The sequence below is a fragment of the Nocardia nova NBRC 15556 genome, assembly GCF_001613005.1.
Taxonomy (GTDB): Bacteria; Actinomycetota; Actinomycetes; order Mycobacteriales; family Mycobacteriaceae; genus Nocardia; species Nocardia nova.
The window spans coordinates 1-43388 of record NZ_BDBN01000083.1 but is presented as its reverse complement, the minus strand read 5'-3'; the positions used below and the strand labels follow the sequence as shown (position 1 = coordinate 43388).

At 67.2% G+C, this 43388-nt stretch carries 36 protein-coding genes; 15 read left to right on the top strand and 21 right to left on the bottom strand.

Annotated elements, in window-relative coordinates:
* The 8 genes from NN2_RS28200 to NN2_RS28165 all read right to left on the bottom strand — a co-directional run.
* Positions 1 to 822: N-acetylmuramoyl-L-alanine amidase (locus NN2_RS28200; protein WP_063017398.1), on the bottom strand; the 822-nt coding region annotated here is incomplete at its 3' end.
* A 239-nt stretch (positions 823 to 1061) separates the two neighbouring features.
* On the bottom strand, positions 1062 to 1391 hold the full coding sequence (gene trxA, locus NN2_RS28195) for a thioredoxin (RefSeq protein ID WP_030514055.1): 330 nt from the start codon (positions 1389 to 1391) through the stop codon (positions 1062 to 1064).
* A 55-nt stretch (positions 1392 to 1446) separates the two neighbouring features.
* Positions 1447 to 2433: a thioredoxin-disulfide reductase gene (trxB, locus tag NN2_RS28190; RefSeq protein ID WP_063017396.1), complete on the bottom strand. Its 987-nt coding sequence runs from the start codon at positions 2431 to 2433 to the stop codon at positions 1447 to 1449.
* Positions 2434 to 2532: 99 nt separating this feature from the next.
* Positions 2533 to 3402 (bottom strand): RsmA family anti-sigma factor, encoded by an 870-nt coding sequence (locus NN2_RS28185; RefSeq protein WP_146100930.1) that lies wholly within the window; start codon positions 3400 to 3402, stop codon positions 2533 to 2535.
* A gap of 181 nt (positions 3403 to 3583) precedes the next feature.
* The gene (gene sigM, locus NN2_RS28180; protein ID WP_030514058.1) at positions 3584 to 4147 is read right to left on the bottom strand and encodes an RNA polymerase sigma factor SigM; all 564 of its coding nucleotides are present in this window, start codon (positions 4145 to 4147) and stop codon (positions 3584 to 3586) included.
* Between the two features lie 271 nt (positions 4148 to 4418).
* A complete protein-coding gene (murJ, locus tag NN2_RS28175) occupies positions 4419 to 8345 on the bottom strand; it encodes a murein biosynthesis integral membrane protein MurJ (protein WP_063017392.1) in 3927 nt (1308 codons plus the stop codon).
* Between the two features lie 1036 nt (positions 8346 to 9381).
* Positions 9382 to 11943 carry a DUF6049 family protein gene (locus tag NN2_RS28170; protein WP_063017391.1) on the bottom strand — a complete coding sequence of 854 codons (2562 nt, stop codon included), beginning with the start codon at positions 11941 to 11943 and terminating at the stop codon, positions 9382 to 9384.
* Positions 11940 to 12476, bottom strand: a complete 537-nt coding sequence (locus NN2_RS28165; RefSeq protein ID WP_064923396.1) for an NUDIX hydrolase — start codon at positions 12474 to 12476, stop codon at positions 11940 to 11942. The genes NN2_RS28170 and NN2_RS28165 overlap by 4 nt, the downstream gene beginning before the upstream one ends.
* 195 nt (positions 12477 to 12671) lie before the next feature.
* Here NN2_RS28165 and NN2_RS28160 point away from each other — a divergent pair, with 195 nt between their 5' ends.
* Complete coding sequence (locus NN2_RS28160) at positions 12672 to 14120, top strand: CCA tRNA nucleotidyltransferase (RefSeq protein WP_063017413.1); 1449 nt, start codon at positions 12672 to 12674, stop codon at positions 14118 to 14120.
* A gap of 27 nt (positions 14121 to 14147) precedes the next feature.
* Here NN2_RS28160 and NN2_RS28155 read toward each other — a convergent pair whose 3' ends face one another.
* The 3 genes from NN2_RS28155 to NN2_RS28145 form a co-directional block, all read right to left on the bottom strand.
* Positions 14148 to 14963 carry a hypothetical protein gene (locus tag NN2_RS28155; RefSeq protein ID WP_063017389.1) on the bottom strand — a complete coding sequence of 272 codons (816 nt, stop codon included), beginning with the start codon at positions 14961 to 14963 and terminating at the stop codon, positions 14148 to 14150.
* An 80-nt stretch (positions 14964 to 15043) separates the two neighbouring features.
* Positions 15044 to 16654 (bottom strand): DUF4185 domain-containing protein, encoded by a 1611-nt coding sequence (locus NN2_RS28150; RefSeq protein WP_063017411.1) that lies wholly within the window; start codon positions 16652 to 16654, stop codon positions 15044 to 15046.
* Between the two features lie 187 nt (positions 16655 to 16841).
* The gene (locus NN2_RS28145; RefSeq protein WP_063017387.1) at positions 16842 to 18206 is read right to left on the bottom strand and encodes an MFS transporter; all 1365 of its coding nucleotides are present in this window, start codon (positions 18204 to 18206) and stop codon (positions 16842 to 16844) included.
* 95 nt (positions 18207 to 18301) lie between these two features.
* On the opposite strand from NN2_RS28145, the gene NN2_RS28140 reads away from it, so the two are divergent.
* Both NN2_RS28140 and NN2_RS28135 read left to right on the top strand, forming a co-directional pair.
* Complete coding sequence (locus NN2_RS28140; RefSeq protein ID WP_104362356.1) at positions 18302 to 19102, top strand: pirin family protein; 801 nt, start codon at positions 18302 to 18304, stop codon at positions 19100 to 19102.
* Between the two features lie 51 nt (positions 19103 to 19153).
* On the top strand, positions 19154 to 19825 hold the full coding sequence (locus NN2_RS28135; RefSeq protein ID WP_082857330.1) for a DUF4190 domain-containing protein: 672 nt from the start codon (positions 19154 to 19156) through the stop codon (positions 19823 to 19825).
* Positions 19826 to 19834: 9 nt separating this feature from the next.
* Here the strand turns inward: NN2_RS28135 and NN2_RS28130 are convergent, their stop codons facing one another.
* A complete protein-coding gene (locus NN2_RS28130; protein ID WP_036507404.1) occupies positions 19835 to 20350 on the bottom strand; it encodes a hypothetical protein in 516 nt (171 codons plus the stop codon).
* A gap of 117 nt (positions 20351 to 20467) precedes the next feature.
* Here NN2_RS28130 and NN2_RS28125 point away from each other — a divergent pair, with 117 nt between their 5' ends.
* The 3 genes from NN2_RS28125 to NN2_RS28115 are packed head-to-tail and all read left to right on the top strand — an operon-like array spanning position 20468 to position 23747.
* The gene (locus NN2_RS28125) at positions 20468 to 21316 is read left to right on the top strand and encodes a helix-turn-helix domain-containing protein (protein ID WP_063017384.1); all 849 of its coding nucleotides are present in this window, start codon (positions 20468 to 20470) and stop codon (positions 21314 to 21316) included.
* Positions 21317 to 21326: 10 nt separating this feature from the next.
* Positions 21327 to 21716 (top strand): DUF397 domain-containing protein, encoded by a 390-nt coding sequence (locus NN2_RS28120; RefSeq protein WP_063017383.1) that lies wholly within the window; start codon positions 21327 to 21329, stop codon positions 21714 to 21716.
* Positions 21717 to 23747, top strand: a complete 2031-nt coding sequence (locus tag NN2_RS28115; protein WP_169812456.1) for a M13 family metallopeptidase — start codon at positions 21717 to 21719, stop codon at positions 23745 to 23747.
* On the opposite strand, the gene NN2_RS28110 is transcribed toward NN2_RS28115, so the two are convergent.
* The 8 genes from NN2_RS28110 to NN2_RS28075 all read right to left on the bottom strand — a co-directional run bounded on the left by NN2_RS28110 (position 23748) and on the right by NN2_RS28075 (position 32489).
* Entirely contained in the window at positions 23748 to 25067 is a 1320-nt protein-coding gene (locus NN2_RS28110) for an ABC transporter substrate-binding protein (RefSeq protein WP_227463101.1), read from the bottom strand. It abuts the gene before it with no gap.
* 19 nt (positions 25068 to 25086) lie between these two features.
* On the bottom strand, positions 25087 to 25929 hold the full coding sequence (locus tag NN2_RS28105; RefSeq protein ID WP_063017382.1) for a carbohydrate ABC transporter permease: 843 nt from the start codon (positions 25927 to 25929) through the stop codon (positions 25087 to 25089).
* On the bottom strand, positions 25926 to 26852 hold the full coding sequence (locus tag NN2_RS28100) for a carbohydrate ABC transporter permease (protein ID WP_063017406.1): 927 nt from the start codon (positions 26850 to 26852) through the stop codon (positions 25926 to 25928). Before NN2_RS28100 ends, NN2_RS28105 begins: the two co-directional genes overlap by 4 nt.
* Before the next feature lie 241 nt (positions 26853 to 27093).
* Positions 27094 to 27993 carry a L,D-transpeptidase gene (locus NN2_RS28095; protein ID WP_030514075.1) on the bottom strand — a complete coding sequence of 300 codons (900 nt, stop codon included), beginning with the start codon at positions 27991 to 27993 and terminating at the stop codon, positions 27094 to 27096.
* A gap of 352 nt (positions 27994 to 28345) precedes the next feature.
* Complete coding sequence (locus NN2_RS28090) at positions 28346 to 29749, bottom strand: cytochrome P450 (protein WP_082857331.1); 1404 nt, start codon at positions 29747 to 29749, stop codon at positions 28346 to 28348.
* A 53-nt stretch (positions 29750 to 29802) separates the two neighbouring features.
* Complete coding sequence (locus NN2_RS28085) at positions 29803 to 30969, bottom strand: serine hydrolase domain-containing protein (RefSeq protein ID WP_063017402.1); 1167 nt, start codon at positions 30967 to 30969, stop codon at positions 29803 to 29805.
* A 163-nt stretch (positions 30970 to 31132) separates the two neighbouring features.
* Complete coding sequence (locus tag NN2_RS28080) at positions 31133 to 31645, bottom strand: DUF6764 family protein (RefSeq protein WP_231983128.1); 513 nt, start codon at positions 31643 to 31645, stop codon at positions 31133 to 31135.
* A gap of 172 nt (positions 31646 to 31817) precedes the next feature.
* Positions 31818 to 32489, bottom strand: coding sequence for a chymotrypsin family serine protease (locus tag NN2_RS28075; protein WP_030514079.1), 672 nt, complete (start codon positions 32487 to 32489; stop codon positions 31818 to 31820).
* 541 nt (positions 32490 to 33030) lie between these two features.
* Here NN2_RS28075 and NN2_RS28070 point away from each other — a divergent pair.
* The 9 genes from NN2_RS28070 to NN2_RS28030 all read left to right on the top strand — a co-directional run bounded on the left by NN2_RS28070 (position 33031) and on the right by NN2_RS28030 (position 42559).
* Positions 33031 to 33849, top strand: a complete 819-nt coding sequence (locus NN2_RS28070; protein WP_030514080.1) for an MlaE family ABC transporter permease — start codon at positions 33031 to 33033, stop codon at positions 33847 to 33849.
* 4 nt (positions 33850 to 33853) lie between these two features.
* Positions 33854 to 34717 (top strand): ABC transporter permease, encoded by an 864-nt coding sequence (locus tag NN2_RS28065; protein ID WP_030514081.1) that lies wholly within the window; start codon positions 33854 to 33856, stop codon positions 34715 to 34717.
* Between the two features lie 10 nt (positions 34718 to 34727).
* The gene (locus NN2_RS28060) at positions 34728 to 36230 is read left to right on the top strand and encodes an MlaD family protein (protein ID WP_063017380.1); all 1503 of its coding nucleotides are present in this window, start codon (positions 34728 to 34730) and stop codon (positions 36228 to 36230) included.
* Positions 36230 to 37261, top strand: coding sequence for an MCE family protein (locus NN2_RS28055; protein ID WP_063017378.1), 1032 nt, complete (start codon positions 36230 to 36232; stop codon positions 37259 to 37261). Before NN2_RS28060 ends, NN2_RS28055 begins: the two co-directional genes overlap by 1 nt.
* The gene (locus tag NN2_RS28050; RefSeq protein ID WP_063017376.1) at positions 37258 to 38265 is read left to right on the top strand and encodes an MCE family protein; all 1008 of its coding nucleotides are present in this window, start codon (positions 37258 to 37260) and stop codon (positions 38263 to 38265) included. The genes NN2_RS28055 and NN2_RS28050 overlap by 4 nt, the downstream gene beginning before the upstream one ends.
* The gene (locus NN2_RS28045; RefSeq protein ID WP_063017374.1) at positions 38262 to 39350 is read left to right on the top strand and encodes an MCE family protein; all 1089 of its coding nucleotides are present in this window, start codon (positions 38262 to 38264) and stop codon (positions 39348 to 39350) included. The genes NN2_RS28050 and NN2_RS28045 overlap by 4 nt, the downstream gene beginning before the upstream one ends.
* A complete protein-coding gene (locus tag NN2_RS28040) occupies positions 39347 to 40441 on the top strand; it encodes an MCE family protein (protein WP_063017372.1) in 1095 nt (364 codons plus the stop codon). Before NN2_RS28045 ends, NN2_RS28040 begins: the two co-directional genes overlap by 4 nt.
* Positions 40438 to 41607, top strand: coding sequence for an MlaD family protein (locus NN2_RS28035; RefSeq protein ID WP_063017370.1), 1170 nt, complete (start codon positions 40438 to 40440; stop codon positions 41605 to 41607). The genes NN2_RS28040 and NN2_RS28035 overlap by 4 nt, the downstream gene beginning before the upstream one ends.
* Positions 41608 to 41668: 61 nt before the next feature.
* Entirely contained in the window at positions 41669 to 42559 is an 891-nt protein-coding gene (locus NN2_RS28030) for a hypothetical protein (RefSeq protein ID WP_063017368.1), read from the top strand.
* A gap of 193 nt (positions 42560 to 42752) precedes the next feature.
* Here NN2_RS28030 and NN2_RS28025 read toward each other — a convergent pair whose 3' ends face one another.
* Complete coding sequence (locus tag NN2_RS28025; RefSeq protein WP_063017400.1) at positions 42753 to 43382, bottom strand: ribonuclease H family protein; 630 nt, start codon at positions 43380 to 43382, stop codon at positions 42753 to 42755.
* Between the last annotated feature and the right edge of the window lie 6 nt (positions 43383 to 43388).

The following is a 43388-nucleotide window of genomic DNA, read 5'->3' as shown; positions in this document are numbered from 1 at the left end:
CGAACTGAGATTCGCCGCACAGCGCAGCGAGATCATCAGATCCGCGTCGAAGGTGTTGGAGGTCTCGGCGCGTTCGGCGTCGGTCGGGTTGGCGCCCCACGGGCGGGACAGGAACGTCTCCATGCCGGTGGCGGCCATCCGGCCCTCGAGGCGGCTCGCCAGATCCCAGAGGATCTCGGACTCGTACACGTCGCCGAATTCCGTCGGCACGGCCAAACCCTTGTCCTCGCCGCCCATTCCGGGGTCGATGACGATGCGCTTTCCGGTCAGCTGCGGGCCGGCCCGGTGGACGACCTCTTCCTCGGCGATGCGATGCGGATTGCCGCCGGTGACCCGCGCTCCGAGCAGTTCCAGCGAGCGCAGGGTGTCCGGACCGCAGATGCCGTCCGCGGACAGGCCGATCTCGCGCTGGAAGGCCGTGAGCGCATCGTGGGTATGCGGGCCGAAGTAGCCGTCGATGCGATGGACGTAGAAGCCCAGATCCTGCAGGCGCCGCTGCAGGGTGGCGACATCGTCGCCGTACAGCGGCGCCGAGAGCTGATAGATCAGGGTCCGGGCGCCGAGGCGGTAGGACGCCTCCTTCAGCGCGCGATAGGTCGCGGGCCCGACGACGCCGTCGACCAGCAGGCCTCGCTGCTGCTGGAAAGCGCGTACGGCCGAATCGAGTTCACGATCGAAGACGGCGTCGGAATCCTTCCAGTACTCCCCCTGCCCACCGGACCGGTCGGTCCCGTGCGGGTGCGGATGGAATCCGAGACTTGCCAGGTTGCTCCGGACCTCAGCGACGGCTGGACCAGTATCGCCGTGACGAAGTCGGTGCATGCGTGAGAGCCCTTTCCTTCCGCCAACCCGGGTACCCACTTATGCGATGGCACACACCCTCGCACGACCGGAGCGTCGGTCGATTGTCTCAGACCCGAGCCGTATTTCGGCAATTCTCCGGGTGCCGAAATAGTACACAGCCATCGGGTCCCGGAGTGCCCCCTGGTTCGAACCGCATCGGGGCCCCGGGCCGGACACGCTCGCGACGTGCGGTAACCCAGGGCCTCGAACGGGACGACTCAGATGATGCCCTCGAGTTCGCGCAGCAGGGCGGCCTTACCCTTGGCACCCACGATGCGCTTGGCTTCCTTGCCACCGGAGAACAGGATCATCGTCGGCAATGCCATCACACCGTAGTCACGGGAGCTCGTGGGGTTGGCGTCGGCATCGACCTTCGCGACGGTCAGCTTGTCACCGTGCGCCGCGGCGATCTCCTCCAGCACCGGGGCGACCATCTTGCACGGACCGCACCAGGAGGCCCAGAAGTCGACGAGCACCGGCTTGTCGCTACCGAGCACATCCTGTTCGAAGGTGGCGTCGGTGACGGTCTTGGTGGCTGTTTCGGACATGCGGAACTCCTAGCGGTGTGCGATGACGCGATATTCGAAAGGCTTCGGGGGTGGATCAGCCGGCGGTCACTTCCACCGGGTTGCCGGCGTGATCGAGCGTGTTGCTGGTGATGTCGCCCTTCTCGGCGAGCCAGCGCTCGGCGTCGATCGCCGAACGGCAGCCGGTGCCGGCGGCCGTAATGGCCTGGCGGTAGGTGTGATCGACCAGATCGCCGGCCGCGAAGACGCCGTCCGCCGAGGTCGCGGTGCCGGGCTCGCGTACCTTCACGTAGCCCTCGGCATCGAGATCGACCTGGCCGCGGACCAATTCGCTGCGCGGGTCGTGGCCGATCGCCACGAACAGGCCGGTGGCCGCCAGCTCGGAGGTTTCGCCGGTCTTGGTGTCGCGCAGGGTGAGACTGGTCACGGCGGTGTCGCCGTGCACCTCGACCACCTCGGAGTTCAGCCGGAAGCGGATCTTCTCGTTCGCCTTCGCGCGCTCGAGCATGATGCGGGAGGCGCGGAATTCCTCGCGGCGATGCACGATGGTCACGCTGGAGGCGAATTTGGTGAGGAAGGTCGCTTCCTCCATCGCGGAATCGCCACCGCCGACCACGACGATGTCCTGGCCCTTGAAGAAGAAGCCGTCACAGGTCGCGCAGGCGCTGACCCCGCGGCCCAGCAGCTCCTGCTCCCCCGGCACGCCGAGATAGCGGGCCGCCGAGCCCATGGCCAGGATGATCGCGTAGGACTGATAGACCTCGCCGCCGACCGTGACCGACTTGATCGGGCCGGAGAGATCGATCGCCTCGACATCCTCGGTACGGATATCCGCGCCGAAGCGCTTGGCCTGCTCACGCATCTCTTCCATGAGATCGGGGCCCATGATGCCGTCGCGGAAGCCGGGGAAGTTCTCCACCTCGGTCGTCGTCATCAGCGCACCACCGAACTGGGTGCCCTCGAACAGCAAAGGTTCGAGCTCGGCCCGGGCAGCGTAGACCGCGGCGGTGTAGCCGGCGGGGCCGGAGCCGACAATGATCAGATCGCGTACAGGCGTGCTCATGATGCCCTTCCGAAGTGTGTTCAACAGGCGTGTCGGTCAACAACAGGGTAAACGTAGATGTTCCCGCCGCCGACCGGCTGTGGCCGAGGCCGCGCGCTGTCAGCCGATATCACGCATATCGAGGATCTGCGGATCCGCTGGGCTGCAACCGGTCCGCACGACCAGTGCAGTGATCTTTGGTGGACGCGGGCCGGTGAGCAGAATCAACACGGCCGATTCACCGCGATATGTGACATTCGTCGAGCCGAGCACCGTGCGGTCCGGGACCGCGGCCTTCACACACCCGGCCATCGCGCCGGGGCCCGACAGCGGGCCGGTGACGTCGTTGCGGCCCATGGCACTGAGTACGGCCGCGGAGGACAGCTCGTCGTCGAGGGCGACGCTGGTGCCGTGTTCGGCGGGCAGTGCGTTCGGCCTCACCGTGCGATCGGTCGCCGCGTCGACCGCGACCAGGGTTCCGGCGATGACGGCCACCGCCGCCGCGGCCGCGGTGAACCAGCGCAATCGCTTCGTGCGGTGACCCTCCAGAGAAATCGGCTCGTCCGGTGACGCCGTGCCCGGGACGTCGGCGTCCGGCGGCAGCGGCTCCTCGGGAACCGGCTCCGGCGGTATCGCGTCGAGAGCCGGCATCGGACGGGTCGAGGGTGGCTCACCGTCCGAGCCGTCACGGTGGAGCTGATGGACGGTGGCGACCGGTTGCGGCTGCTCGCCGCGGGACAACTGGTCCAGCAGCGCGTCCAGCCGGGCCGCGACCTCGGTCGGTATCGGGTGCAGGATGCGATCGTCCAGGCTCAGCGCGCGTAATTCGGCGCTCACGCCGTCGAGCGAGTGCAGAAAACGGACGGCGTCGGGGTCCCGGCGAACTTGTGGCCACAACAGCTCGGCCTGCTCCGGAGGGACGTTGTCGGCGTGCAACTCGGCCAGCAGATCGGTGGAGAACGGAGGGCGCGGCACGGAACGGGCTGCCATCACACCTCCTGTGTCCGCTTCGTCGCCCCACACCCCGGAACGGCGTCGCCGCGCGGCGAATTCGCCCTTGTCGTCCATCGCCTCTCCGGGTCCGGCCTCATGATGTAGCGCCTGTCATCGCAGCGATGCGGAGGCAGGCACAACGAATATTTGTCCGTCTGTTAGTAAAGACGCTTCTCGGCTACGTCCGGTTCCCCGGATTTCGCAGGAATTCCAATTCCTGTTCCAGCCGTTTTCGGCCACGGGCGCAGCGACTTTTGATCGTCCCCTCGGCGACGCCCAGCAACTGCGCCGCTTCCGCTACGGTATACCCTTCCATGTCGATCGCAACCAGCGCTGCTCGCTGATCGGGCGGCAGCGTGAACAGGGCCGCGGCAACGACCATTTTCACCTCGCGCTGCGCGATGTCGTCGCGTTCCATTGCGGGTTCTGCCACCGATTCGTCCGACAGTGACGTCGCGGGACGGGATTTGTTGCGCCGCATACGATCCAGGCATGCGTTGACCACGATGCGATGCAGCCAGCTGCGTACCTCCGCATCCCCGCGGAAGGTGGCGGCATTGCGATGCGCGGACAGCAGCGCGTCCTGCAGCGAATCGGCGGCATCTTCCGGAGTTCGGCAGGTGCGCAGTGCCAATTGCCAGAGCCGGCTGTAATGGCGGCGGAACAGAATGCCGAAAGCGTCGCGGTCTCCGGCGACATGGGCGGAAAGCAATTCGAAATCGGTGGTTTCGTCCGGATCGATCGAGCGACGACGAACAGCAGACGACTCCGGTGTCCCCCCACTGGCGATCGCTTCGAACGACACACAAACCCCTTGGACAGCGCTCACGGCGGCGCGAAGTCCTACACCGGACCGGCCGCAAATTCCGCATCATCCAGGACCGAGACACCAGATCCCAGGAAGCTCCCCTGCTGAGAGCGCGCTGTGAATCATAACGTTTATTACGAATCGGTAGCAACCAGAGCGAGGTGATATCACGGGCCGGAACAACCGCCGGCCGCGACGGCAGGAATCAGGAAGCTGCCTCGAAGTGAATGTCGCCGATCGACGACTGGAACTGGCCGCCGTTGTTGGCCAGCTGGGTGATCCAGATCAGGATGTAGCGGGCCGGCTGGTCGGACTGCACCGGGATCGTGGTGGTGCCGTCGGCCAGGGTGGCCTGGCCGACGAGCTGGGTCTGATCCAGGGTGGGAACCGCGGTGGGCGAGGTACGCACCTCGACCACCGTGCCCGGCGACGCGGAATCGATGACGACCTTGCTCACCTTGCTGGGCCCGGGCAGCGTCGCGAGCACCCCGATCCCCTTCTTCAAGGCCGGGAACTGCTGGAAGTACTGATCGGTGTGCCAGGTGGTGGTCGGATTGCCGTCCAGCAGGGCCGACACGTTGCCGGGACTGTCCGGGGTCCCCTCCGGGGAGTACACCGAGACGCCCGTCGCCTGCAGCGGAAGTCCGGCGGCCGTGGTCGGCGCGGGTCCCGCTGTCTGCGCGGCCGGCGTCGTCGGTGCGACGCTGGCCGTGGTCAGGCCCAGTTTGCGCTGTTCGTTGAGCGGTTCGTCGGCCGAACCCGGCGCGAAGATACTCAGCAGCCACCAGATGATCACGCCGACGACCAGCGCCGCGAGCACACCCAGAGCGACCAGGATCCACAGCATGCGCTGCGACCGCTCGCGCTCGGCGGCGAGCAGTTCCGGATCGGCGAGGCTTTCGTCCGGATTCGCGACCGCGCGCTGGCCCAGGCGCAGGACCGGGATGAAGTCGGTCTTCTGGTCGACGACCGAGGCCTGCTCGAGCACGTGTTGCACGGTCGCCGCCGTACGCACGCCCTTGTCGGCCTCGAGCGAGCGGACGGCCACCGCGGAGATCTCGAACGGCACTTCGGGGCGAATCTGGCGCGGTTCCACCGGAGAGCCGTCGCTTCCGAAATCGGCCAGCTTCAGCCCGCCGACGGTCGCCGCCGAACCGGTGACACCGCCGGTGCGGATCGGCCAGCGGGCGGTGATCAACGCGTAGAGCATCGCGCCGAGGCCGCGCACATCCGATTGCGCGTCGGAATCGGCCAAGGTGCCCGGGAAGGCCAGCACCGCATCGCCGGACGCGCTGATGCGTACCCGGTCCGGATGGTCGATCGAGAGCGATCCGCCGCCGCGATGGGCCAGTTCGGCCGCCGCGGCCAGGGCGCGGATGGCCCGCGCCGCGCCGATCGGCGAGGGCTGGGTCTCGGCCATCTCCCGCAGCGAACGGCCGGGAGTCCACTCCGCGACCACGATGCCGCCGGAACTGCCGCGCACCACGTCGAGCACGCGGGCCAGGCCGGACGAGTTGATCCGGCCCAGGCGCAACGTGCGCGAGAGGATGGCCTGCGGGCCGTCGTGGCCGGGATTGTCGGCGGCCTTCTGATCGGCATCGACGAAGGTGAGCGCGACCTCACGGTCCAGTTTCACATCCAAGGCCTGCCAGAACCGCAGTCCGCGCGCGCCGCCGTGGTCGGCGAGCAGCCGATAGCGGCCACCCGCCACGGAGGCGCCCGGAATCAGTTTGGGACCGCGCGGCACCCGCCGGGCCGGCGGTTCCACCCGCATCGGGGGCATCTCCGGCGAACCGACCGGCAGCATGCCGGTGTCGTAGGCCGGATCCCGCGGCGGCACCGCCGCGGGCGGCACTGCTTCCGCGCCGTTGCCGCCCACCGCGTCCGCGGCGTTCGGCGCGTCGGGGGCATCCCCGTGCACACCGGCCTCGGCGTCGGGCGCCGCAGCGGCGTTCGACGTTTCCGTATGGTCGGATGCGGAGTCCCGAGTGCGGTCGGCCGGCGGAACACTCCCGGGTGGGACGTCGTCGGTGCGCACTGCGCCTGCCGCGTCGGCAGCCTCGGCGGAAGGCTGGCCCTCCGCCGCGTCGTCGCTCACCCTCGCTCCTCCTTCGCCCTGATATGTCGAAGTTTGTGGCGCCGGTGCAGCACCGGCATTTGCGTTTCTCTGCCGAACAGGGTACGGGAACTCGCCCTGAGCGGTGCGGTCAACCGCACCAGGACGGATTACCGGCAACACCATGGTCTGGGCGTCGGTATACGGGTCGTAGCGGTAGTAGTACGGAGCTGCGAGATCCGGGCGCGGCAGCACCATCGTGTCGTGCATATCGGCCGCGGTGTCGTCCAAGCCGAGGTCGGGCGCCGGCGGCGTGAAGCCCAGGCGGCGCGACACCGCGACCGTGAGCGCGACGATCTCCGGCACTCCGGCGAGGCGCATCAGGCCGAATGCGACGCCGAACATGACGATCGCGTCCAGGCCGACCCGCAGGACCGAGGCGAGGCCGCCGTCGAGCCGCGACAGGCCCAGCACCTGATCCATGATCAGCGTCACCGCCGCGCCGGCCACCGAGGCCAGCACGACCCGGGTGACGGTGCGGCCGACGTTGGCCATGCGCAGGTCGCCGAGACTGCGGTGCAACAGCCAGCCGCCGATCACCGCGCCGGTCACGAAGCCCAGGCCGTTGGCCACGCCCAGGGCGATGACCACGTGATCGTCACTGAAGAACACCGGCGTGAGCAGCGACAACACGATCTTGACGCCGGTGATGCCGAGGATGATCCAGGTGGGCGTCCAGGCCTGTTCCCGCGCGTAGAACACCCGCAGATGAATCAGCACCAGCGCGTACGGAATCAGCGTGAACGCCGACCAGGAGACCGCCTCGCCCAGACGGCCCGCATCCGAACTACCGAAATGGCCGTATCCGTACAGCGCCTGGCCGATCTGCGGACCCGCGATGGTGAGGAAGGTGACCACCGGGACCAGCGAAATCATGGTCAGACGGGTGGCGACGCCGAGGTCGTCGACGACCGCCGGATTGTCGTCGGCGGCGGCATTGCGGCTCAGCCGCGGCATGATCGCGGTCAGCAGGGTCACGCCGAGCACGCCGTACGGCAGCTGAAGCAGCAGCCAGGCGTTCTGATAGATGGTCGGGCCCGCGACATCGGCGTGCGAGGAGACCCGGGTGGCGATGGTCCAGCCGATCTGGCTGATGAACACGTACAGGATGATGGCCGCGCCCATTCCGGCGAACTGCTTGAGCCGGGCGTCCACCCCCCACAGCGGGCGCAGATCGATCCCCAGCCGCCGGATGGCCGGCAGCAGGCTCACCATCTGAACGATGACACCGACGGTCACACCGACGCCGAGGACCAGCAGCTTCGGATCGCTCATCCGGACCGGATCGAGGCTGATCTCACCCGGCGTCACCGCGTACAGGGTCAGAATCGCCAGCACGACCACGTTGTTCAGCACCGGCGCCCAGGCGCCCGGTTTGAACACCTGATGTGTGTTCAGGATCGCCATGAGCAGGCCCGACATCCCGTAGAAGAGGATGGCCGGCAGCAGCAGGAAGGCGAGCGCCGTGGTCAGCGCGGTATTCACCTTGCCGTCGTGGGACAGGAAGATGTGGGTGGTCATCACCGGCGCCGCGGCGACGGCGAGGACGGTTCCGATGGCCAGCACCGTGAATGCCGCGGTGACCAAGCGGCGGACGAAGGCGGCGCCGCGGTCGGCGTCCTCTTTCTCCGCGCGGACCAGGGTCGGCACCACGATGGCGGTGAGCACCGCGCCGAGCAGTAGCTCGGAAATCATGGTCGGGATCGTGCTGGAGACCGTGAACGCACTGGCGATGGCCGGGCCGAGAACGGTGACGAGCAGCAGTTGCTTGACGAAGCCGGTGATACGGCTGACCAACGTGGCGACTGCGATGGACCCGGAATCGCGGACCAATCGCGAAGTCGACGACTCTTCCGGTTCCTGCTCGATCACGGCCTGCTGGGCGGTGCGAGGACCTGCCGAATCACCGCGCGCGCGTGTCGGCCGTGGCGTATCGGGGCGCGCCGCAGCCGGACGCTCCGCTGCCGGCCGACGACGCGGCTCGGCGGTCTCGGAGGGCGGGATCTGGCGCGGCATCGCCCGCTCCGCGCGGGGCGGGCGAGGGACTCGGTCGACCGGACCGCTCGGCGGGCCCGGCGGATAGGACCGTCGCGGATCCGCACGAGGCACGTCCCGGCGCGGGGTCTCCCGATTCTGAGACTCGCGGTACTGAGGTTCTCGGTACTCGGGGTCTCGGTACCGGGATTCCTGGTCGGAGGGATCGACCGGCGGGCGCGGGCCGCGCTGCGGTGGACGGGGCCGTCCCGGCGGCGGGGTGTCCTGCTGCGGGCGAGCACCGCGATGATCCGTCGGGGGCACTTGACGGAACGGCTCGCTCGGCGGGGCGTTGGGGGGTAGCGGCGGGCGCGGCGCATTCGGCGGCGTCTGGCGGATGGGCGCGCTCGGCGGGCTCTGCCGGCGCGGTGGATTCTGCGGGCCCGGATACCGGGACCCGTCGGGCGGGTTCGGCGGTCCCGGACGAGGCGCTGCTCCCGGCGGAACCTGGCGCGGGACGGCACCCGGTATCGGGCGCATGGGTGCGCTGGGCGGCGTTTGCCGGCGCGGCGGCGGTGTGGGCCGGGCCCCGTTCGGGCCGGGCATCCGGCCGGCCGGGGGTACCTGTGGAATCGGGCCGCTGAGCGGTCGCCGCGGATCGGCCGGATCGGGGCGGGCCTCGTTCGGCAAGCGATGCGGCGGCGCGCCGTTGGGCACGACACCGTTGGCGCCCGAGGGCGGCATCGAGGGATCGGGACTCAGCCGACGCGGTCCACGCTCCCACGGCGCGGCGGGTGCGCGTCGCGGAAACTGCTCGTCGTCGGCCTGATCGGGCACGACGGGGCCGTCGTACTCGGTCACCGGACCTCCGGTCTGCTCGGCATTCGGGCCGGCCCGTGAACCACACGGTCGGCACAACGAGCCGCTGCGCGATTGTCGCTCACTGTGCCCGGCGATCTGCGGGACACCCGCACCCGGTCGGCACAGTAAGCCGCTGCGCGATTGTTGCTCACTGTGCCCGGCGATCTGCGGGACACCCGCACCCGGTCGGCACAGTAAGCCGCTGCGCGATTGTTGCTCACTGTGCCTCCTCTTCCTGCAGTACTCGTTTGCGGGCGCGCAGGTATCGGTTCAGCCTGCGTCGTTTTCCGGGGTCCAAACCCTTGTCGGCCGGATCCGGCTGTCCCCGGAAGCGGCGCCACAAGCGGCGACCGGCGAGCAGGAACAGCAGTGCACCGGCACATGCGGTAATTATCGCCAACGCTTGACCGTAAGCGTTCGAACGTACCGAAACCGAGGTGGCGTTGCCGAGAGGCACTCCGGCCGGTGTGGTAAGGGATATCGGAATCACCAGGTTACGGCTGTCGCTCACCTTGGTCGGGATCTGGAACGACCGAGTACCCTCTGCCGGAAGCTGCTGCTCACCGATATCGGTGATATTCGTCTCGGCGGGCGCCCCGATCTTGAACCGGATCCGGATCGCGACCGGCAGATCGTTGCGTGCGACCAGCAGCAACGGGCTCTGCTCCGAGGCCAGCGTGTAGACCCCGCCCGGCGGCAGCACACTCACCGAGGAGAACAAACCGTCCATGGTCCGGGTGGTCTGTTCGAGTCGTCGTTGCGCGACGGTATCGGCTTGCGAATCGGTGCCGGTGCGATCCGAGAGCGTCAGCACCCGGATCAGATCGTCGCGCAGCGGCGTGAGGAACGTCCGCGGCGTCGGCTCCTGCTGAGGGATCTCCACCAGGGCGCTCATCAGATCGTCGATCCGATGCTCCTGCTGCCCAACCGGCGCGACGAATTGGTCCGGCACCGCCTGCGCCACCGCATCACCGGAGTAGTCCAGGTCGTACGGGCGCGGATCGACCGGCTGGGCCAGCAGATCGGCGAACGAACGCGGTGTGGCCAAACCGCTGCGGAACATCAGCTCCAGATGCGAGAGCAACGCTCCGGCCTCGTCGCGGTCGGCGCCCCACTGTTGCGGCGGCATCAGCAGGGTCGCCCGGGGGCGGGTCTCGGTCGTATTCAGCACCGGCCAGGTCAGCGCGCCCAGTGCGTCCTGCAGTCGAGCGGTGCGGGAGTCGTTGGTGACCGCGTAACGCACCCGGTCGGGAGTGAACGCCGGAGTCGGCGGATTCGATCCGACCGCGGCCAGCGCGGTCGCCGACCACATGTCGAAGGTGGCGACCCTCAACCCGGAATCGGGCGCCGGCGGCGTGAGTTCGGGTTTGGCCGGCGCGGTGGCCGGCAGGCGAACCATCTCCGGCACCACCGGTGCGATATCCGCGGCGACGGAGGCGGTACTGCGCACCGTCGCCTCGCCTCGCCCGGAACCCGTTGCGGCGCTGACGGAACCGCCCTCGGCCACGGCATTTCCCGAGAGAACGGCGGTCGTGAAACCGCGCTCGGTCAGCATGGCCGCGGCATCGGCTCCGATGGCTCCGGAGGCGGGCAGGCTCACACCGCGCACGGATTTGACCGACAGCAGCGAATCGACGATATCCGCGGGTGCGGTGATCGCGCGGGCGACCAGATCGGCATCGTGGACGCCGGCCAACGCGGTCGGGTCGACCTGCGCGAACGGCAGCGCCACCGTGCACATCGTCGGCGCCAGCGCACGCAGCCGGTCGAGCCAGGTCCGCGCGGCCTGCGGGCCGGTTCCGTCGCGCGTCGGCCCGTCCGGATCCGACGGCGAGGCCAGCACCCGGTATCCCTCGGTCATCCTCGACACGGTGAGCAGCAGATCCGGGTCCACGGCCAGGCACAGCGATCCGGCCAGCCCGGCGCCCGAGCGGCCGGAATCGTGCGAGGGGTCGGGCCGCAGCGCCGACTCCAGCGCCGAGAGCAGCTGATCCAAGCGGCCACCCGCGGCGAGCTCGCCGGCCAGTTCGTCGTCGGTGAGCAGCGCCTTGCCGTCCACCGACCCGGGAATGCCCGCGACCATGCGGGGCCGATCGGCCAGGGGCCACAACATGGTGGTGGCCACCGGCGGCTGCGGTGCGGCCGGAACCGGCTGTGCGCCCTCCGCGGCGGCATCGGCGCCGTTCGGCAGGGCGGGCAGGCCGAGCACCGGCAGCAGGAACCGCGCATCGTCGAGATGTGCCTGATTGCCGTAGGCCGGTTCGCCGTTCACATTCAGCAGCAGCGGATACACGCCCGGTTCGGTGATGCCGAGCGAGTCGGTGACCGGCGGATTGGCGGCCGCGTTGGACATGCCCTCGCGCACCCCGATCCGCAGGGTGAACTGTTTGCGCTGCCCGGGCCCCAGCTGGTCGGCGACGTCCTGGAACTGTGCGCTGACCGGAAAATTCGATTGATCCTGACGCAGCGTGGACCGCAATTCGCTGGGTTCGGCGATGGCCGCCCCGCGCTGCACCCGCACGCTGACGTCGTCCACCACGCGATCGCCGATGTTGGTCACCGTGCCGGTCAGCGCGAGGACGGAATCGCTGGTGGTGGTGATCGTGCTCGGCGACACCGAATCGAGCGTGAGCTTGAGGAATTTCGGCGCGGCGGTCGAACCTCCCGACCCGGAGGGCTGCGCATGGCTCGACCCGGCCGACGGCACGCTCAATACGGCGAGCGCCAGCGAGACGAGCAGCAGCACCCAGCGGTGCCCACTGCGACTCGCACGCGTCATTGTCTGCCGCTCTCCATCCGATCTATCAGCCGATTCGCGACCTCGGCCAGACGCCGCTCGTCGGCGTAGGCGAGCCGGGAATCGAGTTCGCTCAACGGCACCCAGGCCACCTTGGTGACCTCGACGTCGGCATCGGAGAGCTCACCCCCCAACGACCGCATCAAGTAATGGTGCACGGTCTTGTGTACCCGACGGCCTTCGGTGACGAACCAGTAGTCGATGCTTCCCAGTTCCGCGACCACCCGGCCGTTGATACCGGTTTCCTCGGCGACCTCTCGGACGGCGGTCTGTTCGGCCGTCTCCCCCTCCTCGATGTGGCCCTTCGGCAGCGACCACAGCAGCCGGCCGCGGCGGTCGGTGCGCCCGATGAGCGCGGCGCAGCGCTGTTCGGCGGGGCCGTCGAGTCCGTCGACGACCAATCCGCCCGCAGAGGTTTCCCGGACGGTGCGCATGCGAGGTTTCGCCGCATTACCGGCCGAACCGCGGCGCCGGGGCTGGCGGCGTCGACTGTTCGCGCGATCGGCCGGAGACACCGGGTCAGTCTAGCCGCGCCGGATCGATGCACTGAACGTGTTCGATGCCGAGTGTCATGCCGCGCCGCGGTGGTGTCGTCCGGCCGGTCCGGGCGGGTACCGGCGGGTGCGTACCAACTAAGCTGCGTTTCCGTGGTTTCGCCGAAGTCCGTTGACGCAGAAGTGGAGGACGGCACACAAGTGAAAGGAAGGGCCGTGTCCGACCCCGACCATGATCGCCGGACGCGATTGCTTGCCGCGGCGGCGATCACCCTGGGCCGGCTCTCGGATGTGCTGATTCCGCTGGGCGGCCTGTTCGCCGCGCGCGGGCACGAGCTGTACCTGGTCGGCGGTAGCGTGCGCGATGCGGTGCTGGGCCGGCTCGGCACCGATCTGGACTTCACCACCGACGCGCGGCCCGAGGTCGTGCAGGAGATCGTGCGTGGCTGGGCCGACAACCTGTGGGACACCGGCGGTTTGGCGTTCGGCACGGTGAGCGCGTCGAAATCGGGCTGGCAGCTGGAGATCACCACCTTCCGCAGCGACAGCTACGACCGCGTCTCCCGCAACCCGGAGGTGACCTTCGGCGACAACCTCGAGGGCGATCTGGTTCGCCGCGACTTCACGGTCAACGCCATGGCCGTGCGCATCGGCGGGGCCGGTGAACTGGAATTCGTCGATCCGCTCGACGGCATGGACGCGCTGCTGGCCGGAGTGCTGGATACGCCTGCGGCGCCGGAGGATTCGTTCAACGACGATCCGCTGCGCATGCTGCGCGCCGCCCGCTTCGTCTCCCAGCTCGGCTTCGAGGTGGCGCCGCGGGTGCGAGTGGCGATCGCGCTGATGGCCGACGAGATCCGCCGCATCACCGCCGAGCGGGTCCGTACCGAACTGGACAAGCTGATCGCGGGTGAACATCCGACCGACGGCATCGACATCATGTGCGAGACCGGGCTGGCCGAACGCGTACTGCCCGAGGTTCCGGCGATGAAACTGGAGATCGACGAACACCATCAACACAAGGACGTCTACCAGCATTCGCTGACCGTGCTGCGCCAGGCCATCGACCAGGAGCAGGGCGATCCGGATCTGGTGCTGCGCTGGGCCGCGCTGCTGCACGACATCGGCAAACCGCCGACCAAGCGCAACGAGCCCGGCGGCGGCGTCAGCTTCCACCACCACGAGGTCGTCGGCGCGAAGATGGTGCGAAAGCGCATGCGCGCCTTGAAATATCCGAAGCAGTTCACCGAGGACGTGGCGCGGCTGGTATATCTGCACCTGCGGTTCCACGGCTACGGCAAGGGCCAGTGGACCGACTCGGCGGTGCGCCGCTACGTCACCGATGCCGACGATCTGCTGCCGCGGCTGCACAAATTGGTGCGCGCCGACTGCACCACCCGCAACAAGCGCCGCGCCGCACTGTTGCGCTCGACCTACGACGACCTGGAAGCCCGGATCGAGCGCCTGCAGCAGGAGGAGGATCTGCAGCGGGTGCGCCCGGATCTGGACGGCAACGCGATCATGGAACTGCTCGGCCTGGAGCCGGGGCCGCAGGTCGGCCGTGCCTGGCGCTATCTGAAGGAACTGCGGCTGGATCGCGGCCCGCTCACTCGCGACGAGGCCGAGGCCGCGCTGCTCGAATGGTGGAACGCCGGCGGACAATAGCGTCCGGAATCGGCGGACCGAAACGCCTCAGAACACGATCAGCGTCGTGCCGGCGACGATCGCCGCCCGCATCTGCCCGAGGTCGAACGAGCCGGTGATCTGCGACAGTTCGAGCCGGAAATGCACCCGGTCGCCCTGCCGGTCGGCCCGCACGATGCGTACGTCGTTGGGCAGGTCCGAGAGGGTGACCGGCGCCACCGTCACCCAGCGCCGCGGCACCCGGACGCCCGACCAGGCGGCCTGATGGACCGCGATCGTGACGAGGTTGTCACTGATCGCGGCGTCGACCAGCGCCTGGAATTTCCGGGTGCGATGACGCGCGCTGATCAGTCCGCTCGGATGCACCTCGAACCGCCAGTCCAGCCGCTTCTCGTTGAGCCACTCGACCAGGGCCACGGTCGTCACGGTGCCGGTGACGTCGAGTCCCGCGGTGCGCACCTTCGTCGGGACGCCCGGGATCAGCCGCACCCCGTGCGCGATCACCGTCATCTCCTCGATCGGATGCCCGTTCCAGCGCAGCTCGGTAAGTACCGTCTTGGTCTGGAAGTGGGCGCCGCGGCGGCGCACCTTGAGGGTTTGCAGAATCGCGGTCAGATCGTGTCCGAGCAGGGTCGCGGTGACCTCCCGGCCGCCGAAGCGACTCAGAATCCCCTCGCTGAGCAGCGTCATCAGCACATCCGGCATGAGTGCGGTGACCGTACCCGCACCGAGATCCGCCACCGGGTCGAGCCAGGCGGTGGTGAAAGCCGTCCACTGATCCAGCAACTCCGGGTCGAACAGCCGCCGGCCGAGGTCCACTGCCCGCGACGGCGACCAGGATTTGGGATCGAAATAGGTGGCCATGATTGATTCGAGAGTACTGGCCGCCGGTGAATACGCCAGGGGCTGTGGATGACATTTCCCGATCGGGCGGCGGCGCGGACCTACGGATCGGCGGGTTCCGGGTCGTTCAGCGTCGCGTGCATCAGGTAGACGTTGTAGCTGTCCCAGGCCGACATCGTGAAGTAGAGGTCCTTACCCGTCGACCAGGGGTGGATGAATCCGCCGTAGGCCTTCGGGTAGTCGTTCGTATCGGCCAGCAGCGTGCCGTCGGTCCAGGTCCCCTGCGGTTCGGTCGCGGTGCGCAGCACGATCGCATGCCGAGCCGGGTCCAGGTAGACCATCTGCCACTGTTTGCTCGAGTCGTCGTAGCGCACCGACAGTTCGCCCGCGATGCCGGGTATGAGCGGCGTCGCGCGGTTCTCCTGCGCCGGCGCCCAGGTCCCGTCGACCCAGTACTGATACGCGGACTTGTTCAGTACCTCTTTCTTCGGCACCCGCGCCAGGCCGATCATGCCGATGCGGCCGTTGGGCGTGCCGAACATGTAGACGTAGTCGCCGTGCGGCACCATCGTCGTGACCTGGAAGCGATCGATGCCGAACATGTTGTCCCACTTGGCGTACTGATCCTTGACCCAGGTGCTGCCGCCGTCGTCGGAATAGGCCAGACCACCGTTGTTGGTCCACCACATCCCCGGAATCTTGCTCCAGTGATTGACCGACATGTAGCTCATGTACTGCCGGTCGCCGAGTGCGAATCCGGAGGTCGGGATCACGGTGGTCTCGAAGTTCTTGATCTTGCGACTGTTCAGCAGTTCGGCGGCGTGGCAGCGGCTGTCCTGCACCATGTCGTCGATGATCAGGCCCTTGGACAGGTCCCGTTCGGAGCTGAAGCCGAGCACGTTCGAACGCCAGTCCGGTCCGCCGACCTGGCCGTACTCCCAGCCCTTGCCGAAGGTGTCGCCGAACACCACCGCGACCTGGCCGGGCTTGGTCTCCCACATGATGCCGAGGTCGGTCCCGTCGACCTGCCAGCGCATATCGGTGCGGTTGACCGAGCCGTGGCCGGTCACCTGATTGACCAGCTTCACGTTCTCGACCGTGCGCGGTGCGGGTGCTTCGACGACCGCGCCCGGGTCGATCGACGGGTGCACCGGATGCGGCGGGGTTTCCGGTGCGGGCGGCTCGCCCCCGGGAATCGGGATCGGGATCGGTTCGGGTTCCGGATTGATGTTGATGTTCGGCAGATTGAACGGACCGGAATTCGACCCCGAGCCCGTGCCGGACCCGGAACCGGTGCCCGAGCCGTTGTTCGAGCCACCGTTCGAGCCGGATGCCGAACCGGAGTCCGGTGCGGGCTCGCCCGGCGCGGAAGGGTCCTCGGCCGGCGGTGGTTTCGGCGTATCGCGAATATCCGGGCACGGGTTGCGGCACGGGTCCGCGGGCAGAGGCTGCGGCACGATGCGGGTGTTGTCCGGTCGCGGGCCCGGCACCGGCACGGGCACGATCTCGGGCACCGGCACCGGAATGTCGATTCGCGGCGGAAGGATCGGCGGCGCGGGCGCATTCGGATCGGGCTGGCGGGCCAGCGGATCGAATCCCGTTTCGCCGCAAACATTCTTCGGCGGTGGCGCCCACGGCGCGAGTTCGGCCGAGGCCGGGACGGGGGCAACCGTGCCGAACAACAGCAGTCCGGTGACCGCAGGCGTGAAAATTGCCGAGGCGCATCGCTTTCCGGTGCGGGTGGAGCCGCGCGCCGCCGCCGGTCGATCGGCAGCCGCTCTCCCCGTCGCGTTGTTCCCGAACACCGCACTCCTCGACTACCACTCGCACCGCTGGTGACATGCACTGTCAGTCACCGCATCAGCTGGGACCGAGCACAGCGGCTAACAATCTAACCGATCACTCGGGATGCGTCTGCGAACATCCGGAACCGCGTGGCGCAGACCGGCGACTGTTGACCGCGATCGCCGCGATACCCAGCGCATACAGTCCGGCGCCGGCCGCCACCACGCCGAGAGAACGGCCGTCGGCGGGAATGATCAGGGCCGTCACCGCGACGGCGACCACGAACGTGATGTTGAAAATCGTGTCCTGCAGGGCGAATACCTGTCCGCGCCGGGCGTCGTCGACATCGATCTGCAGGGTGGCGTCGCCGGTCAGTTTCACCATCTGCCCGGCCAAGCCGAGCAGGAACGCGCCCACCAGCAACAGTTGATGGGCACGGTGTTCGGCCGCACCGGTGGCGACGGTGATCGGCGGGACCAGTGTCGCCTGCACCAGCAGCGCCGCCGACAGACCGGCGACCACCGTGCGCGGGCGCCCGAGCCGCGGAATCAGCAGCGGCGTCAGTACCGCGGCGGCCAGCATGCCCGCGGCGACCGCGGTGATCGCGACCCCGAAGCCGACCAGTCCCGAACCGGCCGAGATCCCGGATTCGTTGGGACGACGCAAAACCAGCACCATGAGCAGGGTGTTCGCACCGAAGACGATGCGGTGGGTGCCGACGCCGATCATCGCGGTGGTGCAATCCCGTGATTCGGCGACCGCCCGGGCACCGGTGCGCAGACCGGTCAGCACGGCCCGTACGGATTCGGCGGCCGCACTGCGCCCGGGTGTTTCTATGCGATGTTCGGGTCCGAGTCGGCGTCGCGCGAAACCGATCGCCGCCACGGCCGAGATCACCGACCCGCAGGCACTGGCCGCCACCGCCACCGCGCTCGCGACATCGCCCGCTCCCATCGCGCCGATGATCGCCACCGCGACCGCGGCTCCCGCACCGGCGCATCCCGATGCCACCGTCGCCAGGACCGAATTCATCGGCACCAGCCAGCGCTGTTCCAGCACCCGGGGCAGCGACGCCGAGATACCGGCCAGGACGAAGCGGCTGATCCCGACCACCGCCAGCGCCAGCAGCAACAGCGGCGTATCCCGGATTCCGGCCCACAGTCCGACGGCGGTCACCACGATCAACACCGCGCGCAGCGCATTGGCGACCAGCAGCACCATCCGGCGGTCCCAGCGGTCCAGCATCGCTCCGGCATACGGCCCGATCACCGAATACGGCAGCAGCAGCACCGCGAACCCGCCCGCGATCGCCAGCGGATCCGTGGCACGTTCGGGATTGAACAGAATCGCTCCCGACAGTGCGGCCTGAAACATTCCGTCGCCGAACTGTCCGGAGAACCGGATCAGCGCCAGCCGCGGCATTCCGGGCCGGCGGACGGCGGCGGCCACGGCGGCCCGCCGCGCAGCGTCGGGTCGCATTTCGGTTCACCTCCGGATCAATGTGCGGGGCCGGTGCACAGCCACGGTAGAATCTACCCGGCGGCCTCGACAGCAGCTCGAGAGGAGGACCCCCGTTGTCCACACTCACGACACCACACATCGATGTTCATCGCGCCGGCGATCGCATGAAAACCCGTGTGGCATGGCTGGATTCGAAGCATTCGTTCTCGTTCGGCGAGCATTACGATCCGGAGAACACCCATCACGGGCTGCTGCTGGTGAACAACGAGGACATCGTGTTGCCGGGTGAGGGATTCGAAACTCATCCGCATCGCGATATGGAAATTGTCACCTGGGTTCTGAACGGTTCTCTAGTGCATCAGGATTCGCTGGGACATGCCGGTGTCATCTATCCCGGATTGGCGCAGCGAATGAGTGCGGGAACCGGAATTCTGCATTCGGAAAAGAATGATTCGTGGCGACTGCCGCCCGAACAGGGCGGCACGTCTCCGCATTCCGAGCCGGTTCATTTCGTGCAGATGTGGGTAGTACCGGACGAGCCGGGAATTACTCCGGGATATCAACAACTGGAAATCGACGACGAACTGGACCGCGGCGGCCTGATCACGGTCGCCACGGGGATGCCGCGCTACCGCGATCGAACCGCGATCGCGATCAGCAGCAGCCATTCCGCCCTGCACGTCGGGCGCATGCCCGGCGCGGCGGGAACCGGTGCGGGGCAGGCGATCACCCTGCCCGAGGCGCCCTACCTGCATGTCTTCGTCGCCCGCGGCGAGGTGGAGATGGAGGGGGTCGGAATCCTCTACGAGGGCGACGCGGTGCGGATGACGCGCAGTGGCGGGCAGCGCATCGTCGCCGAAGTTCCGGCGGAAGTCCTGGTGTGGGAAATGCACGCACGTCTCGGCGGCCAATAGAGTCGGCAGACGCGGCCGTCGAGGGCCCGTGCGTCCGAGGAGAGGACAGCGATGACCGAGAATCCACCGCCCGGGAACTATCCCCCGCCGGAACCGTATCCGCAGTCGGGCGGCGAACAGCCCGGACGCTCGGGCGAGTACCCCGGTCGTTCCGGCGAGTATCCCGGCCACTCCGGCGAATATCCCCAGCAACCGGGGCAGTACCCACAACAACCCGGCCAGTACGGCCAGCAGCCGGGAGAGTACGGCCAGCAGCCTGGACAGTATCCGGGCGGATATCCCCCGCCGCCGGCCGGCGGCTACCCCGGCCCGCCGGGACAGGGCACGTGGGAGCAGCCCAAGGGCAAGGGGCTGGCCATCACGGCGCTGGTCCTCGGCATCATCGCCCTGCTGACCTGCTGGACAGTGGTGGGCGGAATCCTGTTCGGCCTGGTCGCCCTGATCTTCGGCATCATCGCGACGGTCAAGGCTCGGCGCGGCACCGCGGCCGGGGGTGGTATGGCGATGGCCGGCCTGGTGCTGGGCCTGCTCGGGCTCATCGCCGGAATCGTGATCGCCGCGATCGGGGTCAACTTCTTCGTCAACAACGGCGGCAAGGATTTCCTCGACTGCGTGAACAAGGCCAACGGCGATCAGTCGAAGATCGATCAGTGCCAACGTGATTGGAATCAGACGCTGGAGAACAAGTACAGCGTGACGCTGAGCCCGCGGCCGACCTCCTGATAGGCCGGGTCAGTACGGGTCCGGCCGGCACTGGCGGGTTGCGGTGAGCACCTCGGCCAGTTCCGGCCGGTAGTCGCTGTGCGGCGAATCGATCCACACCCGGTATCCGGTGCGTTCGTCGGCGGGTGAGGGCAGCACGATGGTGGTGCCCGGGGCTACCAGTGCGGCGCAGCGATGGAACATATCGGAAGCGATCGCGGCGTCGGTGGCCGATTCGTCGACATGTCCGGTGAGAAACGTCCAGCGTGCCGATCGCGGATGTCCGATGATCGGCCCGCGATGTCCACGCACGGTGAGGTATTCGCGAATGGGGGCTCCGAGGGCGGCCGGCACGGTGATCGCGCCGACCGGGCCTATTTCCAACAGGATGCGACCTCGTACCGGTTCGACGATCCCGTAGAGCCCGTTCTCTTTGCGGTAGCGACGACAGCGGACCAGCGCTTCCTGGGTGACAGCGCGCGGCGCGGTGGTGATGGTGGTGATATTCGGTTCGATCGCGCCGGCCATCGGGTCGCGCGTGCTCATGGCGAACCTCGTCTCGTCGTCGAGTGCAGTGCCACCGATACGCAGACCGTATCGCCGTACAGTTGAAATGACAATAGTCACGGGCGTGTCGCGGCGGCCGGCGTAGCATCTGCCCGCATGGCCCCTCCCTCGCCAGTGGTCGCTCGGTGGGAATTGGTCCTTCGCCTGCGCGAACTTCGCGAACAACGTGGCTTCGATTCCGCCGGCTTCGCCCGCGCGGTCGGCTTCACCCCGGCCAATTGGTCGCATGTCGAGAAGGGCCGCCGGGTGCTGACCGCCAACACCATCGGCCCGGTGCTGGATCTGCTCGCGGTCGGCGAACAGGAACGCGCGGAACTGCTCGCCTTGCTGTCCGCCGGGCGAGAGCGCGGCTGGTGGACGCGATCGGGGCTGATCGGGCCGGAACTACAGCGCTACTACGGGATGGAATACGGCGCGGACCGTATCCGCAGTTACGACAGCCTCGTGATTCCGGGCCTGCTGCAGACCGAGGCGTATGCGCGGGCGCTGATCGCCGCGGATGTGATGATCCGCCCGGCGCAGATCGAACAGCTGGTCGCGATGCGGATGCGGCGCCGCAAGCGGTTGCACGGACACGACCCGGTCGCGCTCACCGCGGTGGTCGGCGAGGCGACGCTGTTGCAGCAGGTCGGCGGGCAGGCCGTGCTGTGCGCGCAGCTGGAGTATCTGGCCGGGCTGTTGCGCACCAGGCCGAACGTGGACATCCGGGTCATCCCGTTCGCGGCTCCCGACGGCGCGATCCTCGGCGGGGCGAGTTTTCATCTGCTGGACTTCGCCTCCGAGCACCTGCCTACCTTCGGCTGGGCCGAGAGCGCCGTCTTCGGCGGACCGGTCGACCATCCCGACCAGGTGCACGATCTGGCGTTCGCATTCGTGCGAGCGCTCGATCAATCCCTCACTCGCACAGAGTCATTGGCGCTGATCGAGAAATACGCAGCTGTGTAAACTCCTGCCCATGCCCACCCCCGCGAGGTACCGGCCGGAGATCACGTCCTGGTTCACCTCCACGCGCACCAACAACGGCAATCAGTGTGTCGAGGTGCGGTTCGACGGTGACGCGGTGCTGATCCGCGACAGCAAATACCGCCGCGACCCCGCGAACAGCCCCGAACTCGAGCCGGTGATCACCGTCGGCGCGCCCGCCTGGATGGCATTCCTCCGCACGGTCGTGCACGGTGGCAGCGAGGGTGACCTGCACGTTCGCCCGGCCGCGGACGGCGCCGCGGTACTGGTCCACGGCACCACCGAGCTGTCCTTCACCCCCGGCGAGTGGCTGGCGTTCCTGGCCGGCGCGCGTGACGGGGAATTCGACCGCATCCCGGTGGCGACCGCCGCGCAGGGGTGAATGCGGCGGCGGCGCGCCGCCGTCGTCGGCATACTGGAGGTCGTGACTTTCGACGTGACGACTCCCTCGGGCATCGATCTGACCTATCGCGACGACGCTGTGCGGGTGCAGGACGACCTGTTCGCGCACGTCAACGGCAAATGGCTGGACACGTACGACATTCCCGCCGATCGCGCGGTCGACGGAGCGTTCCGTACCCTCTACGACCAGGCCGAACTGGATGTCAAGAAGATCATCCAGGATCTGGCGGCCGGAACCGCGGCCTCGGTGCCGGACGAGGAAGAGGCGCGCAAGATCGCCGATCTCTACAACAGCTTCATGGACGAGGAGGCGGTGGAGGCCGCCGCGCTCACCCCGATCGCCGCGGAATTGGCGGCGGTGCGCGAGGTGAGCGATCGCGCCGAATTCGCCGCGCTGCTGGGCCGGCTGCAACGCACCGGTGTGGGCGGGGCGGTCGGCGCCTACGTCGATACCGACGACAAGAATTCGCAGCGCTATCTGATCAACCTGACCCAGTCCGGACTCGGGCTGCCGGACGAATCGTATTATCGCAACGACGATTACGCCGAGATCCGCACCAAATACGTCGAGCACATCCAGCGCATGTTCCAGCTGGCCGCGATCGACTACGACCCGCAGCGCGTCTTCGAACTGGAACGCAAACTGGCCGCCGGACATTGGGACGTGGTGCGCCGCCGCGACGCCGAATTGAGTTACAACCTCACCACTTTCGCCGACCTCGCCGCCGCGAATCCCGAATTCGACTGGGCCGCGTGGACCGAGGCGCTGGCCGAGGGCGTCTCGGCCTCGGGACCCGAGTTGTTCGCCGAAGTGATTGTGCGCCAGCCCGATTACGCGCGCACCTTCGCGCAGGTCTGGGCCGCGGAGCCGCTCGAGGACTGGCAGGCGTGGGCGAGCTGGCGGGTGCTGCGGGCGCGAGCGCCGTACCTGACCGCCGCCGTGGTCGAGGAGAGCTTCGACTTCTACGGTCGCACCCTCACCGGCGCCCAGGAGAATCGCGAGCGCTGGAAGCGCGGCGTATCGCTGGTGCAGGATCTGCTCGGCGAAGCGGTGGCGAAAATTTATGTCGCCGAACATTTCCCGCCCGAGGCCAAACAGCGCATGCAGGAGCTGGTGGCGAATCTGATCGAGGCCTACCGCCGCAACATCAGCGAACTGGAGTGGATGAGCCCGCAGACCCGCGAGGCCGCATTGGCCAAGCTGGAGCGCTTCACCCCCAAGATCGGTTACCCCGACACCTGGCGCGACTATTCCGCGGTCCGTGTCGATCCCGCCGATCCGGTGGAGAACTACCGCAGCGGTTACGCCGCCGACCACGACCGCGATCTGAACAAGCTCGGCGGTCCGGTCGATCGTGGCGAATGGTTCATGACGCCGCAGACGGTGAACGCCTACTACAACCCGGGCATGAACGAGATCGTGTTCCCCGCGGCGATTCTGCAACCGCCGTTCTTCGACATGAACGCCGACGACGCCGCCAACTACGGCGGCATCGGTGCCGTGATCGGGCACGAGATCGGGCACGGCTTCGACGATCAGGGCAGTAAATACGACGGCGACGGCAATATGGTCGATTGGTGGACCGAAACCGATCGCTCCGAGTTCGGTAAGCGCACGAAGGCGTTGATCGATCAGTACAACCAGTTCGAACCGAAGGCGCTGCCCGGTCACACCGTCAACGGCGAATTCACCATCGGTGAGAACATCGGCGACCTCGGCGGGCTCTCGATCGCGTTGGAGGCCTACAAGATCGCCCTCGGCGGTGCCGAGCCGCCGGTGATCGACGGCCTGACGGGCCTGCAGCGAGTGTTCTTCGGCTGGGCGCAGGTGTGGCGGACCAAGGCGCGCGACGAGGAGGCGATTCGCCGGCTGGCCGTCGACCCGCATTCTCCGCCGGAGTTCCGGTGCAACGGTGTGGTCCGCAATCTGGACGGTTTCCACGAGGCGTTCGGTGTCGAACCGGGTGACACGTTGTATCTGGAACCCACCGAGCGCGTGCGGATCTGGTAGCTAGCGCGGCAGCTTCGGTTCGATCTGTCGGTCGTAGATGGTCTGCAGGCGATCGGTGATATCGGCGAAGGCCGACTTCACATCCCGGTTCTGCAGTCCGATCTGTTCCAGCCCGGTGCCGATGATCTGATCGGCGCCGGGCAGGAACACCCGGGCATAGTCCTGTGAGCGGGTCAGCGGCAGCTGATCGACGGCGGTCGCGAAATTGCGGTTGGCGGCGAGGAATTGCTGTTCCGACGGATCGCGGACCGCCGACTTGCGCACCGGGATGTAGCCGGTGGCCTGCGAAAAGTAGGCGGTGTTCACCGGATTCGTGATGAACTCGACGAAGCGCACGGCATTGGCCTTGCGCTGGTCGGAGATGCGCGACGGAATCGCCAGCCCCGCACCGCCGGTGGTGCATCCCGGCCCGTTCGGATGCGGCAGGAACGCGGTGGCGAAGTCGAGCTTGCCCGCCGCATTGGCGACGATGCCCTTGATGTCGCCGGTGGAGGTGATGGCCGACCCCACCACTCCGGTGCCGAAATCCACGGCCAGCTGGGGGCGGATGGCGGCGTAGCGTTTGCGATTGATCATGTCGCGCAGGAAGTTTCCCGCCTCGGCCGTGCGAGGATCGGAGAACTTCAGTGTCCACCGATCCGAGTAGGCGCCACCGAAGGTCCAGTTCGGTCCCTGAAACGTCCAGGCCAGGTAGTTCTTGGCATCACCCCAGCCGTGCGCCCACTTCCCCGCGCCGATGGCGCGTTGCAGTTCGGGGCCCCATTCGTCGAATTCCTGCCAGCTCTGCGGGCCACGGTCGGGCAGTCCGGCTCGGGCCCACAAGCCGCGGTTGTAGCAGAAGATCTGCGTCGAACGCGCATACGGCAGCGCCCAGAGTTTGTCGTCGAACCGGTAGTCGTCCACGAAGCTGTCGACGTAGTCCGCCAGCGGTACCGCCGCGGCGGCGATGTGTTCGTCGAGCGGTTCGATGGCCTTGTTCAGTGCGTAGTTGAACCACCAGACGTCCGAGAGCACCACGACATCCGGCAGCGCGCCGCCGGTCAGCGCGGCATTGAACTTCTGCGCGACCTCTTCGTAGTTGCGCCCGGCGTCCACCAGCTTCACCGTCAGCTCGGGGTGCTGTGCGTGGAACCGGTTGATCAACTCGGTTTCCTGATTCTTCGAGGTGCCCGGATGGTTCGACCAGAAGATGATCGTGTTCGGGTCGCCGCCGGCTCCGGTGCTGCCGCCCATCCCCGCACACGCCGACAGGGCCGAACCGGTGGCCGCCGAGGCGGCGATGAGAAATCCGCGGCGGGTCAGTGTGCGCGGTCGGGTCACGGCACTCTCCTCGAGCGAATCAGCCTTTGACGGCACCGGTGGTGAGGCCCTTGATCATGTGCCGCTGCAGCAGCACGAACACCACCAGAATCGGCAGCATGGTCAGCAGGGTTCCGGCCATCACCGGCCCCCAGTTGGTGACGCTCGGATTTTCGGTGTTCTGTAGCAGCGTCAATCCGACGGGCAGGGTCGCGACGCCGGCATCGTCGGCCATCAGGAACGGCCACAGGTATTCGTTCCACTCGTTGACGAGCGTAACCACCGCGAACGCCACCATCGTCGGGCCGGACATGGGCAGCACCACCCGGACCAGCAGCTGCCACCAGTTCGCGCCGTCGATGCGGGCCGCCTCGATCACCGAAACGGGCAGGGAGAGAAAATGGTTGCGCATCAGGAAGGTGCCGAACGCCACGCCGCACAGCGGCACGATGATGCCCGGCAGCGTATTGCGCCACCCCACCTGGGCGATCAGGGCGTAGTTGGAGATCACGGTGATCTGGTTGGGCACCATCAGCGCGGCGATGACGGCGAGGAAGATCAGCGTCTTACCCGGAAAGCGCAGGAAGACGAGTCCATAGGCGCTGAAGACGCCCAGCGCGAATTTGACCGCGGAGACCACGGCGGTGACGATCAGCGAATTACGCAGGAACGTCCAGAACGGCAACGTGGTCGTCGCCTCGCGATAGTTCTCCGGATGCCAACTGCGCGGCCACCACACCGCCGGCTGGGTGTAGATATCGGGCCGCGCCTTGAACGAGGTGATCAGAATCCAGAACAGCGGCACCCCGACGACGATCAGCACGCACACCATCGCCGCGTAACCGAAAACTGTCGCCGCCAGGCGTTTCCGAGTGCTCGTCATTCGTCTCGATCCATCACTCGCACCTGGATCAGCGTGATGACCAGCAGCACGACGAACATGATCGTCGCGACCGTGGCACCGTATCCGGCGCGGAAATTGCGGAAACTCTCCTGGTAGACCTGATAGACCATGGTGGTCGTACCGGTGCCCAGTGGTCCGCCGCGCGTCATCACGTTGATGATGTCGAAGACCTGCAGCGAATTCAGCATGACCGTGATCGACAGGAAGTACGTCGTCGGCCGCAGCTGCGGCAGCAATACCCGGGTGAAGGTGGTCCAGCGTCCGGCGCCGTCGATCGCGGCCGCCTCCAGCAGTTCTCGCCGCACACCCTGCAGTGCGGCGAGATAGATGACGAACGTGTAGCCCAGGTTCTTCCAGATGTAGGTCACCGTCACCATGAACAGCGCCCAGTGCGGATCCTGATAGAAATCCGGCACATTCGTGATGCCGATGCGATGCAGCAGGTCCTGCACCAGGCCGAAGCCGGGATCGAAGATGAACTGGAACGCCACCCCGACCGCCGCGCCGGAGATCACGAACGGCGCGAAGATCACCGAGCGAACCACGTTGCGGCCGAACAGTTTCCGATCCAGCAGCAGCGCCAGCGCGAGGCCCAGCACCATACTGCCGCCGACCGCGAAGGCGGTGAAGATCACGGTATTGCCGACGATCTGCCAGGTGTCCGCCCGCGTCCACCACTCGCGGTAGTTGCGGACTCCGATGAAGTGGGCGAACGGTTCGGCGAGATTCCAGTCGGTGAACGACAGCCGGATGTTGTCGACCAGCGGGCGGTAGACGAACAGCCCGAGCAGCACCAGATTCGGCACCACCAGCACCAGGAACAGCCCGTAGTCGCCCCACGGGCGGTGGCGCAGCCCGCGTGCCCGGTTCGAGGGCAATACCCGTTCGGGCCGTCGACGCACGTTCGCAGCCTGCCGCTCTCGTGCGAACACGCGGTGAAATCCCGACGCCGGGCGCCTGAACGGTGTGCGCGAACTCCCGTCGGGGAGCGTGGTCTCCGACACCCGGGTCATGCGCCGAATACTAAGTGGCCGAGCGCGTCCGGCGGCGGGAATCGGCGAGAGCGCCGTGCGGTGAGTGGCGGCAACGACAGCGGCCCCGGAGCGCATTGGCTCCGGGGCCGCTACCGAACAGCGTTTCGGTTCAGCTCCAGTCGCCCATACCGTCGCCTGCGCTGAAGTTTCCGGTGGAATTCGTCACCACCACGGGATCACCCTTCTGCGCGTTCTCGAAGAACCACTGGGCGTCCTCGGTGCTGACGTTCAGGCAGCCGTGGCTGGAGTCGGACACACCCTGCTGGGCGAGCGACCACGGGGCGGCGTGCACGAAGATGCCGCTGTTGGACAGCCGGGTCGCGTACTCGACCTCGAGCTTGTAGCCCTGCGGATCGGTGATCGGAACCCCGTAGGTCGAGGAGTCCATGATCATCTTCCGGTTCTTCTCCCCGACGTAGTAGGTGCCGTTGGGAGTTTCGTGGTCCTTCTTGCCCATCGAGGTCGGCATGGTCTTGATGACCTCGCCGTTGCGGGTGACGGTGATCATGTGGGTCGCGTCGTCGGCCGTGGCGACGACCGCATCGCCCACCTTGTAGGCGACCTTGGTGCCGCCGGCCTCGACGGTGATGTCGGAGTTGGCGGGCCAGAACTCCTCCGGCCGCCACCGCACCTGCTTGTCACCGCGCCAGTAGAAGTGGCCGTGCGTGGCATTGCTGGAGGTGATCCGGATGGCCTTCTCCGCCGCGGCGTGGTCGCCGACCGGATCCTTGAAGTTGATGATGATGGGCTGCGCGACGCCGACCACGTCGCCGTCGCCGGGGCTGATGCTCGGCGCGGCGAAATTCGCCTGCGGCAGCGGCGGCGGGTTCTTCACCGGCGCGGCACCGGGTTCGGGCTGCGGCGCCTGCACGACAGCGGGAGCGCCGGGAACGTCGGGTCCGCCGGGCCACAGCGGCGCTGCCGAGGCGGGCGCCATCGCGATGGCACCGGCGGCGGTCACCGCCAGGGAGGTCACCGCGAGGGCTAACAGGCCGGTCCGCTTGGACAGGCTGGTCTCGTCCCGAACGGGCTTCCGACAGGTTGTGGTGCGCACAGCCGTTTCGTCCTCTCCCACCTAGATCGCGCGCCACGGCGCACAGGAATATTCGCGCGCGGGTGCGCGAATGGTCAATCAGGCCCCGGCCCGGCATCCATTACTACATCTCTCGCGGGCATCGGCCAATTGTGTTCCGGCAGTTATGAAGTCCGCATCGCGCGTGTGTGATGCGTCACCACGGGTCGCCGGCGTAGTGGTGACAGGGTGAAAGTCCCGTTCGCATCGGCGAGTCGGATTCGGGGTCCGGACGGGCGGACGAGAGCCGGATCGATACCCAGCAAACCTCATTGTGAGACAAATCACCTCACGGGTGGCGGATTCCCTCCACAGTGAATCGGATTCCGCGGTGTGGACCGGTCGCGATGTTGTGCGGCACCGAGCGCGGAATTCGGCCATGACGATAGCGCGGGAGCAGCGACAGCTCGACTCGGGAAACGATGGTGGCGAGCGCGATCCGCAGTTCGTAGTCGGCCAGGGTGGCGCCGAGACAGCGGCGATGGCCGCCGCCGTAGGGCAGGTATTCGAACGGCCCGTACCGGCGGTCCAGGAACCGCTCCGGCCGGAACCGCTCGGGCTCGTCCCACGTACCGGGATCCGAGTGCACGAGCGGAATCGCGACCCCCATCGTGTCCCCTTCGGCCAATTCCACTCCGCACACCGTGTGCGGTCCGGTCAACCGCCGCAGCACGATCGGCACCGGCGGATGCAGTCGCAGCGTCTCCTGACATACGGCATTCAGATACGGCAGACCGGCCAGCTCCTCGGGATCTGCGTCGGGCCCAACGGCACTCAGTTCGGCGCGCAGCCGGGCCAGCACGCCGCGGTCGCGGTGTAGCCGGAACAGCGCCCACACCAGACTCGTGGCAGTGGTTTCGTGACCGGCCACCAACAGGGTGCGCAGTTGTTCGCGCAGATCGGCGTCGCTCACCCCGCTGCCGTCCTCGTAGCGGGCGCTCGACAGCACGCCCAGCGCGCCGTCATCGGGCGTACCGGTAGCCCGCCGCGCGCCGATGTCGGCGTCGAGCAACGCGTCCAGCCGGGTGCGCGCCCGGGCGAATCTGTCCCACGGCGACATGCCGAATGCGCTGCGCCGCAAGGCGGGAACCAGCATCAGCGGTCCGGTGAAGGCGGAGAGGAATTCGCCGACCGCCGCGGTGTAGGTGTCACGCCGGAGCGGGTCGTCGGCGCCGAAGATCAGCGTGAGGATCACCCGCAGCGTCAGCGCTCGCGCCGCCACCCGCGCATCGATCACCGTCCCCGGCAGCCACGCCGGACCGGCGCCGGCGCCGACGAGCTCGTCGCGAGTGCTGTCCCGAATTACCGTGCCGTACTGCGCAATTCGGGCGCGATGAAATGCGGGCGCCAGCACAGTGCGGTCGTTGCGATGGCGCTGATCACGAGCGAGTATCAATGAGGCCGAACCGATAAGCGGTTCAATGGGATTCGGTTGCGGCGGATGCAGAATTCCGATCGGCGACCGGAGTAATTCCTTTGTGCCACCGGGTGTTCCTGTGAACAATACCGCGCCGAATCCAGGGAAGCGGACCAGAAACGGGTCGCCGTCGCGCGCGCGACGCAGCCGGAAGTACCGATCGAAATCGATTCCGGCCGCCAGCGCGTGCGCCGCGACCCACCGCGGCTGCCGGGGCGCGGCCCGTTCGCCGGAAATCTGCGGTGTGCGGTCCCGGCCTGCTGTTGCTGCGCGCATACCCAGCACACGAGACAGTCCGGCCCCGGGTTCGAAGCCCCCGCGCGCCGCCGTCAGCCGAGTGCCGCGCGGGCCTCCGCGGCCAATCGGGCCAGGCGCCCGTCGCCGATCGTATTCAGCGAATTGCCCAGCCGATTGGTGACGAAGGCGACCGACATGCCCGATTCCGGATCGGCGAACGCACCGGAACCACCCACGCCGTAGTGGCCGAACGCCCGGCGCAGCGGACGCCGGGAAGCGATCGGCGGCCGGTGGTATCCCAGCGTGAACGGTACGGGTACGCCGATCACGTAGTCGCGATGTTCGCTGCGTTGCACATGGTTGACGTACTCGATGGTTTCCGGGCGCAGCAGCGGTTGGCTCCAGGTCTCGTCCGGCAGCAGCACCCGCCCTTCATTCGCGAGGGCGCCGTACATCCGGGCCAGGGCGCGAGCGGAGAACACCCCGTTGAACCCGGGCATCACCGAGTCGTGGACGCGCGGATCGCCGACCAGCACATCGAAGCCGGCCGGCATCCCGGCCTCGGCGATCGCACCGACCGTGCGGCTGCGGGCGATGACCTTCGAGGCGGTATCCCAGCGCAGTCCGGGGATTCGCAACCGCGGGAAGGTGCGGGCGATGCGGTGCCGCTCGGATTCAGGCACCCGGTACCAGAACTCCTCGGTCTGCAGCGGTTCGGCGATCTCGTGCCGCAACACCTCGGTGAACGGCTTGCCGGTCGCGCGCTGCACGATTTCGGCGACCAGCCAGCCGAAGGTGACCGCGTGATATCCCGACCCCTGCAACCGGCGCGGATCCGGTTCGGCGGCCGCCAGCGCCGCGATCATCGCGTCGTAGTCGAGAATGCCGTCGGCGTCGGCGGCCAGGCCGCGCACCTTGTGCAGTCCCGCGCGATGGGTGAGCACCTCGCGCACGGTGATGTCCTGTTTGCCGTTCGCGGCGAATTCCGGCCAGTATTCGGCCACCGGGGCGTCGTAATCGACCAGTCCGCGTTCGGCGATCCGATGCAGCACCGTGGTGACCACACCCTTGCCGGTGGAGAAGCTCAACGCCACCGTGTCGGACTGCCAGCGCTGGTCCGGCGCCGACCATCCGGCCCACACATCGACGACGGGCTGCCCGTGCAGAAAGATCGCGAAGGCGCCCCCGCCCCGGTTGGGTCGCGGGAACAGCCGGAAGAAATGGTGCACGACCGGCACGAATCGCGGGTCGATGACCATCTCCGGTGCGTCGTCGGTCTCGGCGGCCTGCGCCACCCGCGCCGCTTCCGCCTCGGCTGCCTGCTCCGATCGTGCCGAATCCACCGTGTGTCGACCTCCTGCCGCCGCATGCCGCGGCGTCGTTACCCCTACCCGCCAGGGTAGGACAGCCCGGGACTCGTGCTCAGTGTGCGGCGGGGACCTGCCACATCCCGATCGGCGTCGCGAGACAGAGCGCGCCCGTTCGGGAATCCCATGCCAGCGCCGCCGAGCCGAGACAGACCGTGCTGCGCTCACCCGAGACCACCTGCGCCTGCGAGCCGTTCATCGCGAAGGAGAGTCCGATCCGGCCGGGTACATCCTCCGCGGCGAGGGAGGTGAAGGCGAAGGCGTCGGGGCCCATACCGACCGCGACCGGCAGTCCGGCGGCGCCCTCACTGGCCCCGATCCCGCCGCCGGCGCCCAGGCCGAGGGCGACCGCACCGGCGGTTGCCTTGGCATAGCCGACGCCATCGATTCCCGCCGACCGCGCGTGCCCGGAATCGTCGCCCATCGCCCGGCACGCCGTGGCACCGGCGACGATCGTCATATCGCGGTTGCGGTCGGCATCGCAGTGCACGGCGGTTGCCGAGGCGGTGCCGGTGGCCCAGCACACCGCGGCCCCGGCCGCGACGGCCCACCCTGTAATCGCGCTCATCACCTTCACGGAGTGCTCCTTTCGGGCCGGCAGCCCTCACCATAACCGCACCCCGCGGCGGCCGACCCGATCCGCGCCGCGCGGCCGACCCCGCCCCGGGCACGGAAAACGGGCGGCGACTCCGGTGTGATACCCGAATCGCCGCCCGTTACCAGGGTCGTCGTGCCGCCGATCAGATCGGCGCGAAGCCCGCCCCGGCGCCACCGTGCGCATTCATGTCGTTGACGATCGCCGACATGTTGGTGCCGACCTCGGGCCCGAAGCAGGCCACCGCCAGATAGGCGTTCACCATGCCGACCAGAGTGGTGCCGATGACGACGGGGGCGCCGGAGTCGCCCTCGACGACACACATCTCGGCCCACGTCTCGTCGGTCTGGAAGACGTCGCCGAAGGCCAGGCCACAGGTGTTACCGGTGGTCCGGCCTTCCTTGCAGATGATGCTGGGGAACTGGGCCGGGGCCCCGATCCCGGTGATCGTCACATTGCCGATGCGATTGACCGGAGTGACGTGACCCGGATCGAACTGGATGACCGCATAGTCCAGGTCGTGGTTGGAATAGACGAAATGTCCGATCACGCCCGCGCCGCGGTCCTGTTCGGACCACACCTCGGAACCCGCCTCGCCGCAGTGACCGGCGGTCAGGCCGACCAGGCGGCCACCGGCGTCGTGCCCGATGGTCGTGACGGTGCACTCGAACTGGTTGTCGATGATGATGCCGGAGCCGCCGCCGATCACCGGCGATCCGGGACCGGCTTGCGCGACCCCCGCGCCCGTCCCGAGCAGCGCCGCGCCCAGAGCTACGGCGAAGGCGGCATGAGCCGCCCTGACGAGTTTGTTGAACATTTCCCTCCAGACGTCGGAAGTCCGCACGATATCAGCCTTGTCGTACTACATCCTTGCAGTTGTCGGGCCCGAACGCGCCCGGTATGCGCATGCAGTTTGCTGGATCGATGCCGTGGCCGCGTGACGACACGTGCGAGGCCGACGAGATGCGACACCTGCTCACGACGACCGCTGTTTCGCGGGTACTCGCTATAGGCTTTCGTCAGTATTCGGGGCAAATCTTAATAACGAGAATTTTAATCCGATAAAACAGGTATCGGATCTCGAGTTGGACATTCGATCAGTAAACTAGAACGTGTTCTAGGAAATGGTCGTGTTCTTTGTGATCGATACCAGTCGGGTGCGCCCGATCACAGGTCCGGAACCAACGTGATCTGGGTCTATGACCACAGCCACACTTTGTGGTGTGTTTTTCCTAACTCCGTAGTAAGGTGCCTCAAGCGAAACAGTCGTCGGGGCGGGTAACCGGCGTCGAGAGGGGTAGCCAGTGCAAGTCACCAACGGTCCGGACGGGTCGGGGGCAATTAGTTCACCATCGAGAATGAGTGCCGCGGCGGACTGGACGAAGGCGTACTGGCAGGATCATCCCAAGCGGTCTCTCGAGACCTTCGGTCGACAGATCACGATGGGCTTCTCGGCGGTCGCGGAACTGTTCGTCGCCATCTTCCGTCGTCGCTTCCCGTTCGGTGAATTCGTGCGGCAGTGCGCATTCATGGCCAGCGTCGCAGCGGCCCCCACCTTGCTGGTCGCAATTCCGATCGGCGTCATCGTCTCCATTCAGGTCGGTTCGGTCGCGCAGCAGGTCGGCGCCACGTCCTTCATCGGCGCGGCCAACGGGCTGGGCATCATTCAGCAGGGTGCGCCGCTGGTCACCTCGCTGATGATCGCCGGCGCCGTCGGCTCGGCCATCTGCGCCGACCTCGGCTCCCGCACCATCCGCGAGGAGATCGACGCCATGAAGGTCATGGGTGTCGACCCGATGCGCCGACTGGTGGCCCCCCGGCTCGGCGCCGCCATGCTGGTGTCGGTGCTGCTGTGCGGCTTCGTGATCTTCGTCGGCTTCCTGACCGGCTACATCTTCAACATCTTCGCCCAGAACGGCACACCCGGCTCCTATATCGGCACATTCGCGTCGTTCGCGGTGACCAGCGATTTGCTGGTGGCGTTGATCAAATCGCTGATCTTCGGCCTGCTGGCCGCGATCATCGCGTGTGATTCGGGCTTGAACACTCGCGGCGGCCCGGGCGGTGTCGCGAACTCGGTCAACACCGCCGTGGTGCTGTCCGCGCTGATGCTCTTCGGCACGAATCTGATCATCACGCAGATCTACAACGCCCTGTTCCCCCCACAGATGGTTTGAGCCGGTGTCGTCAACTTATGTTCCGCCGCTACTGCGGCCCCTGCAGCGGATCCGCAGCTCCGCCGGCGCCCCGCGGGACTGGCTCGCGCGGGTCGGTCACCAGGTCTTCTTCTTTCTGCGCTCGATCGGCTCGATGCCGTTGGCGCTCAAGCACTATCCGAAGGAAGTCTGGCGGCTGCTTTCGGACGTCACCTGGGGTAACGGCAGCCTGATCGTCGGTGGTGGCACCATCGGCGTGGTTCTGATCCTCAGTGCCTTCGGCGGTATGACCGTCGCCATCCAGGGCTACACCTCGCTGAATCTGCTCGGCTTGAGCCCGCTGACCGGTGCGATTTCCGCCTTCGCGACCACCCGTGAGCTCGGGCCCATGCTCGCCACCCTCGCATTCGCCGCACAGGCGGGCTGCCGCTTCACCGCCCAGTTGGGTTCGATGCGCATCGCCGAGGAGATCGACGCGCTGGAGTCGCAGGCGATCCGGCCGCTGCCCTATCTGGTCAGCACCCGGATGATCGCGGCGATGATCGCGATCGTGCCGCTGTACTGCCTGGCGCTGCCGGTCGCCTACCTGTCGTGTTCCATCACGGTGGGGTTCATCGGCGGCACGGCCTCGGGCACCTTCCAGCACTACTTCTATCAATTCCTGGTACCGCACGACGTGCTGTGGTCGTTGCTGAAAGCCATTCTCTTCGTGGCGATCACGACCTTCATCCAGTGCTACTACGGCTTCTTCGCCTCGGGTGGTCCCGAGGGCGTCGGTGTGGCCGCGGGCCGGGCGATCAAGCTCTGCATCATCGCGGTCGTCTTCGCCGACCTGTTCATGACGCTGGCCATCTGGGGCGTGAACCCGGGCATCAGGATCTCGGGATAGGGGCCTGAATATGATCATCGATCCGAGTGGCCGCGGACCGACGATGCGGCAGCTGCTCATCGCGGGCGTCTGCGGAATCGTCGTCATCGCCGCCGCGCTGACGCTGCTGATGGCCCGCTACAAGGGCTACATTCTCAATCCGAAGGTGGAGGTCACCGCCAATCTGACCACCACCGGCGACGGCCTGCCCGCGCAGGCCGACGTGAAGTTCCGCGGCGTGCTGGTCGGCGCGGTCAAGGATGTGTCGGTGGCCGCCAAGGGCGAGCTGCAGCAGGTGCACATCAATATGAAGCCGGACTACATCTCCGATATCCCGGCCAACGTCACCGCTCGCGTGGTCCCCAGCAACCTGTTCGCCGTCACCTCGGTCGAACTGGTCTACAACGGTCCCGACAACGCCTCGCTGAAGGCCGGCTCGCAGATCGCCGAGGACCACAGCCAGGGCACCATCGCGCTGCAGGACACGCTCACCACGGTCCGCACGATCCTGAACAAGATCGACCCCATGCAGCTGGGCCGGGTGCTGAGCACCCTGTCCTATGCGCTGGACGGCAGCGGCCGGGTACCCGGTTCCACCGTCGAGCGGCTGAACAACTGGTTCACCCAGGTCCGCGCCGCGGTGCCGGATCCGGAAGGCACGCTGAACGATTTCTCCGCCTCGTTCCACGCGCTCAACCAGTCCGCGCCGGATCTGATGACGACGCTGTCGGAATCGGTGAAGACCGCGCAGACCATCGCCGACAAGCGCAGCGAGCTGGCAGGCCTCATCACCGGCACCTCGGCGACCATCGACAAGGTCAACAACCTGTTCGCCCGCAACCCCGACGTCGGTAAGCAGCTGACCTCGGGCACCGGCGACATGTTCGGGGCGCTCACCGAGGACCCCGACGCGATCCCGCAGGCCATCGCGAACCTGAACGCGTCGGTCCGCAAGCTGAGCACCACCTTCCACTGGGGTCCGCAGCAGCAGATGATCTGGAACGCGGGCCTGACCTTCACGCCGTACAAGCCGTACGACCGGTCCGACTGCCCGCGCTACGGCGACATGGCGGGGCCGAGCTGTGGCACCGCCCCGGTGGTCTCCGATATCGGCCCGCCGACACCGGCGCTGAAGCCGCGCACGCTGGACGCGTCGCAGGGACTGCCGAAGCTGCCGCCGATGCCGGGTCTGCCCGCCATCCCGGGCGTCACGACCGGTGACACCGCGCAGACGGCAGCTCCGCAGCAGGCGCCCAAGCCGGGCAACCCGTTCGCCGGAACTCCGTTGGAGGGTCTGTTCCCGCAGCTGCCGGGCCTGCCGGGTGCGCCCGCGGCCCCCGCGCCGCAGCCGGCTCCGGCCGCTGCTCCGGCGTCGGACGGGCAGAAGCCCACTGCGGGGCCGATCGCCTACTACACCGGACGTGACGCGATGAGCGCGCTGCTCGGCCGGGATCCGACGACTGCCGAATATCTGCTGCTGAGCTCGATCCTGAGGGGTGGAACCTTGCAAGTTTCCGAAAGCGGTGCCAGCTGATGAGAGGAATTCGCAAACCGCTGATCGGGTTCGGTATCTTCGCCCTCGTCTCGATCCTGGTGACCGTGGTCATCTGGAATACGCTGGCGCGCACCGTGAACGGTTCCACCCACAGCTATTCGGCGATCTTCACCGATGTGCTGGGCCTACGGGAGGGCGACGACGTCCGGATGGCCGGCGTGCGCGTCGGCAAGGTCACCGGCATCGAGGTCGAAGGACAGCACCAGGCCAAGGTGTCGTTCATCGTGCAGAGCGATCAGACCGTGTACGGCAACACCAAAGCCCTTGTCCGGTACCAGAATCTGATCGGCCAGCGCTATGTGGCGCTGGCGCCGGGCAACAAGGGCGACAATTCGGCGCTGCGCAACAACGCGACCATCCCGGTCGAGCGCACCGAGCCCTCGTTCGATATCTCGGGTCTGCTCAACGGTTTTCAGCCGCTGTTCGAAACCTTGCAACCCCAGCAGGTGAACGACCTGACCAACACCTTCATCCAGGCGCTGCAGGGCGACGGTGTTTCGCTGAGCTCGTTCATCACCCAGGCCGCCGCACTGGCCGGTGACTTCCAGCGACGCGACGTCATCCTGGCCGACGTGATCACCAAACTGTCGGGCGTGATGTCGGGACTGGCGAAACGAGGTGATGAATTGGAGACACTGGTGACCCAGACTCGTGCCTTGATCGGCGGGCTCTACGAGCAGGGACAATCCCTGCAGGCTTCGACCGTCCAGATCGCGAATGCCACTTCCTCTCTGGTGAACATGGTCGATCAGGTGCAGCCGAAGATCGCGGCCGCGCAGAACTCGAGCACCGCGGCGCTGACCATGCTGATCAACAACGGCTCCAAGCTGGACCAGGCCGCGATCGACCTGCCCGGCATCCTCGCGAACGTCGGTAAGTTCAGCTCCGACGGCGCCTACGCCAACGCGTATCTGTGCACGCTGGACGTCTCGCTGTACGGGGTGCTGTTGCCGCGAGGTCTGGTCAGCCAGATCGGCGGACCCAACCACTCGGCGGTGTGCCGCCCATGACGACCTTCGGTACGCGAATCAGGAATCGTTTCCAGAGCAACCGCTTCTTCTGGCTCGGCGTCATCGGCGCCGTTCTCATCGTGGTGCTGCTCGTGGTGTCCAGCAGTTACAAGAAACTGGGCGTCGGCACCAAGGACGTGCAGGCGGAATTCGTGCAGACGGCCGGCGTCCAGACCGGTGACAAGGTGAACGTCGCCGGTGTGCCGGTCGGCACGGTGGCCGGAGCGAAACTCGAGGGTGACCACGTGCTGATCACCCTGCACGTGAACAACGACGTGAAGCTCGGCCCCGATACCCGTGCCTCCATCAAGATGGCCACGCTGCTGGGTGCGCGCTACGTCGATCTCGACCCGGGCAACGGTAAGGGCTTGCCGGGCAACCGGATTCACAAGTCCAATACCAAGGTGCCCTACGACCTGGCCGACGTGGTGCAGATCGGCACCCCGAAGTTCGAGGCGCTCGACACCGAGAAGCTGGCCGAATCGCTGAAGGTGCTCGGCGACCAGATCGACGGTTCGCCGCAGCTGACCGCGCAGGCGCTCGACAGCGTCGGCGCCCTCGCCAAGACCATCAACGATCGGCGCGACCAGGTCGACGGTCTGCTCAAGGATCTGGACAAGGTCACCAAGATCCTCGGCGACAACCGCAACAGCCTGCTGCTGGTGATCACCCAGGGCGAGGCCATCGCCGGCCGGGTGATGGAACGCCAGGAGCTGCTCAAGCAACTGCTGAACAACACCGCGACCCTGACCAAGCAACTGCAGCAGATCGGCGCGGAGAACAACAACCAGCTCGGCCCGACCATCGAACAGCTGAACACCATGGCCCAGGGTCTGCAGAAGAACAAGGACAACCTGGACAAACTGTTGACGATCATGCCCGCGTCGCTGCGGCAGTTCAACAATGTGTTCGGCAACGGCCCCTACGGTGAGGTCGGTGTGCCGTGGCTGTTCCCGGACAACTGGTTGTGCTTCGCGCGAGTGATCGAGGGGTGCCAGGGATGATCCTGAACAAATGGCTGGCCCGCGCCACCAAGACGGTCGCGATCGGCGCGGCCGTACTGGTGGCCGGCAGCTGCGGATCGGTGCAGAACGCGGTGGGCGGGTCGACCCACATCACCGCTGATTTCCGCAATATCGCCGGCGTTTTCGAGGGCAATCCGATCACCGTGCTGGGGCTCGAGGTCGGCAAGGTCGACAAGATCATCCCCAAGGGTGAGTTCGTCGAGGTGCACATGACGGTGAACCACGACGTGGACATCCCGAAGAATGTGACAGCGGCGATCGTGTCGCCCTCGATCGTGACCAATCGGCACATCGAGCTGACCCCGCGCTACACCGGCGGCCCCAAGCTGCCGGACAACACGCACCTCACGGTGCAGCAGACCCGCACCCCGGTCGAACTGGACACGATGATCAAAACCATCGACCAGTTCACCGCCGCGCTGAAGCCGGCGCCCGGCCAGAGCCAGGGACCGCTGTCGGGCACGCTGCTCTACGACATGGTCAACGGCCAGGGTGAGCGGATCCGCGACACGCTCAACGCGCTGTCGGGGGCGTTGAAGGTCGGCGTCGACAACAAGGACGCCATCTCGACCATCATCATCAAGCTCAACGAGCTGACCTCGATGCTGGCCGACAACGACCAGTCGGTGCGCGAGTTCAGCAACAAGGTCACCCAGATGTCGTCGTTGCTGGCCGAGCAGGCGCCCGGTCTGCAGGCCACGCTGGATCAGCTCAACGACTTCCTGGCCAACACCAGCGGCGTGTTCAGCCAGTACCAGAGCCAGTTGTCGGAGAGCCTCACCGGTCTCACCAAGGTCACCGACCAGCTGCGGCAGAACGCGGCCGGCGTGGTCGAGACCGTCGACGTGGCGCCGCTGCTGCTGCAGAACCTGGACCGTTCGATGGACCGCAACCGCGGCTTCGTCCGCCTGCACGCGGTGCTCGGCACCGCACTGTCCGGCGAGATCGTCAGCCTGTTCTGTGAACGCATTCAGATGAGGGCCGACGGCTGCCGGACCGGCAAGATCGAGGATTTCGGACCCGACCTCGGGTTGTCCGCCGCACTGTTGGGACTGACGAAATGACGGTATCGACGCGCCTGCGGCGCACCTGGCTGGCACTCGGCGTCTCGGCGGCCGTGGCGGCCTCCGGCTGCGGTCTGACCGTGGAGAGTCTGCCGCTGCCCAAACCGGGGCAGTCCGGTGAGACCTATACCCTGCACGCGATCTTCGCCAACGCGCTCAACCTGCCCGATCAGGCCAAGGTCAAGATCGGTGGTTCCGATGTCGGTGTGGTCACCCACATCGCGACCAAGAACTATCAGGCCATCGTCGACATGAACGTCCGCAAGGACATCACGCTGCCGCGCGATTCCACCGCCGAACTGCGCCAGGCCACTCCGCTGGGCGATGTGTTCGTGGCGCTGTCGAAGCCGAAGTCCGACGAGACCACGCCGATGCTGAAGGACGGCGACACCATCGGCATCGACCACACCTCGGCCGGCGCCACCGTCGAGGAGTTGCTGCTCTCGGTGTCGATGCTGTTCAACGGCGGCGGCGTGGCCGCGCTGACCAAGCTGACCTCGGAACTGGATTCGATCGTCGGCGGCCGGCCCGATCAGCTCGCGAGCCTGATCAAGCAGATGACGAGTGTGGTCACCACGCTGCACGCCAACAGCGAGCGCATCGACAGCACGCTCAACGGCTTCGACGCGCTGACCAACACCATCGAGGCCAATCACGACCAGCTGGGTCAGGTGGCGGATTCGCTGCCGCAGATGATCGGCGCCATCGCGGAGAACAACAAGCAGATCGGTGATCTGCTCGGCAAGATCTCCACCACCAGCGCGGCGCTCGGCGATTACGCCGATACCAGCCACGATCAGCTGGCCAGTCTGCTCGCGAACGTGCACAGGCTGATGGACGCGCTGTCGCGAGCCGGCAACGACCTGGGTCCGGCGCTGGACGCACTGCACGAGATCCGGCCGAAGGTCGACGCCTCGTTCAAGGGCAACACCCTCGCCGTCGCCGCGACTCTGACCCAGCTCGACATCGGCCTGCTCACCGACCCACCGCACAGCAAGTTCTGGGATCTGCGCGATCTGCAGGACATGGCGGGCAGTCTGATCCAGGTGCTGCAGATCGTCTACGGCCGAGTGACAGGGGGCCACCGATGAGCTGGCTGCTGCGACACAAACTGCTGCTGTCCACGATCGGACTGGTGATCGCCTTCGTCGTGGGCGCGACGTACCTGGCGGTGAGCGTGATGCGGATCAATCCGCTGCGCAGCACCTATACGATCACGGTCGCGCTCGACCGCTCCGGCGGCCTGCAGCCGGGCAACGATGTCACGCTGCGCGGATTCCGCATCGGCAAGGTGAATTCGATCAAGCTGGCGAATCGCGGCGCCTCGATCGCGGCCGAGGCCCAGATCGACACCCGGTACAAGATTCCGAAGGCCACGCAGGTCGTCGTGCACGCCCTCTCGGCCGCCGGTGAGCAGTACATCGACTTCCAGCCCGAAAGCGACAAGGGTCCGTACCTCACCGACGGTTCGGTGATCCCGTTCGACCCGCAGAAGGTGCAGACCCCGACGCCGGTGTCGGCGGTGCTGGAGAACGCCAGCGGGTTCTTCGACCAGATCGACCCAGACCGGTTCAGCACCATCCTCACCGAATTCGACACCGCGCTCAGCGGCGGACCGGATCAGCTGCGGGACATGGTCGATGCGCTGAGCCTGGTGACGGCCGGTCTGGACAATCTGCTGCCGCAGACCACCAACCTGCTCACCAACCTGCGCACCATCGCGTCCACTACGTCGAACGCGCAGCCCGATCTGAGCACCCTGACACAGAACTCGTCGACGCTGTTCACCCAGTTCAACAACGCCAACGACGAACTGCGCAAGGTGCTGGACCAGGCCCCGGCGCAGATGAAGTCGCTAGGCGCCACGCTGGACGAGACCACCGATCCGATCACCAGCCTCGCGACCAACTTCGTGGCCGTCACCAAGGCGGCGCAGCTGCGGCTGCCGGCACTGCGGGCGCTGTTCCCGTCGCTGGTCGTCGGCAGTTCGGCGATGGGGGTGCCGGCCCACGACGGAGAGTTCTATACGATCCTCGATATCTGGCCGCGCCCGTTCTGCCAGTACTCGCACGCGCCGGTCGCACCGTATGTCGCGACCGACGGGACGTTCCCGAAGTACAACTATTGCACCAACGCACCTCCGGACCAGCAGATTCGTGGTTCGGCGAACGCGCCGCGGCCCGACGTTCCGAACAACGGAGCGCAGATGCCGTCGGGTGCCGATCCGAACGCTCGGACCCCGAAGCCGGTGCGGTAAGTAGAGTGGCCCGAAACATACGGCGTGGTTTCCACATGCCGGGAAGGTGACAGATCGATTCATGTCCGATGACGACACCGCCAAGGACAAGGCGAACAACGATGCCGAGTCGACCGAGAAGGTCGACGCGGCGCAAGACAGCACCGCCGCGGACGCAACGGTCAAGTTCGAGTCGGACTCGTCGGTTGCTGCCGCCAAGGGTGCCGATACCGCGAAGGCCGCCGACGCCGCGAAGGCCGCCGACGCGGACGAAACGGTGAAGCTCCGGACCGCGGGCCCGACCTCGGCCGATGCGCCGGCCGTCGAGTCGGCGGCCCCGGCGCCGGCGAGCGCCCCTTCCTCCGGGAAGAGCACTCCGTGGGTTCCGATCGTTGCGGCCTTCGCCGCCGGTGTGCTGCTGGTGGCCGCGGTCACCGCGGTGGTGGTCTTCTATCTGAAGGCCGACAATCGCGAGGATCAGCTCTCCGCACGAGATGACTCGACCAAGGCGGCGTGCGATTTCGGCAAGGCCGTGGCCAGCTACGACTCGAAGGATCTCGACGCCTACTTCAAGAGCGTCAACGACCTCTCGACGGGTGAGTGGGGCAAGTTCTTCAGCGGCGCCTCGGACACGCTGAAGCAGGCCATGGTCAGCGTGCAGGCCAAGTCGAAGCTGGACGAGATCCACTGCGCGTGGGAGTCCGGCAACGACAGCCAGGCCAACGTGGTGCTGGTGATCACCCAGGAGCAGACCAACCAGGCAGTCCCGCAGCCGGACAAGCTGACCATCCCGGGCGTCGCCCAGATGGAGAAGCACGACGGTAAGTGGCTGGTCGCGAAGTTCGACTCGCCGGTCACCAAGGGAATGGGCCCGTCCGGTCCGGCTCCGGGTGCGCCGCAGGCGGCCCCGGGTACCAGCCCGCAGGCCAACGGCGGGGCGCAGCCCGCACCGGCTCCGCAGCCGGGTAACTGAATCCGGTTACAGCACAACACTTTCCGGCCCCGCGACAGTTTCCGTCGCGGGGCCGGAACTCGTCCGGCGGGAGTTCCGGCGGTGGTGGACACGGCAGGGTCCGGGCGGCCGAGGTGGCAGCAACCGGGCGCCTCCGGCGGTGGGCCGACCCACCACCGCCGGAAGCCATTCAGGTGGTCTGACGCGTGCCCGGTCAGAAAAGGGTGAGGGCGTCCGCGGTTTCGGCTGTCGCGCGGCCGCGTTTGGGCCGGGACGCCGGCTTGTCGGTGACGACGACCGTCAGCGGCGTCGTCGCGGCGGTGTCGGACATCGTCTCGGTGACTGCGGCGGGGGGCCGCACCGCGGTCGGCAACGGCGGGAGATCGTCGATACCGTTCGGCGTCGCATCGGCCCGGCCCGCGGCGGCGCGGGCGGCCTCACCGGCGAGCTTGTCGGCCTGTTCGTTGTAGTAGTTGCCCACGTGCCCGCGCACCCAGCGGAACCGCACCGGCCCCGGGCGAGTGGCGATCGCGTGATCGATCCACTGGACGAGCTCCACATTCTTCACCGCGCTGCCGGTGGCGGTGCGCCAGCCGTTGAGCCGCCAGCTCGGTAGCCATTCCGACGCGCATTTGATCGCGTACAGCGAATCGCTCTCGATGAACAGCGGTTCGGGACCGGGATGCGCCCGAATCGCCTCCAGAACCGCGCGTAGCTCCGCCACCTGGTTGGTGCCGGAGGCCGCGCCGGCGCTGGCCGAACTGCCCTGATGATTGACCCACGCCCAGCCGATGGCGCCGCCGGGATTGCGCAGGCAGGATCCGTCGGTGCTCACGATGATCATGACCGG

What these genes read in the sequence shown, in the direction of transcription:
- NN2_RS28085 (WP_063017402.1), bottom strand. Translation starts at nt 30,969, where the DNA reads ATGGTCATCGACCCGCGATTCGTGCCGGTCGTGCACCATTTCTTCCGG.
- NN2_RS28105 (WP_063017382.1), bottom strand. Translation starts at nt 25,929, where the DNA reads ATGACGAGCACTCGGAAACGCCTGGCGGCGACAGTTTTCGGTTACGCG.
- NN2_RS28145 (WP_063017387.1), bottom strand. Translation starts at nt 18,206, where the DNA reads ATGCGACCCGACGCTGCGCGGCGGGCCGCCGTGGCCGCCGCCGTCCGC.
- NN2_RS28045 (WP_063017374.1), top strand. Translation starts at nt 38,262, where the DNA reads ATGATCCTGAACAAATGGCTGGCCCGCGCCACCAAGACGGTCGCGATC.
- NN2_RS28090 (WP_082857331.1), bottom strand. Translation starts at nt 29,749, where the DNA reads ATGCGCGCAGCAACAGCAGGCCGGGACCGCACACCGCAGATTTCCGGC.
- NN2_RS28025 (WP_063017400.1), bottom strand. Translation starts at nt 43,382, where the DNA reads ATGATCATCGTGAGCACCGACGGATCCTGCCTGCGCAATCCCGGCGGC.
- NN2_RS28035 (WP_063017370.1), top strand. Translation starts at nt 40,438, where the DNA reads ATGAGCTGGCTGCTGCGACACAAACTGCTGCTGTCCACGATCGGACTG.
- NN2_RS28075 (WP_030514079.1), bottom strand. Translation starts at nt 32,489, where the DNA reads ATGTTCAACAAACTCGTCAGGGCGGCTCATGCCGCCTTCGCCGTAGCT.
- NN2_RS28060 (WP_063017380.1), top strand. Translation starts at nt 34,728, where the DNA reads ATGATCATCGATCCGAGTGGCCGCGGACCGACGATGCGGCAGCTGCTC.
- NN2_RS28040 (WP_063017372.1), top strand. Translation starts at nt 39,347, where the DNA reads ATGACGGTATCGACGCGCCTGCGGCGCACCTGGCTGGCACTCGGCGTC.
- NN2_RS28155 (WP_063017389.1), bottom strand. Translation starts at nt 14,963, where the DNA reads ATGGCCACCTATTTCGATCCCAAATCCTGGTCGCCGTCGCGGGCAGTG.
- NN2_RS28050 (WP_063017376.1), top strand. Translation starts at nt 37,258, where the DNA reads ATGACGACCTTCGGTACGCGAATCAGGAATCGTTTCCAGAGCAACCGC.
- murJ (WP_063017392.1), bottom strand. Translation starts at nt 8,345, where the DNA reads ATGCCGCGCCAGATCCCGCCCTCCGAGACCGCCGAGCCGCGTCGTCGG.
- NN2_RS28135 (WP_082857330.1), top strand. Translation starts at nt 19,154, where the DNA reads ATGACCGAGAATCCACCGCCCGGGAACTATCCCCCGCCGGAACCGTAT.
- trxB (WP_063017396.1), bottom strand. Translation starts at nt 2,433, where the DNA reads ATGAGCACGCCTGTACGCGATCTGATCATTGTCGGCTCCGGCCCCGCC.
- NN2_RS28185 (WP_146100930.1), bottom strand. Translation starts at nt 3,402, where the DNA reads ATGGCAGCCCGTTCCGTGCCGCGCCCTCCGTTCTCCACCGATCTGCTG.
- NN2_RS28055 (WP_063017378.1), top strand. Translation starts at nt 36,230, where the DNA reads ATGAGAGGAATTCGCAAACCGCTGATCGGGTTCGGTATCTTCGCCCTC.
- NN2_RS28170 (WP_063017391.1), bottom strand. Translation starts at nt 11,943, where the DNA reads ATGACGCGTGCGAGTCGCAGTGGGCACCGCTGGGTGCTGCTGCTCGTC.
- NN2_RS28080 (WP_231983128.1), bottom strand. Translation starts at nt 31,645, where the DNA reads ATGAGCGCGATTACAGGGTGGGCCGTCGCGGCCGGGGCCGCGGTGTGC.
- NN2_RS28070 (WP_030514080.1), top strand. Translation starts at nt 33,031, where the DNA reads ATGAGTGCCGCGGCGGACTGGACGAAGGCGTACTGGCAGGATCATCCC.
- trxA (WP_030514055.1), bottom strand. Translation starts at nt 1,391, where the DNA reads ATGTCCGAAACAGCCACCAAGACCGTCACCGACGCCACCTTCGAACAG.
- NN2_RS28120 (WP_063017383.1), top strand. Translation starts at nt 21,327, where the DNA reads ATGCCCACCCCCGCGAGGTACCGGCCGGAGATCACGTCCTGGTTCACC.
- NN2_RS28030 (WP_063017368.1), top strand. Translation starts at nt 41,669, where the DNA reads ATGTCCGATGACGACACCGCCAAGGACAAGGCGAACAACGATGCCGAG.
- NN2_RS28125 (WP_063017384.1), top strand. Translation starts at nt 20,468, where the DNA reads ATGGCCCCTCCCTCGCCAGTGGTCGCTCGGTGGGAATTGGTCCTTCGC.
- NN2_RS28115 (WP_169812456.1), top strand. Translation starts at nt 21,717, where the DNA reads ATGCGGCGGCGGCGCGCCGCCGTCGTCGGCATACTGGAGGTCGTGACT.
- NN2_RS28130 (WP_036507404.1), bottom strand. Translation starts at nt 20,350, where the DNA reads ATGAGCACGCGCGACCCGATGGCCGGCGCGATCGAACCGAATATCACC.